This window comes from Zeimonas sediminis, from assembly GCF_023721795.1.
Taxonomy (GTDB): Bacteria; Pseudomonadota; Gammaproteobacteria; order Burkholderiales; family Burkholderiaceae_E; genus Zeimonas; species Zeimonas sediminis.
In genome coordinates, this window is record NZ_JAMQYE010000001.1 from 895,330 (window position 1) to 949,635 (window position 54,306).

Genomic DNA, 54,306 nt, shown 5'->3' on the forward strand with positions numbered 1-54,306 from the left:
GGCCGACGATCGCGCCGAAGCCCGCCAGCAGCCACGAGGGCTCGATCGCGAAGGTGAAGCGCGACAGGCTCTCGGCCGGCGCCCAGCGCGGCAAGGCGAGCACGAAGACGTCGAGTGCGCGCGTGGCCCCGGACAGCAGCGCCGCGGCGCCCAGCGCGGCGACCCGCCGGCTCGCCTCGGCGCCGCGCGCGAACACGTCCTCGAGCGTCTCGAGCGTGGCGACGCCCTCGGGAAAGCGCAGCGCGGAGGCGGGACCCAGCATCGCCGGCCGCAGATACCAGGCGATCCAGACCCCGAGCAGGCTGACCGTGGCGACCCAGGCCACCAGCGGCAGCGCGTCGAGCGTGCGGCCGGTGATCAGCGCATAGGCCGGGATCGGCGCCACGAGGCCGCCCGACACGATCGACGCTGCCGCCGAGGTGGTCGTCTGGCCGATGTTGCTCTCGAGCGCGTTCCAGTCGCGAAGCCCCAGCGCGCGGGCGAGCGGCCGCCAGACGGCCACGCCGATCAGCAGCGCGATGATCGACATGTTGAACGACCAGCCGATCTTCAGGCCCGAATAGACGTTGCAGGGCGCGAGCAGCGCGCCGAGGGCGACGCCGGTGAAGAGCGCGCGCCCGGTCAGTTCCGTGTTGCTGGACATGCCCGACCGAGTCTAACCCCTGCGCGTCCGGCGCCCGGCGCCGGGCTCGGGCGCTCCCGGGATCGCCAGGCGGACGCCCGGCGATCGACCCGCCCCGTCAGTCGTCGATCGCCGCGTAGGCCAGCGCGCGGAACAGCTGGCGCAGGTATTCGCGCCGCCCCGGCGCCTGCGTGAGCAGGATCGCGATCATCCGCTCCCGGGGATCGACCCAGAAGGTGGTGCCGGCGATGCCGCTCCAGTAGTACTGGCCCACCGAGCCCGGCGTGAACGCGATTCCCGGCTGCGTGCGCACCGCGAAGCCCAGCCCGAAGCCGTAGCCGGGCGGCAGCAGCGGCGAGTCGGCTGCGATCGGGCCGAGGTGGTCGGCGGTCATCAGCTCGACGGTCTTGCGGCTCACGAAGCGACGGTCGCCGGCCCGCCCGCCGTCGAGCAGCATCTGCAGGAAACGCAGGTAGTCGGCGGCGGTCGAAACCAGCCCGCCGCCGCCCATCTCGAGCGCCGGGCGCCGGCGCGCGTCGAGCAGGCGCACCGACTCTCCGGTGTCCGGATCGACCGGGAACGGCTCGGCGATCCGGTGGTGGCGATCCGGCTCGGCGTGAAAACCGGTGTCGACCATGCCGAGCGGCCCGAGGATGCGCTCGCGCAGGAACTCGCCCAGCGGCACGCCGGCCACGATCTCGACGACGCGGCCGAGCACGTCGGTCGAGCGGCCGTAGCCCCAGCGCTCGCCGGGCGCGTTCAGCAGCGGCAGCGTCGCCAGCAAGTCGCAGAGCTCGGCGTTCGTGCGCCGCGGATCGCCCAGGCGGGCCTGCTGGTACGCGAGGTGGACCGGCCCCTCGCCGAGGAACTCGTAGGTCAGTCCCGACGTGTGCCGAAGCAGGTCCTGGATCGTGACCGGCCTGGGCAGCGGCTCGAGACGCATGCCGCCGGCGGCGGCCGGGTCTTCGCGGCCGACCTTGAGCGAGGCGAAGGCGGGCAGATGGCGCTCGAGCGGATCGTCGAGCATCAGCCTGCCCTCCTCCATCAGCATCATCACCGCCAGCGACACGATCGGCTTGGTCATCGAGTAGACGCGGAAGATCGCGTCGCGCGTCATCGGCGCGTCGGCGTCGGGCCGCAAGCGGCCGAAGGCCTCGAACCAGGCGACGCGGCCGTGCCGCGCCACCAGCGCCACCGCGCCGGGCAGCCGCCCGCGCGCGATCTCGGCCCGCAGCGCGTCGCCGGCCCGCGCCAGCGCGGCCGACGACATCCCCAGCGCCTCCGGCGGTTCGGCAGGCAGCAACTCGGGCGCCAGCAGCGCCGGCGTCGGCGCGGTCTCGGGTCGGTCGGACATCGATGGATCCTCGTTCGAAGCGGCGCGGGCCTCAGGCCGCGCGCCGGCGGAAATTCAGCACCAGCAGCGCGAGCAGCCCGGCGACCAGGCCCCAGAACGCCGAGCCGATGCCCCACAGGGCGAGCCCCGAGGCAGTCACCAGGAAGGTGACCAGCGCCGGCTCGCGCTGGCGCTCGTCCGCGACCGCGGCGGCCAGGCCGTTGCCGATCGTGCCCAGCAGCGCGAGCCCGGCGATCGCCATGATCAGCTCCCTGGGGAACGCGGCGAACACCGCGGCCACCGTCGCGCCGAACAGGCCGATCAGCAGGTAGAAGCAGCCCGCGGCCACCGAGGCCACGTAGCGGCGCGACCGGTCCTCGTGCGCCTCGGGCCCCATGCAGATCGCCGCGGTGATCGCGGCAAGGTTCAGCGCGTAGGCGCCGAAGGGCGCGAGCAGCAGCGTGGCGATGCCGGTCCATCCGATCACCGGCGAGATCGGCACCGGGTAGCCGGAGGCCCGGATCACCGCCACGCCCGGCATGTTCTGCGAGGCCATCGTGACCACGTAGAGCGGCAGCGCGATGCCGACGACCGCCGCCAGCGACAGCGACGGCGTGGTCCAGACCGGCGTCGCCAGCTCCAGGCGCAGGCCTTCGGTGCGCAGGTCGCCGCCGAGCGCCGCCAGGCCCACGCCCACCGCCAGCGCGACCACGACCGCGTAGCGCGGCCACAGCCTGCGCGCGAGCAGCCAGCCGGCGAACATCGCGAAGACCAGGCCGAAGCGGGTCTGCATCGACGCGAAGGCCTCGATGCCGAAGCGCAGCAGCACGCCGGCCAGCATCGCCGACGCGATCCCGATCGGGATCCGGCTCATCGCCCGCTCGAACCAGCCCGAGAACCCGCTGGCCGCGATCAGCAGCGCGGACACGATGAACGCGCCGATCGCCTGCTCCAGCGGCACGCCGGCCGCGCCGGTGATCAGCATCGCGGCGCCCGGCGTGGACCAGGCGGTGACCACCGGCATGCGCCAGCGCAGCGAGGGCACGATGCAGGTGAGCCCCATGCCGATGCCGAGCGCCCACATCCACGAGGCGACCTGCGCGTCGCTCGCTCCCAGCGCGCGCGCCGCCTCGAACACGATGACCGCCGAGCTGGTGAAGCCCACCAGCACGGTCACGAAACCGGCGACGACCGCCGGCACCGACAGGTCGCGAAGGAAGCTCGGAAGGGGACTGGCGGGCGGCGAGGCGCTCAAGGACGGCAGCCTGGGAACGATCGGGCAAAGAAGCGGCCCGCGCCGGGCCGCCGGAGAGCCCCGATGGTAACCGAGCCGCCCGGGCTCAGCCCGCCGTTCGGCCCGGTCCGTGCCGCGAAGCGGCCATCCGGACGTTGATCGCCAGCGCCTGGCGCAGCCCCTCGACGTTCGCGATCCCCTTGCCGACGATGTCGAAGGCGGTGCCGCTGGCGCAGGTGGTGAACGGCACCGGCAGGCCGCCCAGCACGGTCACGCCGGAGTCGAAGCCCATCAGCTTCATCGCGATCTGCCCCTGGTCGTGGTACATCGACACGACCGCGTCGTAGTCGCCGCGGCGCGCCGCCACGAATATCGTGTCGGCCGGCATCGGCCCGCGCGCATCGATCCCTTCGGCGCGCAGCGACGCCACGGCCGGGGCGATCAAGTCGATCTCCTCGCGGCCCATCGTGCCGCCGTCGCCGGCGTGCGGGTTGAGCGCCGCGACGCCTATCCGCGGGCTCGCGAGCCCGGCCTCGCGCAGGCTGCGATCGATGATGCGCACCGCGTCGCGCACGCCGTCGATCGAGATCGATGCGGCCACATCCTTGAGCGGAATGTGCGAGGTGACCCGCGAGGTCCACAATGCGCCGGTCACGTTGAACTCGCAGACGAAGCCGCTCACGTCGAGCAGGGACTGCAGCAGTCGCAGCTCGTCTTCGTGCTCCAGGCCGGCGAGCCGCATCGCGCCCTTGTTGAACGGCGCGAACACGATGCCGTCGACCCGCCCCTGCCGGACTGCCTCGGCGGCGGCGGCAAGGGAGTCGAGCACGTAGGCGCCGCAGGCGCGGCTCATGCTGCCGGGCTCCCAGCCGGCCTCGGGCATCTTGACCTCGGCCAGCACGGGGATCCCGGGCAGCGCAACGCGCGCCACGGCGGCACCTTGCGCCAGCACGGCCGGATCGCCGATCAGCGCGAGGCGGGCCGACCCCGAAGCCTCCGAATCGGCAAGCAGCTTCGCAAGGAGTTCGGGGCCGATGCCGGCCGGATCGCCGGTCAGCAGCGCGATGCGCGGAAGCTCGGCGGCGATCATTTCTCCACCTTCACGCCGGCGTCGCGGATCAGCTTGCCGAAGCGCTCGAACTCGGCGCGGTTGAACGCCGCGAACTGCTCGATGCCCAGGTTGCCGGGCTCGCCGCCCAGCGAGCGCAGCTTGGCGACGACATCGGGCCTTTGCATCGCGCGCTCGAACTCGGCCCTGAGCTTCGCCACGACCGGTTGCGGCGTGCCACCGGTGGCGAACAGCCCGTACCAGGTCGTCATCTCGACGCCCGGCAGGCCGGCCTCGGCCAGCGTCGGCACGTCGGGCAGTTCGGGGGAGCGCTGCGCGGACATCACCGCGAGCGGCTTGAGCTTGCCCGAGCGGATGTGAGGCATCGACGAGGAAGTCGTGTCGAACATCATCTGGACCTGCCCGCCGATCAGGTCGATGTGGGCCTGGCTGCTGCCCTTGTAGGGCACGTGCACCCCGCGCGTGCCGGCGGCGAGGTCGAAAGCCTCGCCCGCCAGGTGCTGGGTGCTGCCCACGCCCGACGACGCGTAGCGGTAGCCGCCCGGGCTCTGCTTCATCAGCCCGACCAGGCCGCGAACGTCGCCGGCGGGCACCGACGGATTCACCAGCAGCACGTTCGGCACGACGACGATCAGGCCGATCGGCTGCAGGCTCGCCAGCGGATCGTAGGCCAGCTTGAGCAGGTGCGGTGCGATCGCCTGGCCGGTGTTGGTGGCCACCAGCAGGGTGTGACCGTCGGCGGGCGCCTTGGCAGTCAGGTCGGCGGCGATCGTGTTGGACGCGCCGGGCCGGTTCTCGACGACGAAGCTCTGTTTCGTGGCCTCCGAGAACTTCTCGGCGAACATCCGGGCGATCACGTCGGTGCCGCCGCCGGCCGATGCGCCGACCATGATCTTCACCGGCTTGGCCGGCCAGTCCTGCGCGAGCGCCCCGGGAACGGCGATCGGGAGAAGGCCGGCCGCCACGGCGGTGGTTGCGAGCGCGCGGCCGATTCGCCTGCGGGCGTGGTCCATGGGCATCGAGGTCTCCTGAATTTTCGGGGGCGTTTCCGCGAACGAGCTGTCGACGACCGACGCGGCTCCGAATCCTAGGACACCGTTCGTATAACCTCCAATGATATGTTTTGATACCGTGAATACCTGAGGGAATATGCCTTGGACGCCCCCGCATCGCTGCCGCCGGACTGGAAGCTGCGCCGCCAGATCAGGATGAATCACCTGCTGCTGCTGCAGGCGCTCGACGAGCACGGCAGCCTGCGCAGGGCGGCCGAGTCGCTGTCGGTCACGCAGCCGGCGGCCACCAAGCTGCTCGCGCAGCTCGAATCGCTGCTCGGGCTGGCGCTGTTCGAGCGGGGCTCGCGCGGCCTCACGCCCACCGAATACGGACGGATCATGATCCGCCATGCCCAGGCGGCGCTGGGCGAGATCTCGGCGGCGCGCGAGTCGCTGGCCCTGTCGGCGCTCGGGGCCCAAGGCAAGGTGGCGATCGGCGCGGTGGTCGGCTCGATCCCCAGCCTGACCGGTCCGGCGGTCGCCGACCTGCTCGGCCGCCATCCCCGGGTGGCGATCTCGGTGCTCGCCGAGACCAGCGCGACCCTGGTCCCGATGCTGCTGCGCGGCGAGCTCGACTTCGTCGTCGGCCAGATCCCGCCGGGGGTCGACGCGGACCGGCTCGAGTTCGAGGTGCTCGGACCCGAGCCGATCGACGTGGTGGCCCGCCCGGGTCACCCGCTCGCTTCGGTTCGCCGGCTCACCCTGCGCCGGCTGGCCGACCTGCCATGGATCCTGCCGCCGCCCGGAAGCCCGTTGCGGATCCGGATCGACTCGGCCTTCAGGGCCGCGGGGCTGGACGCGCCGAGGCGCGTCGTCGAATCCGCCTCCACGCTTCTGGCAGTCACCGTGGCGCGCGAGACCGACATGCTCGCCGCGCTCTCGCGCGACGTGGCGAGGCACTACGCGGCATCGGGCTTCGTCGAAGTGCTGCCATTCCGGATGCGCGACGACGCCGGCACGCTGGGCATCGTCAGCCGGCGCCGCGCGCGATCGACGGCCGCGGCGGCGCTGCTGGTCGACGCGCTGCGCGCTCGCGCGCGGCGGGCCCCCGCGGCTTTCGGGCGCTGAGACCAGCGGGGTTCCGCCGGAGCCCGCCGGAGCGGCTGGGCCCGCCCGGGGGCCCGCTGGGCCGATCAGGCCTGCTGGACCTCCTCGAGCCCTTTGGCCAGCCAGACCGCCAGCGCGGCCATCGCCGCGAACACCAGCAGCACCGCGATCTCGCCGACGGCCTGGGCGAGCAGGCCGAAGACACCGGCGCCCAGCGTCAGCACGCCAGTGATCGTGTTCGACAGCGCGGTGTAGGCGGCCCGCCGCGACTGGCCGGCCATGTCGACCACGTGGGTGGTGCGGCCGAGCCGGACGCCCTGCTCGGCGATCGCCAGCGCGAAGACCAGCGCGGGCAGCGCCAGCGGCGACGCGACGTCCAGGCCGATCGGCCGGCCCAGCCCGGCGCCCACTGCGGCCGAGGCCAGCAGCGCAACGGTGCCGATCAGCCCGGCGGAGACGATCACGCGCCGGCTGGACACGTCGGACAGCCTGCCCCACACGTAGCTGCTCGCGATGGCCGCGAGCGCCGACGCGATCACGAAGGCGCCGAGCCCGACCGCCTGCGCGCCGATGTTCCGCGCTTCCATCGCCACCAGGAACGGCGGCGCAAGCGTGGTGGCGAGCAACAGGCAGCGGATCGTGACGAAGCGCGCCAGTTGCGGATCGTCGCGAAGCAGCCCGAACTGCGCCACCGCGACCGCGAGCGGATTGCCGCCGCCCTCGGTGGCCCCGGGCGCCTCGGCCAGCGACGCGAACAGCAGCGCGCCGCCGATCCACAGCAGCCCCGCGACGAACAAGGCGCCGGCGATGACCCCGACCGAGCGCTCGAGTAGGCCGGTGCCGAGCAGCACGCCGAAGCCGAGCAGCAGGATCGCCGACGCGGTGCCGGCCGTGCCGGTGACCGTGCCCCGGGTGGACTTGGACACCGTCTTGCCGAGCACGTCCTTGTGCGCGATCGAGCAGGCACTGCGGGCGAGCGCCAGCGCGGCCAGCAGCGCGAGCATCGTCCAGCCGGCAGCCGCGCCTTCGAGCAGCAGCGCGGCGAGCCCCACGCCGATCGCGGCGATGCCCTGCACGACGCTGCCGATCGCCCACACCCGCTTGCGGATCGGCAGCGCGCGGATCGACGCCGCGATCACCAGCTGCGGCAGCAGTGCGCCGGCCTCGCGGATCGGCACCAGCAGGCCGGTCATGAAGGCCGGCGCGCCGACCGCGCCGAGAAGCCAGGCCAGCACCAGCTTCGGGTCGGCGAGGCCGTCGGCGGTCTTGGTGGCGGCCAGGCTCGCGACATGCGTCAGGAAGTTGCGCGGCTGCTCGCGGCAGGCCGCGTCGGGGATGTCCCGGCACACCCGGCCCTGGTCCTCGCCGGTCAGGATTTCGTAGACGCGCTGGTGAGTGTCGATCTGCGGCGTGGCGTCGGGCTCGGGTGGCAAGCGGCTTCTCCGTTGGATTCGGCTTTCCGGCTCGACGGGCGGATCGCTCAGCGCTGCGCCAGCGCCAGCCGCGCGGCGAGCGCCGCGAAGACCGTGCCCGCCGCGAGGTTGAGCAGCCTGCGCGTGGCGCGCGACCGCTTCAGCAGCCCGCCCAGCGAGCCTGCGAACCAGGCGACCGCCCCGAACACCAGCAGGGTCGCGACGATGAACACCGCGCCCAGCAGCGCGATCTGCCCCGCCAGCGCGCCGCGCGCGGGGTCGGCGAACTGCGGCAGGAAGGCCAGGAAGAAGATCGAGACCTTCGGGTTGGTCAGGTTCATCAGCACGCCGCGGCGGTACAGGGCCCAGCCTTCGAGCGCCGGCGCCGCCGCTTCGGCCGGGGCATCGACCGGCGCCCGGAAGGCCTGCCAGGCCAGCCAGAGCAGGTAGAGCGCACCGGCGATCTTCAGCGCCTGGAAGGCGAGCTCCGAGGCTGCGAACACCGCGGCCAGGCCCGCGGCGACCGCTGCCGTGTGGACCAGCAGGCCGGTGCAGAGCCCCAACACGACGCGCATGCCAGCCGGGCGTCCGTGCATCGCCGACTGCATCATCACGAACAGGTTGTCCGGACCGGGCGAAAGCCCGAGCAGCACGGACGCCAGGAAGAAGGCGGACAGGTTCTCGACGGACATGGGATGGAGGCTGGCGCGCGGATCCCGATTATCGCCGGAAGCGGACCCGCGCCAGCCGGCCGGCATTCCGGGTGGCGTTAAAGTGCGTGCTTCACGTGCCCCCTTGCCGGGCGGCGCGGCCAGTCGAGCGCAGACGAATCGGAGGAACCGGAAGATGAGCGCAGGTCAAAGGCGTATCGGGATGATCGGCATCGGGATGATGGGTCACGGCATCGCGACCAACGTCGTCAAGCACGGGCACCCGCTTGCCTTCCTGGAGCATCCGGGCAACCAGCCGGTCGACGCGCTGGTGTCCGCAGGCGCGAGGGGCGTGCCGACGATCGCCGCGCTGGCGGCCGAGGCAGACGTGGTGATCCTGTGCGTGACCGGCTCGCCCGAGGTCGAGAGCGTGCTGTTCCAGGCCGGCGGCCTGCTCGAGTCGATGCGCCCGGGCACCACGATCGTCGACTGCTCGACCGCGATCCCTTCGTCGACGCTGCGCATCGCCGAGGCCGTCGCGAAGGCCGGCGGGCGCTTCCTCGATGCGCCGATGACGCGCACGCCGAAGGAGGCCGCCGAGGGCCGGCTGAACCTGCTGGTGGGCGGCGAGGCGGCGCTGTTCGACGAGTGCCGCCCCCTGCTCGCCTGCTTCGCCGAGAACATCGTGCACGCCGGCCCGGTCGGCGCCGGCCACCGGATGAAGCTGCTGCACAACTACGTGTCGCTCGGCTTCTCGGCGGTGCTGGCGGAAGCGGCCGCCTGCGCGCAGCGGGCCGACGTGGACCCGCACGTGTTCATGGAGGTGCTCGCCAAGGGCGGCGGCGGCGGCGTGGTGCTCGAGCGGCTGCGGCCCTACATCGAGGCGAAGCAGATCGCCGCCTTCCGGTTCTCGATCTCCAATGCGCTGAAGGACATCGGCTACTACACGACGATGGCCGGCGAGATCGGCGCAAGCGTGACCGCGGCCGAGGGCATCCGGCGCACGCTCGAGGACGCGGTGGCCGCCGGCCGCGGCGGCGCGGCGGTGCCCGAGCTGATCGACCTGCTGGCGGCCGGAAACGCCCTCAGGGCGTCAGCGTGACGACCTTGCTGATCTGCACGCTGGGCCTGATCGTGGTGTAGTTCGCCACGTCGGCCATGATCTCGCGCGCGTGAGGGTTGAACGCCGCGGCGAAGGCCTCGATCGAGTCGAACATCATGTGCGCGACGGCGACGTACGGGGCCGGCTCGCCGGGCAGCCCGCCGGCGAGCCCCTCGTCGATCGCGGCGCCCTTGCAGGCGTCGCCCACCCGCTGCAGCACCATCGGCATGTGGCTGTTGCGGTAGTAGTCCATGTCGAAGCCGGCGCCTTCGGTGCGCGGATACAAGACCGATACCCTGATCATCGCGAGCTCCTTCTCGGGGTGGTGGCCGGTTTCTCCGGCTGATGGGCAATCGCCGGCTCGTCCGGCTCAGGCATTGAAGTTCAGGCGCAGCCCGGGAACCGGCCAGTCGTCGATCGCGACCAGCTTGCCCACGCCGGACAGCGTCACGTAGACGGTGCGCATGTCCTTGCCGCCGAAGCACAGGTTCGTGGTGTAGCGGTCGGGCATCGGCACGTGGGTGGCGAGGCTGCCGTCGGGCGAGATCACGGTGATGCCGCCGTGCAGCAGCGTGGCCACGCAGACGTTGCCGAAGGCGTCGACCGCCATCGAATCGAAGCGCTGGTAGTGGCCGCCCGGCGCGGCCGCGACCTGCCGGCCGCCGTGCGGCGAGGGCCAGGGATCGCGGCGCACCTGCCCGGGCCCGGTCACGTCGAAGGCCCACAGGCGGGCGCCCTCGGTCTCGGCGTAGTAGAGCGTGCGGCCGTCCGGGGACAGCGCGATGCCGTTGGGCGTCATCGCCGGCCTCGCCACCGCGACGGCACCGCTGCCGTCGGCCTTCGTGTAGTAGACGCCGCCACGGTCCATCTCGCGCTCGCGGACCTTGCCCAGGTCGGTGAACCACAGGCCGCCCTGCGCGTCGAAGACCAGGTCGTTCGGGCCGCGCAGCGGCGCGCCGTCGACCGTGTCGAGCACGCGCTCGCCGCGGCCGGTGGAGAGGCTCACCCGCTCGATGCGCCCGCCCGAGTAGTCTTCGGCCTGCGCCACCGGCCGCAGGTAGCCGTCGGGCCCGGTGTGGAAGCGGAACCCTCCGTTGTTGCAGACGTAGACCGCGCCGTCCGGGCCGATCGCGGCGCCGTTCGGGCCGCCGCCCAGGTCTGCGACCACCGAGACCTTGCCGTCGGCGGCCACCCGGGTAAGCGTGCCGCGCGCGATCTCGACCAGCAGCACCGAGCCGTCGTCCATGGCCACAGGCCCCTCGGGGAACTGCAACCCGGAGGCAATCTCGCGAATCCTCATTCCTTCCTCTCCTCGTCGCGCCGCGTCGGACGCGATGTTCTTCGAACGGCTAGAGCAGCTCGATCCCGAAGCGCCGCAGCGCCAGCCCGAACAGGCCGAAGCAGGCCAGCGTCAGCACGATGCACGCCCCCATCGTCGGCCAGAAACCGATCCGCGGCAACAGCGCCGGGAAGGCCAGGAACATCGGCAGCGTCGGGATCACGTACCAGAACGTATACCAGGCGTGATTGGCGATCTTCTCGACGGGCTGTTTCTCGAAATGCAGCCAGACGAGCGCGAGCACCGTGACGAGCGGCAGCGCCGCGATGAAGGCGCCGAGCCGGTCGCTGCGCCGCGCGATCTCGGACACCGCGACCACCACCGCGGCGCTGAGCAGGTACTTGGTGACGAGCCAGCCCATCTTGTCCCCTCGTATCCGGTCGTTCAGCCGAGCAAGGCCGACGCGGTGACCGCGACGATCGCCGCAGGCGCGATCCAGCGCAGCAGCGCGCGCAGCAGGCTCGCCCCGCCCTTCCCGAGCCGCAACTCCTCGACCAGCAGCTGCCGCGGCGCGGCCCAGCCGGCGAACAGCGCGATCAGCAGCCCGCCGATCGGCAGCAACAGGTCGGAGGTCAGCATGTCCAGCAGGTCGAAGAAGCTGGCGTCGGCGAGCCGGTCGATGCCGCCGAGCGGTCGCCAGTCGGCCCACAGGTTGAACGACAGCACCGTGGCGATGCCGGCGGCGAAGCAGGCCGAAGCCGCGATCGCGGTCGCCGCGAGCCTGCCAAGGCCGAGACGCCGCGTCAGCATCGCGACGATCAGCTCGAGCATCGAGATCGCCGAGGCGAGCGCCGCCACGAAGAGCAGCACGAAGAAGGCGCCGGCCGCCAGCGTGCCGTAGGGCATCTGCGCGAAGGCGAGCGGCAGCGTGACGAAGACCAGACCCGGGCCGCTGGCCGGATCGAGCCCGTGGGCGAACACGATCGGGAAGACCGCGAACCCGGCGAGGAAGGAGATCGCGGTGTCGGCGAGCACGGAGCCCACGGCCACTTCCTTCAGGCTGATCTCGGCGCCGCTGTAGGCCGCATAGGTGATCATCAGCCCCAGGCCCACGCCGATCGAGAAGAAGCCCAGGCCCAGCGCCTCGAGCGCGGTGCCTGCGTCGAGGTGGGATGTGTCGAGCCGGAACAGGAACGAGAGCGTGGCGGGCAGGTCGCCGACCGCGACCGAGTAGCCGGCCAGCAGGACCATCAGCACCAGCAGCAGCGGCATCAGCACCTTGACCGCGCTCTCGATGCCGCCGCTGACGCCGCGCGCCACGATCGCTGCGGTCGCGCCCATGAAGACCGCGTGCAGCAGGGCCAGACGCCACGGCGATGCGAGGAAGGCGTCGAAGCGCGCGGCCACCGCGCGCGGATCGACGCCGGGCAGGCCGTCGTGCACCATCTGGATCGCGTAGCCGAGCGTCCAGCCGCCGATCACCGAATAGAAGCTCAGCACGAGGAAGCCGGTCACCACGCCCAGCACGCCGACCAGCGTCCAGCGCCGGCTCGCGCCGCAAGCGGCCGCGACCGCGGCGATGCTGCCCGACGGGTCGCTGCGACCGCGCCGGCCGATCGCGAACTCGGCGAACATCAGCGGCACCACGATCAGCGCGAGCCCCAGCAGGTAGAAGAGCAGGAAGGCGCTGCCGCCGTTGGACCCGACCTCGTACGGGAACTTCCAGATGCTGCCGATGCCGACCGCCGACCCGATCGTCGCCAGCATGAAGCCGAGGCGGCCGGTCCAGCCGTCGGGACGCGCGCCGCCCGAACGCGCGCCGCGGCCGGTCGATTCCGCGCCCGGTTGCCGGCTCATCGCGCGCCCTCCGGCGAGTCCGCGCCCGACCGCCCGCCCGGCGCGCTCGCGCCCCCCGTTCCCGCCGAAGTGACCGACCGGATCCAGGGTTCGAAACGTCGCCCGAACGCGACCTCGATCTCGAGCCCCGGGACGATCGGCTGGCCCGCTTTCCGTCGCGCGCCCGAAGCGGCGAGCGCGCGCTCGAGCGCCGCTCGGGCGCCCGAGGGAACGTTGATCGCGGGCACGTTCAGGCCGGACACGTAGCCGCCGACCCGCGCGGTCTCGTCGGGCCCGACGAGCGCGGCGCGGACCCGGCCTTCGACGATCGCATGGCGGGACGCATCGGGCCAGACGGCCCGCAGCGCGGCCGCATCGAGTCCGGCGTCGACGACGAACAGTCGGCTGTCGATCGTCTCGGCGCGGCGCAGGCGATTCGCCGCCCACTCGGCGCGCCGCTTCAGGTCGGCCGCCCCGGGCTCGGCCCGGCTGCGCGCCTCGGCCAGCTCGGCCTGCTGGCGAGCGTGATCGACGGCTCGGCGGTACGCCGGGCCGTCGAACTCGAGCACGAGCAGCACATCGCGCGACAGCTGGCGCGCGAGCGCGAGCCGCCGCGCTGCGACATCGCCTTCCCGTGGAATCTCGAAGCCCAGGGCGGCGATCCGGTCCTCGTCGAGCCAGGCCGGCGACGCGCCGATGCCGTCGGCGGCGGATCCGCGTGCGTCGGCAGCCGGTGTGGTCGGCACGCGCCACTGGAGCCTGAGCAGCATGCCGCTGTTCTCGACCCGCGCCGCCTGGCTGTAGGGCACCCGCAGCTCGCGGGTGCCCAGCCGGAGCACCGCCTCCGGGGCGCCGCTGCGGTTCCAGGCCACGCCCGCGAGCACCACCGCATTGGCGACCAGGATCAGCAGCACCCCTGCGAGCAGGGTCCAGCGCGCGCCGCGGGCGTTCATCGCGCGTCTCCGCCGGGCGCGCCCGCCCGGTCGCCGGCGGGCTCTCGCCGCCCCGAACGCAGCCGGCGCAGTACTGCCAGGATCGCCACCGAGATCGCGCCGATCAGCAGGAAGAACAGGTACTTCGGCAGGAGCTCCCACCACCAGTCGAAGAACTTCGTGTACAGGAACAGCACGAAGAACGCGACGCCGGTGTTGACCACGTGGGCCCAGTCGCGGCGCGCGCCGAGCCAGATCGCCGCAGCGCTGGCGGCGAAGCCGAGCACCTGGTAGAGCCCCTCGACGACCGCCGGGGCGATCGCCAGGTAGCTCGCACTTCCCCAGTGCGAAAGCACCAGCACCGGCAGGAAGAAGGCCAGCATGCCGACGATGCGCCAGGTGGCCGCGAAACCCGCGCGACGCTCCTGCGACAGCCACTGCGGCAGCACGAACATCGCGATCGCCGCCGGCAGGAAGTTCTCGGGCCGCTCGCCGAAGTGCAGCCAGTACAGGCCGCCCCAGCTCCCGGCGCGTGCCGAGCTGAACGCCACCAGGCACAGCAGCCCGGCCGCCAGCAGGAGCCGCAGCTCGCACGCATAGGCCAGCAGCAGCGCCAGCGCCGCCCACGCGAGCAGCGCCCGGTCGGACGGCGTGACGTTGAAGATCTGGCCCAGCATGACCAGGTTCAGCACGAAGCAGGCGAAGGCGATCATCGCGGCCAGCTTCGTGAAGTAGCCCGACGCGTCCCTGCCCCGCAGCCACAGCGTGAACGCGAAGCTGCCGAGCGAAGCGATCGCGAGGATCGCGACCTGCGCCGTCTCGTCGAAGAATCCCCAGAACTGGTAGAAGAGGAAGAAGACGCCGGCGGCCAGCGCCAGCGCGCCGAGGAAGGAGGCGATCTTCATGCCGAGCGACAGCCGGCTCGCGCGGCTGTCGCGGTCGATGTCGAACTCCGCCGCGAGGCGCGAGAGCAGGCCTTCGTGGTGCGCGTCGACCGCGGCGCGCTGCCCTTCCGAAAGCGCCAGCACGCCCTCGCGCTCGAGCTCGACGAGCTCCGCCCGGAAGGCCCGGATCGCGTCGCCCCGCCGCTGGGCTTCGGCCCGGGACATCGGAGGCGTCGGGCGACCGGCCACGCCTCAGGCCTCCAGCCGCAGGTCGAAGCGCTGCTCGTCGACTTCCACGCCCCACTGCGCGCCGCGCGCCTGCCGGGTGAGCCTGAAGCCGTTGCGTTCGTACAGGTGCCGCGCGGCATCCAGCCCCGCGAAGGTCCACAGGTGGCAGTCGCGGTAGCCGCGGGCCCGGCAGAAGTCCAGCGCGGCGCCGATCAGCGCCTTGCCGGCACCCCGGCCCCGGAGCCGGTCGGACACGATGAACCAGCGAAGATGCGCGCCCTCGCCCCGGGCGTCGATGCCGTCGATGACGATCGAGCCCTCGACCCGGCCGTCGGACACCGCCAGCCACAGGCCGTCGCGCGCGTCGTCGTGCCGGCACGCGAACTCGGCCAGCTCGCGCGCGACCTTGGTTTCGAAGTACAGGCCGAAGCCGGCCTTGCGGTGGTAGTACTCGCCGTGCAGCGCGACGATGCCGCCGATGGCGCCGGGCAGCCAGCCGCGGACGATCTCGAAGCGCATCGCCGGCACCGCCTCAGCGGACCTCGATCTCCACGAACACCACCTCGTGCGGGCTGGCGTTGACCACGTTGTGCTCGACGCCCGCGGCCCGCGAATAGCTGCTGCCCGCCACCAGCGGCGCGTCGAAGTCGCCGTCCTTCGTCTCGAGGCGCAGCGTGCCGTTGGTCATCGGCACGACGACGTAGTCCATCTGGTGCGTGTGCCAGCCGGTTTCCGCGCCGGGCGCGAAGCGCCACTCGGTCACCACGACCCGCTCGTTGGACACCTGCACCGTGGGAACCGCCTGCGCTCTGCGTTCGCTCATCGAGATCTCCGACTTCAGTCAATTTCCGTGTCGAAAGCAGCATAAGCCATCCGGGACGCCGTGACAGAATCCGGCGGTCCGGTTCGAATGCCGCGGCCGCCGCGCCGCCGGCCGCGATCGGCGCCGCCGAAGACTCCGCCATGGCCGAGATGCCCCAGCCCCACGCTCCTCGCCCGCCAGGCCTCGACCAGCCGCCGCCGGGATCCTTGCGCCACACGCCGCTCGAGGACGCGATCGCCTTCCTGTCGGCAGCGGTGCTGGTGGGCCTGGGCGTCGCGCTCTTCGAGAAGGCCGGGCTGGTGACCGGCGGCACCGCCGGCCTCGCGCTGCTGCTGTCCTACCGCTTCGGGATCGGCTTCGGACCGGCCTTCGTGCTGGTCAACCTGCCCTTCTTCGCGCTGGCGGTCTTCCGGATGGGCTGGCGCTTCACGATGAAGACGATCGCCGCGGTCGGGCTGCTGGCCGCGATCAGCGAGCTGCAGCGCCCGCTGCTCGGCCTGGGCGCGATCCACGCCGGCTACGCGGCGCCGGTCGGCGGCCTGCTGGTCGGCGTGGGGCTGCTGATCCTGTTCCGCCATCGCGGCAGCCTGGGCGGCTTCAACGTGCTGGCGCTCTACCTGCAGGAGCGGACCGGTTGGCGGGCGGGCTGGCTCCAGTTGGGCCTCGACGCCGCCGTCGTGCTGCTGTCGCTGGCGGTGGTCGCGCCGGAGGTCGTCGCGGTCTCGCTGGTCGGCGCGCTGACGCTGAACCTGACGCTGGCGATCAACCACCGCCCGGGCCGCTACGTGGGCATGTAGGGCCGTGAGCCGGGGCGGCGCAGCGCCGCCCGGACCGTCGCTAAGCCTCGCGCCGGCGCGCGGTGACCTCGATCTCGATCCGCATCCGCGCATCGGCCAGGCCCGCGGAGATCATCGTCGCGGCGGGCCGGATCTCGCCGAACCATCGCCGCAGCACCGGCCAGCAGCGCGGGAACTCGGCCGCGTCGGGAAGGATGTAGGTCACGCGCACGACGTCGCGCATTTCCGCCCCGGCCTGCCCCAGCGCCGCCTGGATGTTCTTCAGGCACTGCTCGGCCTGTTCGACGACGTCGTCGGCGATCGTCATCGTCGCGTAGTCGAAGCCGGTGGTGCCCGACACGAACACCCAGTCGCCGTCGACGACGGCGCGCGAGTAGCCGATCTCGCGCTCGAAGGTGGAGCCCGAGCCGATCAGTGTTCGCGACATCTTCCCTCTCCTTCGAGCTGCCGGTCAGCCGGCGATCTCGGCGCCGCGCTCCGCGAGCAGCTCGCGCAGCACCGAGCGGTGGCAGCGGGCCTCGCTCTCGCAGTAGCAGCCCACCGAGAAGCTCGCATGGTGCGACAGCGCGGCAAGCAGGTCGAGCTCGCGGCTGGCCTCCGGCGCGGACATCTCGGCGCGGAACTTCCTGCGAAAGCCCGCCCAGTCGCGGTCGCTCTGCGCAGCCTGCGCCTCGGCGACCAGGGCGGCGCTGGGCGAGAGGTTCGGGAACCAGACGTCGTAGTAGTCCCGGGCCGCGAATTCCGCCTTCGGCACGCCGCGCGGCGGCCTGCGCACCGTGCCGATCCGCAGGCCCTCGCCGTCGGCCCGCGGCGAGCCCAGTCGAACGATCCTGACCGCCATGCTTCCTCCCGTGCGCCGCCCGTCCGCCGGCACTCGAATGCGTCGCCGCCTCAGAAGTCCCCGTCGCGATAGCTGCGGGCGAGGTCCTCGGTGTACTCGGCGATCGGCCCCAGATGCACTGCGATGCTTTCCAGTCGGTCCGCGCAGCCGAAGTAGACGAAGGCCGTCGCGGTTTCGCCGCCTGCGGCGCCGCGCGGCCCGACCTCGATCTCGCGGCGGCTGTACCACCCCGGCTCGTCGATCTGCTCGAGTTCGTCCATCAGCGCGAGCGCCTGCGCGTCGACCCGGTACAACTCGCCGGCCACCGGGTGGCCGCTGCCGGGCCGGTCGACCAGCCAGGGCACGCGGATGTCGCCGACCACGTAGAGCGGATAGGGCCGCAGGGTCACGAACTCGCCGGCAACTCGGGTGCCGCGATTGACGCGGAAATTCGGAAAGCCCTGCTTAAGGGTGCCGTAGACGAACACCAGGTCGGTCATTTTCGCTCGGGAGGAGGACGGCGCAGCGCATCGCGCCAGTAGCCGAAGGCGGTGGCGCCGATGCCGCAATCGGGTTCGGCGACCCGCAGCGTCTCGAGGCAGCCGAGCAGCCGCTCGGCGTACTCGCGCAGGCCGAGGATCGCCAGGCTCTTCAGGATCCGGGTGATCCGCAGGTCGTTGTGCGTGTCGGCCAGGAACCAATCGAGCTTGCGTTCCGGCCAGTCGGGAGACTTCACGATGCCGTCGGCGCTGCGCGCGAGCCCGTAGAACGCGAGCATCCGGTCCAGGCTCGCGAGCAGCCGCGCGCGAAGTTCCGGGTCGGCATCGAAGGCGTCGCGGACCTCGTCGTCGACCAGCGGCGCGAACGGATTGACGCCGCTCGGCTCGCGCAGCGGAAAGAGCCACTGGATGAAGTCGTGCGTGTGCTCGAGCCAGTCGTCGTCGCGGGCGAGGATCTCGTCGACCCGGCGCCCGCGATGGTCGGCGCCGGTGCCGCGGTAGAAGGCGAGCAGCGGGTTCATCGCGCCGAGTTTAGTGAGCTCGCCGGCAAGGCGCCAGAGGCGATAATCGCTCGATGGACCGCTTCAAGCAGATCGAGACCTTCGTCGCCGTGGCCACCCGCGGCAGCCTTTCCGCCGCCGCCCAGGCCGAGGGCGTGGCGCCCGCCGTGATCGGCCGCCGGATCGACGCGCTCGAGGAGCGCCTCGGCGTCAAGCTGCTGGTGCGAACCACCCGCCGCATCACGCTGACCTTCGAGGGCAGCGCCTTCCTCGAGGACTGCCAGCGGATCCTGCACGACTTCCACAACGCCGAGGCCTCGGTCTCGCTCGGCGGCATCAAGGCGAGCGGCCACCTCAGGGTGACGGCGCCGGCCGGCTTCGGCCGCGCCCACGTCTCGCCGCTGCTGCCCGGCTTCCTGGACGCCCACCCCGACGTGACGATCTCGCTGGACCTCACCGACCGGCTCGCGGACATCGTCAACGAAGGCATCGACGTGGCGATCCGGATCGGCGTGCTCGACGACTCCAGCCTGGTCGGCGTGAAGCTGGCCGACAATCGCAGGGTCGTCGTGGCCAGCCCCGCTTACCTGGGGCGGCGCGGCACGCCGCTGGCGCCGTCCGACCTGGCGCGGCACGACTGCCTGACCTTCGGCACCTACGGCAACCAGGCGCGCGGCTGGCAGTTCACGATCGACGGCGAGCTCGTGTCGATGCGGGTGTCGGGCTCGATGGAGTGCAACGACGGCGCGGTGCTGCGCGACTGGGCGCTGGCCGGACGCGGGCTCGCCTGGCGCTCGATGTGGGAGGTCGGAGAGGACCTGAAGGCGGGCAGGCTGGTCGCCGTGCTCGAGCCCTTCGCTGCGCCCGACAACGCGATCTACGCGGTATTCCCGCAGCGCCGCCACCTGCCGCTGCGGGTGCGGATGTTCATCGACCACCTGAAGAACACCTACGGCAACGCCGCCTACTGGCTCGGCGCCGCCTGAACCGGGCTTCCGGGGCCGCCGACCCGGGCTTCCGGGGCCGGGCCCCGGTGAACGGCGCCGGAACGAAAAAAGGGGCGACCCTCGGCCGCCCCTCGCGCGATCGGGCGGCCTTCGCCGCCCGGCATCGCGATCACGACAGGTGCTTGCCCACCAGGCCGGTCATCTCGAACATGCTGACCTGCGCCTTGCCGAAGATCTTCTTCAGCTTGTCGTCGGCGTTGATCATCCGCTTGTTCTTGGCGTCCTGCAGGTTGCCCTTCTTGATGTAGTCCCACATCTTCTTGACGACTTCGGTGCGCGGCAGCGGCTTGCTGCCGACGATCGCGGCGAGGTCGGCGCTCGGGGTCATCGCCTTCATGAAGGCGGCGTTCGGCTTGCGGGCGGCCTTCTTCGCCGGCGCCTTCGCGGCGGCCTTCTTGGCCGGCGCCTTGGCCGCGGCCTTCTTCGCCGGGGCCTTCGCAGCCGCTTTCTTGGCCGGGGCCTTGGCCGCGGGCTTCTTGGCCGGCGCCTTGGCAGCCGCTTTCGCGGCCGGTTTCTTCGCCGGCGCCTTCGCGGCGGGTTTCTTCGCAGCCTTGCTGGCAGTCGCCATGCTCGAATCTCCTTTGATTGGGAATGCCTGGTTCGCTTCGAAAACGCCCGCCTCGACTGGCTTTGCGAGGCGTTTCTCCACAGTCGCAGAGCATGACGCTTCTTCGCAGCGCCGCCAATATCCGGAACGATGCGGCAAGCGCTACAGGCGCCGACTGTTGTATTTCCGAATCACGACGGCTCGAGAAACGTGCTCCGCACGTCGATCGACGAGCGCTTCCCGACGTGCCTGAGGCTCGCCTCGATCCAGGCGGAGGCGGTCTCCCGCCCTCTCTCGCGCAGGTCGAGCAGGAAGGGCGTTGCCGTCGTGAACTTCGATTCGCTGCCCAGGCCGGACAGCACGCCGTCGGCCCGCACCGCGTGGACCAGCATGTTCTTGAGCCTGGGCTCGAACTCGGGCTTCAGCCAGCCCTCGCCGAGCAGCTTCTGGACGAAGGCGATCGCCCGCATCTCGGAGATCAGCGAGGCGTTGAAGGTGATCTCGTTGAGCCGGTCGAGGATCTCGCCCGGGTTGCGGGGAACGCGATCGCGGGCGAGCGGGTTGACCATCACCACCAGCAGGTCGCGCGACTCGCATTCGTAGAAGAACGGGAACAGCGGCGGATCGGCCAGGTAGCCGCCGTCCCAGAAGGCCTCGCCGTCGATCGTGACCGTGTGGAAGACAGTCGGCAGGCAGGACGACGCCAGCAGCACGTCGACCGTCAGCTCGTTCGTGTCGAAGACCCGAACGTGACTGGTCCGCACGTTGGTCGCCGAAACGAACAGCCTGAACGGGCTGTCCGCGCGCAGCCGCTCGAAGTCGACCTGCGTGTCCAGGATGCCGCGCAGCGGATTGAGGTTGGCCGGGTTCAGGTGGTAGGGCGAGAACGTGCGCACCAGCAGGTCGGCCCAGGCCCCCAGCATCTCGGTGCCGAAGATGCCCGAACCGCCGCCGACCGTGCGCCAGAACCGGTCGAGCGCCTCGCGGGCGCCGTCGCGCCCGCCTTCCATCCAGCCCTGGGCCAGCACGACGGCATTCATCGCGCCGGCGCTCGCGCCCGACACGCCCTCGAAGTCGAGGCGACCGTCCTCGAGCAGCCGGTCGAGCACGCCCCAGGTGAACGCGCCGTGCGAACCGCCGCCCTGCAGGGCGAGGTTGACTGTGGGCCGGGTGCGCCGCCGGGAACCTGAAGACTCGTTCATCGGAACGGGACACTAACACGCCTGCGGGCGGCCGGTCTTCGCCCTCCGTTACCATCGGCAGCCCGGCCCGCGCGAACGGCGCGCCCGCCGGCCTCGAGCCCGACAAGACCGACGATGACCCAGCCCGCCCTGCCCGACTCCGACGCGCCCGGCCAAGCCGGGCCCCATCCCTTCGACGCCGCGATCCGCCTGTCGCCGCTCGGCGGTGGCCGCTTCGCCGGCCGCACCTCGGACGCCTACCGGAACATGGTCGGCCCCTACGGGGGCATCACGGCCGCAGTGATGCTGCAGGCGCTGCTGCGGCGGCCGGAGCGGCTGGGCGACCCGGTCGCGCTCACCGTGAACTACGCGGGCCCGGTGCGCGACGGCGAGTTCGAGATCGCAACCCGGGAGATCCGCACCAGCCGCTCGACGCAACACTGGTTCGCCGAGCTGGTCCAGGGCCCGGAACGGGAGGTTTCCACGACCGCGACCGCGGTCTTCGGCACCCGCCGGGAGACCTGGGCGCACGTCGAGGCCATGCCGCCCGCCCTGCCGCCGCGCGAGTCGCTCGTTCCCTCGCGCGGCACCTCCGTGGCCCCCTGGTCGGCGCGCTACGAGCGGCGCACGCTCGACGACCTCGACGCCGGCGAGGCGCGCAGCTGGCTGGCCGACGTCCCGCCCAGGCCGATCGACTTCCCCGGGCTCGCCTCGCTGTGCGACGCGTTCCGGCCGTGGCTGTTCGCGCGCCGGCCGCAGCGCACCCCGATCGGCACGGTCACGATGAACGTCTATTTCCACGCCGCGGCCGACGAGCTCGCCGCGATCGGCGCCACGCCGCTGCAGGGCGTGGCCCGCACCAACGCGATCCATCGCGGCTTCTTCGACCAGGAGGCCCAGCTGTGGACGCCGGACGGCAGGCTGCTCGCGACCACGCAGCAGGTCGTCTGGTTCAAGGAGTGAGCCCGGCACCGCGCCGGCGGGTCGCTCAGCGCGGCGCGGGGCGCCGCCTGAACGGGTGCCACTGCTGGCGCAGGAAACCCCGCGGCAGCGTCTCGCCGAGCACGCCGTAGCGCTCGGGCAAGGCGCCGGGTGCCCGGTGCAGGGTGCCGAACACGCGATCGAGGAAGGCGAAGTGCGCCGCGAAGTTGCGGTCGAGCGCCGCGCGGTCCGAAGCGTGATGCCAGTGATGGAACTCGGGCGTGACCAGCAGGTGCCGCAGCGGCCCCCACGGCAGCCGCGCGTTCGAGTGGTTGAGCACCGCGTGGAAGGCCACGATCACGATGTAGGCGTCGATCGCCCAGCGCGAGAAGCCGAGCACGAAGACGATGCCGAGCACGAGCACCCGCGTGGCCAGCATGTCGAGCAGGTGCATCCGCGAGCCGGCCAGCCAGTCCAGCGTGTCGATGCTGTGATGGATGGCGTGGACGCGCCAGAGCGCCGGGACACGGTGCCAGGCGCGGTGCAGCCAGTACTGCGCGAAGTCGGCCACGAGGGCCAGCAGCAGCAGCTCGGCCCATCCGGGAAGCGAGCGGACCGCCTGCTGCAGCGGCGGGTGCACGGCCCATCCGAAGAAGGCGTGAACCAGTGCGTTGGTGGCCAGCAGCAACAGACCCACGGCCAGGTGGTTGGCGGCGAAGTAGCCGAGGTCGGTCTGCCAGTCGGGCCGGAAGACCGGCTGGCCGGGCCGCAGCGGGAACAGCTTCTCGAGCAGCACGAACACGAACGCCGAGCCCAGCAGGTCCAGCACGAACCAGTCGACACCCAGGTAGGGCGTGCCGTCGGCGAAGTCGCCGACCGGCACCCGATGCCCGCCCAGCGCGACCGACAGCAGCACCAGCGCGAATGCCGACAGGCTGAGCCAGCGCGTGCGCCCGAGCGCCGCGTTGACCAGCGACACCGACCCGGCGAGCACCAGCGCGCCGAGCAGCAGCTGTCGCAGCAGCTCGACCGGATATCGCCGCCGCAGCTCGGGGGTGGTCAGGTACTCGGGAAAGTGGAAGGCCAGCACCGCGAGCAGCGAGAGCGCCGCCAGCGCGAAGGCGAGCACGCCGCTGGCCAGCCCGCGGCCGGGCGCGAGCGGGCCGCTGCCCGCCAGCAGCCGGGCGAATCGGTCGACGAGCCCGCGCAGCGCATCCATCGAACGATCATCGCACGGCCCGGGCCGCGCTCGGCAGGCCTGCCGCCCGCCCCGGCGCCCGGCGGCCGCGCCAGCCGCCGAACGGGCCTCAGGCCGTCTCGGCCTCGCGCGCCGCGCGCTTGCGCTCGTGCTCCTTCAGGAAGCGCTTGCGCAGCCGGATGCTCTTCGGCGTCAGCTCGACCAGCTCGTCGTCGCCGATGAACTCGACCGCCTTCTCGAGCGTCAGCTGGATAGGCGGGGTCAGCACGATCGCCTCGTCCTTGCCCGAGGCGCGGACGTTGGTGAGCTTCTTCTCCTTGACCGGGTTCACGACCAGGTCGTTGTCGCGGGTGTGGATGCCGATGATCATGCCCTCGTACAGCGGATCGCCCGGCTTCACGAACATCCGGCCCCGCTCCTGCAGCTTCCACAGCGCGTAGGCCACCGCGTCGCCGTCGTCCTGAGAGATCAGCACGCCGTTGCGGCGATCCTCGATCTCGCCGGCCCAGGGGCCGTAGTCGTCGAACACATGGCTGATGATGCCGGTGCCGCGGGTCAGGTTCAGGAACTCGTTGTGGAAGCCGATCAGCCCGCGCGCCGGCACCCGGTACTCGAGGCGCACCCGGCCCTTGCCGTCCGGCTCCATGTTCTGCAGCTCGCCGCGCCGGCGGCCGAGCAGCTCCATCACCGGGCCCTGGTGGTTCTCCTCGAGGTCCATCGTCAGCAGCTCGTAGGGCTCCTCGCGCACGCCGTCCACGGTGCGGATCTTCGGCTTGGGCCGCGACACCGCCAGCTCGTAGCCCTCGCGCCGCATGTTCTCGAGCAGGATGGTCAGGTGCAGCTCGCCGCGGCCGGACACGATGAAGGTGTCGGAGTCGGCGGAGAAGTCCACGCGCAGCGCCACGTTGGCCTTCAGCTCGCGCTCGAGGCGCTCGCGGATCTGGCGGCTGGTCACGAACTTGCCTTCGCGGCCCGCCATCGGCGAGGTGTTCACCAGGAACTCCATCGTCATCGTCGGCTCGTCGACCTTCAGCACCGGCAGCGCCTCGAGGGCGGCCGGATCGCAGACCGTGGAGCCGATGTCGAGCTGCTCGATGCCGGTGATCGCCACGATGTCGCCGGCCTCGGCCTCGTCGACAGCGACCCGCTCGAGCCCGCGGAAGCGCAGCACCTGGTTGACCTTCGCGTTGACCGGCGCCACGCCGGTCTCGGCCTGGTCGCCGTACAGCACCACGACCTGCTGGCCGGTGCGCACCCGGCCGCGGTTGACCCGGCCGATGCCGATCTTGCCCACGTAGCTCGAGTAGTCGAGCGCCGAGATCTGGAACTGCAGCGGGCCCTCGACGTCGTCCTCGCGCTTGGGCACGTGGCGAAGGATCGCCTCGAACAGCGGCTTCATCGACAGTCCGCCCGCGCCGGCTTCCAGCACGCCCTCGGGCAGGTCCTTCAGGTTCTCGACCGCGATGCCGTTGATCGCCGATGCGTACACGACCGGGAAGTCGAGCTGCTCCTCGGTGGCGCCCAGCTTGTCGAACAGGTCGAAGGTCTGGCTGACCACCCAGTCGGGCCGCGCGCCCGGCCGGTCGATCTTGTTGACGACCACGATCGGCTTCAGGCCGAGGCCCAGCGCCTTGCGGGTCACGAAGCGGGTCTGCGGCATCGGTCCCTCGACCGCGTCGACCAGCAGCAGCACGCCGTCGACCATCGACAGCGCGCGCTCGACCTCGCCGCCGAAGTCTGCGTGCCCCGGGGTGTCCACGACGTTGATGCGGGTGCCCTCGTACTCGACCGCGCAGTTCTTGGCGAGGATCGTGATGCCGCGCTCGCGCTCGAGGTCGTTGCTGTCCATCACGCGCTCGGCCACCTGCTGGTTGGCGCGGAAGGTGCCGGACTGGCGCAGCAGCTGGTCGACCAGCGAGGTCTTGCCGTGGTCGACGTGCGCGATGATCGCGATGTTGCGAATGGCCTGGGTCATGTTCGTGTCCTGGTTCGGAGGATGTGGTGTTCGGGTCCCGGATCGGGCCGGGGCGCGTCGTTCGTATCGGGGGGCCGGGGCAGGATCGCGGCCCCGGCGGGTTGCGGCATCGAGGGCCGGCGGCGAGCCGAGATCCGCGGGCCCGCCGGCGAGGCCCGGCTTGCGCCGGACCGGATCAGCCCTGGCGGGAGCCGGCGGCGCAGGCGCCGTCCGGAACCGGCTCGCGGGCCGCCTCGGCGACCGCGTCCGGAACGGGCTCGGCACCCGACTCGACGGCGACGAGCCTCAGCGGCGCGAGCACCCGGTTGCGCCAGAGCGCGAGTCCGAGCAGGCGCGTGTCGGCGTAGACGCGCACCCTGCCCTCGCGGGCACTGCCGGCGCCCCCGGCGTCCTGGGCACCGCAGGCGTCCAGCGCCTCCCGCTGGGCGGGCCCGAGCGCGTGGGCCGGCAAGCGCTGGCCGTTGCGGAAGCGGGCGGCCGCCTGCGGGTCGAGATCGACCCGCGGCAGCCCCGCGAGCAGCGCGTCGACCGGCGCGAGCCGGGCGCGCCGCTGCGGCAGGTCGAGCGCCTCGAGGGCCTCGAGCCCGAGCGCATCGACCAGCGAAAGCATCCCGACCCGCTCGCGGCGAAGCATGCTCAGGTGCGCGCCGCAACCGAGCCGCTCGCCGATGTCCTCGGCCAGCGTGCGGATGTAGGTGCCCTTGCTGCAGGCCACGCGGATCGTGGCGCGAGGCGCGTCGCCGTCGAGCGCGCAGTCGATCACGTCGATCGAATGGATCGTCACGCGGCGCGCCGCGCGCTCGAGCTCGATGCCGGCGCGCGCGTATTCGTACAGCGGCTTGCCCTCGCGCTTGAGCGCCGAGTGCATCGGCGGCACCTGGTCGATCGGGCCCACGAAGGCGGCGCAGGCGGCGCGCAAGGCCTCTTCGCTCACGGCGACCTGCCGGCGCTCGCGCACCTGTCCTTCGGCGTCGCCGGTGTCGGTGGTCACGCCCAGCGTCAGGTCGGCGAGGTAGGTCTTGTCGGCGTCGAGCGCGTCGGCCGCGAACTTGGTCGCCTCGCCGAACATCAGCGGCAGCAGCCCGCTCGCCATCGGGTCGAGGGTGCCGCCGTGGCCGGCCTTCAGCGCGTTCAGCAGCCGGCGCGCGCGCACCAGCGCGTCGTTGGAGCTGAGCCCCTTCGGCTTGTCGAGCAGCAGGATGCCGTCGACCCGCTCGCGGGGCGCTCTACGAGTTTGCGTCACGACCGGCCTGCGTCAGTCGTCCGCGTGCCGGCGGACTGCCTCGTCGATCAGCTTCGACATCTCGATGCCCTGCGAGGTGGACCGGTCGTGGACGAAACGCAGCTCGGGCGTCGTGTGGATCCGCACCCGGCGGCCGAGCTGGCCGCGCAGGAAGCCGGCCGCCCGCTCGAGCCCGGCCCTGGTCTTCGCGACCGTGTCCGGGTCGTCGGGCAGCACCGTGAAGTACACGGTGGCATAGGCGTAGTCGGGCGTGAGCTCCACGCCGGTCAGCGTGACCATGCCGACCCGCGGGTCCTTCACTTCGGCGCGGATCAGCTCGGCCAGTTCGTGGTGGACCTGTTCCGCCACCCTGACCGAGCGTCCGCCGCCGCCTGGCTGATGCCTGCTCATCGCGATGCGCGCCGCCCTTACAGCGTGCGCGCGACCTCCTTGATCTCGAACACCTCGAGCTGGTCGCCTTCGCGGATGTCGTCGTAGTTCTTCAGCGACAGGCCGCACTCGAAGCCCTCGCGAACCTCGCGGACGTCGTCCTTGAAGCGCTTGAGCGTGTCGAGCTCGCCGGTCCAGATGACCGTGTTGTCGCGAAGCAGCCGCACCCGGGCGCCGCGGCGCACGATGCCGTCGGTGACCATGCAGCCCGCCACGTTGCCGACCTTCGGCACGCGGAAGATCTGCCGGATCTCGACCTGGCCGATGACTTCCTCGCGCTGCTCGGGCGCGAGCATGCCGGACATCGCCGCCTTCACCTCGTCGACCGCGTCGTAGATGATGTTGTAGTAGCGGATGTCGATGCCGTTTGCCTCGGCCAGCCGCTTGGCCTGCTGGTCGGCGCGCACGTTGAAGCCGATCACGACCGCCTTCGACGCGGTGGCCAGGTTCACGTCGCTCTCGCTGATGCCGCCCACCGCCTGGTGGACGATCTGCACCTTGACCTCGCTGGTCGACAGCTTGAGCAGCGCCTGGGCCAGCGCCTCGGCCGAGCCCTGCACGTCGGCCTTCACGATCAGCGGCAGGGTCTGCACCTCGCCCTCGGCCATCTGCTCGAACATGTTCTCGAGCTTGGCGGCCTGCTGCTTGGCCAGCTTGACGTCGCGGAACTTGCCCTGGCGGAACAGCGCGATCTCGCGCGCCTTGCGCTCGTCGCCGAGCACCAGCACCTCTTCGCCGGCGGCAGGGACTTCCTGCAGGCCCTGGATCTCGACCGGGATCGACGGGCCGGCCTCTGCGACCTGCTTGCCGTTCTCGTCGAGCATCGCCCGCACCCGGCCAAAGGCCGAGCCGGCGAGCACGACGTCGCCGCGCTTGAGCGTGCCCGACTGCACCAGCACCGAAGCGACCGGGCCTCGGCCCTTGTCGAGTCGCGCCTCGATGACCAGGCCCTTGGCCGCGCCCTCGCGCGGCGCCGTCAGCTCGAGCACCTCGGCCTGCAGCAGCACGTTCTCGAGCAGGTCGTCGATGCCCTCGCCGGTCTTGGCCGAAACCGGCACCACCGGCACGTCGCCGCCGTACTCCTCGGACACCACCTCGTGCGCGATCAGCTCCTGCTTGACGCGCTCGGGATTGGCCTCGGGCTTGTCGATCTTGTTCATCGCGACGACCAGCGGCACGCCGGCGGCCTTCGCGTGGTTGATCGCCTCGATCGTCTGCGGCATGACGCCGTCGTCGGCCGCGACGACCAGGATCACGATGTCGGTCGCCTTGGCGCCGCGCGCGCGCATCGCGGTGAAGGCCTCGTGGCCCGGCGTGTCGAGGAAGGTGATGACGCCGCGCGGCGTCTCGACGTGATAGGCGCCGATGTGCTGCGTGATGCCCCCTGCCTCGCCGGCGGCGACCTTCGCGCGACGGATGTAGTCGAGCAGCGAGGTCTTGCCGTGGTCGACGTGGCCCATGACCGTGACGACCGGCGGACGCGGCAGCTTCTCGAGGTCGCCGTGCGCCTCGGTTTCCTCGAGGAAGGCCTCGGGGTCGTCGAGCTTCGCGGCGAAGGCCTTGTGGCCCATCTCCTCGACCACGATCATCGCGGTGTCCTGGTCGAGCACCTGGTTGATCGTGACCATCTGGCCGAGCTTCATCAGCTGCTTGATGACCTCGGCCGCCTTGACCGCCATCTTGTGGGCGAGGTCGGCGACCGTGATCGTCTCGGGCACGTGCACTTCGCGCACGATCGCCTCGGCCGGCATCGCCTGGCTCTGGGCCTGCTCCTGCTGGCGGCGATCGCGGCCGCCGCGGCCGCCGCGGGCGCCGCGCCAGCCGCTGTCGGGGCCGCCGCCGCGGGTCTTGAGGCCGCGCCGCTTGGACGCGTCGTCGGACCAGGTCGACGAAAGCTTCTCGGACTTGACGTGCTTCTTCGGCGCCTCGCCGGCCGACGGCTGGGCGCCGCCCGCGGGCTTGGCCGGCGCGCCGGCCGGGCGATGCAGCGTGCCGCTGACACCGGCCTTGGCCGCGGCCGCCGGCGCGGGCGCCGCGGCCTGCGGGACCGGAGCGGGAGCGGGTTCCGGCGCCTTGGGCTGCGGGCGTCGCTGCGCGGCCATCAGGCGGTTGATCTCGGCGACCTCGGCCTCGACCGCGCGGCGGGCGGCCTCGGCTTCCTCGGCGGCCTTGCGGGCGGCCTCTTCGGCTGCGCGCGCCTCGGCATCGGCGCGCTCGCGCCGCGCGCGGGCCGCTTCCTCGGCCTCCGCGGCGGCGGTCTCGCCCTCGGCGCCGGCAGCCTGCTCGGCGGCGGTGCGCTCGGCCTCGCGGCGGGCCTCTTCCTCGCGACGGCGCGCCTCGGCGGCAGCCTGGGCCTCGCGCTCGAGACGCTCCTGCTTCTCGCGCAGCTCGGCGGCCTGGCGCTCGAGCAGCTCGCGCTGGCGCTGCTCCTCGGCCTCGCGCTGCAGGCGCTCCTGATCGTCGACCACGGCGGCGGCGGGCGCCTGCTCCTCGACCTGCGGCGCCTCGGCAGCGCCCGCCTCGGCGGCGTCGCGCTTGACGAACACGCGCTTCTTGCGCACCTCGACCTGGATCGTGCGCGCCTTGCCGGTGGCATCGGCCTGCTTGATCTCCGAGGTCTGCTTGCGCGTGAGCGTGATCTTGCGCTTGGGCGCGTCGTCGGCGCCGTGCGCGCGGCGCAGCGCGACCAGCAGCTGCTCCTTGTCGGCCTCGGTCAGCGTGTCCTCGGGCGAACGCTTGTCGACGCCAGCCGCCTTCAGTTGCTCGAGCAACGCATCGGCCGGCATCTTCAGCTCCGCCGCAAACTTCGCCACGTTAGTACTCGCCATGCTCTTCCTTTCCAGATCGCTCCGGATTTTCTGTACGTCCGGCGCGCCCTTCGGCGCGCCCCGCCAACGACCGATCAGGCCTGCTCTTCGTCCTCGAACCAGTGCGCCCGGGCCTTCATGATCAGGTCCTTCGCGCGCTCCTCGTCGATCCCGGTCGCCTCGGTCAGTTCGTCGACCGCCAGCTCGGCCAGCTCGTCGCGCGTGTGCACGCCGGCGTCGGCCAGCCTGGCCGCCAGGTCCCGGTCCATGCCTTCGAGGCTCAACAGGTCCTCGGAGGTCGTGCCGATCTTCTCCTCGGTCGCGATCGCCTCGGTCAGCAGCACGTTGCGCGCGCGATCGCGCAGCTCGTTGACCGTGTCCTCGTCGAAGGCCTCGATCTCGAGCATCTCGTTGATCGGCACGTAGGCCACTTCCTCGAGGGTGGTGAAGCCCTCGTCGATCAGGATGTCGGCGACGTCCTGGTCGACGTCGAGCTTGTGCATGAACAGCTCGCGGATCATCTGCCGCTCGCTCTCAGCCTTCGCCTGCGACTCCTCGGCCGACATGATGTTGATCTGCCAGCCGGTCAGCTCGGAGGCCAGGCGCACGTTGCGCCCGCCGGTGCCGATGGCCAGCGCGAGGTTGTCCTCGTCGACGACCACGTCCATGCTGTGCTTGTCCTCGTCGACGACGATCGACGACACGTTGGCCGGCGCCAGCGCGCCGATCACGAACTGCGCCGGGTCCTCGGACCACAGCACGATGTCGACGCGCTCGCCGCCAAGCTCGCCGGTGACCGCCTGCACGCGCGAGCCGCGCACGCCCACGCAGGTGCCGATCGGGTCGACGCGACGGTCGTTCGAGTGCACCGCGATCTTCGCGCGCACGCCCGGGTCGCGGGCCGCGGCCTTGATCTCGAGCAGGCCCTGCTCGATCTCGGGAACCTCGTTGGCGAACAGGTGCTTGATGAACTCGGGGGAGGTGCGCGACAGGAACAGCTGCGGGCCGCGGCCCTCGCGGTTGACCCGGTCCACGTAGGCGCGCACGCGATCGCCGACCCGCAGGTTCTCCTTGGGGATCATCTGGTCGCGCGGCAGCCTGGCCTCGACCTTGCCCGACTCGATGATCGCGCCCTCGCGATCGACCCGCTTCACGGTGCCCGACAGGATCGGCTCGCCGCGGGCGAGGAAGTCGTCGATGATCTGCTCGCGCTCGGCGTCGCGGATCCGCTGCAGGATGACCTGCTTGGCCGCCTGGGCGCCGATCCGGCCGAGCTCGACCGGTTCGAGCTCTTCCTCGATGTAGTCGCCGACCTGGGCGTCGGCCACCTGCTTGCGCGCCTCGGTCAGGATGATCTGGATGTCGTGATCCTCGAGCTCGCCGTCGGGCACGACCAGCCAGCGGCGGAACGCCTCGTAGTCGCCGGTCATCCGGTCGATCGAGACGCGCACGTCGCTGTCTTCCTTGAAACGCTTCTTCGTGGCCGAGGCCAGCGCGCTCTCGAGCGCACCGAACACGACCTCGCGGCCGACGTTCTTCTCGCGCGCCAGCGCATCGACCAGCAACAACACTTCGCGGCTCATTCAGCCTCTCCTAGAACCTGTAATCCGGCACCAGCCGAGCCCGCTCGATCTCGTCGAGCGTAAAAACCAGTTTCCTGACCGGCGCCTGCGCGCCGGCACTGCGCGGCGCCACGGCCTCGCCCGCCTCGCCGCCCGTGGCCGCCTCGGCCGCCCCGGCGACCGCGGCCCTCGCTGCCGGCTCAGCGCCTTCCGTCATGCCCTCGGCCGCCATCACCGGCTGGCCCGACGACTTCGCGTTCGACTTCTTTCCGCCCTTCGAACCGCCCTTCGCGCCGCCCTTGCGCCCCTTGCCCGGCGCGGGCTCGGGCTCGATCAGCTCGAGCCCGAAGCGCCCCTCGGGCTCGACGGTGATCAGCCCCTCGAAGTTGCGCCGCCCCTGGAAGGGCAGGCGCAGCCTCAGGCTCGCGCGAGCCCCGGCGAAGCGTTCGAAGTCGGCGGGCTTCTTCAGCGGCCGGTCCATCCCCGGCGACGACACCTCGAGCCTGGAGTAGTCGATGTCCTCGACCGTGAGCAGGTGCGACAGCTGCCGGCTGACCTTCTCGCAATCGTCGATCGTGATCCCGGCCGGCGAATCGATGTACACGCGCAGCAGACCCTGCTGCGCATGCTCGACATCGACCGGCTCGTAGCCCATGCCGGCCACGGCCCTCTCGATGATCGCCTGCACTGTCGAAACACGACTGGACACTTTCGCGCCAACTCCAGCGCCAACCGGCGCGTCGAACCTTACGGGCCCTTGGCGGTAAAACCTGGCGGTAAAAAAAAATGGGCTACTCGAGCCCATTTTCTTTGAGCACACCGACCGTCCGGACACGGCGCCCCCCGGATATCGGGCAAGCCGAAAACCAAGCCTGCCGACCCGACGATTGCGGTCGCCGTTGAGCCGCCGGTCAGGCGGTTTCCATCAAGACCGCAATTATAGCCTGATCCGGGGCGTATCGACAACGCTTGCCGGGCGTGCCGGCAACGATCGTGCTCAGCCGCCGTTCGCGCCGCCGGCGCCGCCCGGCCCGCCCCGCTTGCCGCCGCGCCTGCCGCCGCGCCGCTGGCCGCCCGGTTGCCCGCCCGGCTGGCCGCCGCGTGGCTGGCCCGATGAAGCGCGATTGCCCGGCTGGCCGCCGCCCGCGCCGCCACGCGCGCCGCCCCGGCCCGGCTTGCCGCCGCCCGGCGCTGCCGCCTTGCCGCCCCGCCCTGCCTGCCCGCCGCGGGGCTTGCCCTTGGGGCCCTTGCCACCACCGGGCCTGCCCGCCCCGGGCTGGTCGAAGCCCCCGCCGAAGCCCGGACGGCCGTGATCCATCGGGCCGGTGAAGCCGCCCACCGGGCCGCGCCCGCGGACACCGCGAACGCGCTTGCCGCGGGCCGGTCCCGGAAGCCCGTCGCCGCTGCGCACCTGCCGGGTGATCCCCTCCTGGTGCGCGTTGCTGGAGCTGGGCTGCCAGTCGTCGTCGATCTCGTGCGGCGCGAGCTCGCGCTCTTCCTCGGGTTCGGCGCGGTTGCCGATCGCGTCCGCGGGATCCTCGTAGCCCTCGTCCCAGTCCATCTCTTCGCCGGGAGCCGGCATTTCGTCCTCGTCGCGCTCGGCCTCGGCGTCGGTTTCACCCCCGGCGGCCCGGATCAGCCTGAGCAACTCGGCCACGTCGACCGGCGCGAGCTCGACCCACCGTCCGCGCGCCAGCCCGCGCGGCAGCGCGACCGGACCGAAGCGGATCCGGGCCAGGCGGCTGACCGTCAGGCCCACCGCGTCGAACATCCTCCGCACCTCGCGGTTGCGGCCCTCGGCGATCACCACGCGGTACCAGGCGTTGGCGCCGTCGCCGCCGAGGTCCTCGATCGCGGAGAAGGCGGCCGGGCCGTCCTCGAGCTCGACGCCCTCGAGCAGCCGGGCGCGGGCCTCCTCGTCGATGCGGCCGAGCACCCGGACCGCATATTCGCGCTGCCAGCCGTAGCGCGGGTGCATCAACCGGTTGGCGATGTCGCCCGACGTGGTGAAGATCAGCAGGCCCTCGGTGTTGAAGTCGAGCCGGCCGACCGCGACCCAGCGCGAGCCCTTCAGCTTGGGGAGGCGCTCGAAGACCGTGGCGCGATGCTCGGGGTCGTCGCGGGTGCAGATCTCGCCGGCCGGCTTGTGATACAGGAGGACCCTGGGCGGCTTCGACACGTTGCGGCGCTGGATCGGCCGGCCGTTGACCCGGACCAGGTCGTTCGGGCCGATCCGCTGGCCGATGTGCGCAGGCTGCCCGTTGACCGACACGCGGCCGGCGACGATCAGCTCTTCCATGTCGCGACGCGAGCCGAGGCCGGCGTCGGCCAGCACCTTGTGCAGTTTGGGATGATCCTCGTCGGCCAGCACGACCGTGCGGTCCTGCTTCGGGCGGCGACGGCCCTCGACCGCGTCGAGACCGACGGTTTCGCCCGAAGCCGAAACCGGCAGCGGCTCGGCGTCGGCCGGCGCGCGCGGCGCACGCTCCTCGTCGGGACGGCGGCCACGGCCGCGGCGCTGGCGGCGCTGGCCCGGTTCGCGCGGGCCGCCCGACTGCTCGCCGCCGGCTCGGGCCGGCTGTCCGGCCTCCGCCTGCCGGTCGCCCTCTGCCGGTGCCCGCGCCTCGCCGGCCTGCGGCGGCGCGGCCGACGCGTCGCCGCCCTCGGCCGCGCCGGCTTGCTCGCCCTCGCGGGGCTTGCCGGCCCGCCCGCGCCGACGCGGGCCGCGGCGGCGGTTGAACGGCGAACGGGGCGGCCTGCCGCCGCGATCGCCGCCTTCGGCGCCTGCCGCGGAATCCGCGCCGCCGGCCTCGCCGGAGCGGGCGTCGACGTCTGCGGCCTGACCGGCCTGGAAATCGTCGCGGGGTCGTTCTGTATTCAAGTTTCCCTCTTGGGTTCGTTCGGCCCGGCGTCGTCGTCGGGTCGAAGTTCGGCGCCGCCGGCCTGGCCGGCAGCCCCTGACTGATCGGCGTGATCCGCTCGCGCCCGGGCGGGGTCGGTCGCCTCGGCCGCAACCGCGGCCAGCGCCTCGGCGAGCACTTCGTCGCCGTCGGCGGCCGGCTGCTGCTGGCCGGTGGCCGCCTGCTCCGCGCCCTCGGCCTGCCCTTCGGCAGCGGGCTCAGGCTCGCCGAGGTCGATCAGCCGCTGTTCGAGCGCGCCGGCCGCCTCGGTCGCCGCCGCCGAGGCGTCGGCCGACTCGAGCGGCGGCAGCTCGGACAGCGCGCGAAGGCCGAGGTCGTCGAGAAAGCGGCGGGTCGTGCCGAACAGCGCCGGCCTGCCGATCACGTCCTTGTGGCCGATCACCTCGATCCAGCCGCGCTCCTCGAGCGTCTTGACGATCTGCGCGGACACGGTCACGCCGCGGATCTCCTCGATGTCGCCGCGCGTGACCGGCTGCCGGTAGGCGATGATCGCCAGCGTTTCGAGCACGGCCCGCGAGTACTTCGGCGGCTTTTCCGGATGGAGCCGGTCGAGAAAGGGCGCCATCGCGGGCACGGTCTGGAAGCGCCAACCGGTCGCCAAGGGCACCAGCGCGACGCCGCGGCCCTGCCAGTCGTTGCGCAGGTCGTCGAGCAGCGCCCGGATCGTGTCGGTGCCGAGCTCGTCGGCGAACAGCCGGCGCATCTCGGCCACGGTCAGCGGCTGCTGCGCGCAAAGCAGCGCAGTTTCGATCACGATCTTGGCTTCGTGAGTGTTCATCGACGGGATCGCCCGTGCGCGAGAATCGGAAATGCCTGACCCGGCTGCGGGGCGCGACCGTGCGCGACTCCGGATTCGGCACCACGGCGCCGGAACCGCTCGGCAAGGCTTGGCTGGTCGCCGCCCGGAGACTCGGGACCGAACGCCAGCGGCGATCGGCGAAAGGCGTGGTCGGTGGCCCGACCGAGGAACGGCTGCCGACGCCCGAAAAGCGCGGGGCGGCGCGCCGCCTGTGGCGGAGCCTGATGCGCAAGGATACACGAACGGGCCGGGCGGCGCATCCGCCCGGCCCGTCGCGTCGACCCGTCGGGCCGCCCGTCGCGTCGGGTGGGGTCGCCCCCCCTCGCCGGCCGGCCCAGCCCGGCCGCGTCCGCTCCGCTAACGCGCCTTGTCGACCGGCCGCCAGCGGGACAACAGCAGCGCGTTGGTCATCACGCTGACCGAGCTCATCGCCATGGCCGCCCCCGCGATCACCGGGCTCAGCAGGCCGATCGCCGCGAGCGGGATCCCGACTGCGTTGTAGAAGAAGGCCCAGAAGAGGTTCTGCCTGATCTTGGCGTAGGTGCGGTCCGAGATCTCCAGGGCCGCCGGCACCAGCCGCGGGTCGCCGCGCATCAGCGTCAGGCCGGCCGTGTGCATCGCGACGTCGGTGCCGTTGCCCATCGCGATGCCCACGTCGGCCGCCGCCAGAGCCGGCGCGTCGTTGACGCCGTCGCCGACCATCGCGACCGTGTGCCCGCCCTGCTGAAGGCGGCGCACGTGGCCGGCCTTGTCGGCGGGCAGGACCTCGGAGATCACCTCGTCGATGCCGAGCGAGCGGGCGACCGCCTCGGCGGCGCCACGGTTGTCGCCGGAGATCATCACGGTGCGCACGCCGCGCGCGCGCAGCAGCTCGATCGCCTCGGCCGCGCCCTCCTTCGGGGCGTCGCCGAACGCGAGCAACGCGAGCACGCGCGCGCCCCCCTGGTTGCCCGCGTGCTCCAGCAGCCAGGAGACGGTCGCCCCCTCGCTCTGCAATGCCTCCGCGCGTGCCCCGAGCGCGCCGGGCTCCGCCCCCTGCTCGTCGAGCCAGCGGCGACTGCCGATCGACACGCTCCGGCCGTCGACCCGGCCGCCGACCCCCTTGCCGGGAATCGCCTTGACGTCCTGCGCCTCGGCGAGCGCGAGCCCCCGCTCGCGGGCGGCGTCGACCACGGCGCGCGCCAGCGGATGCTCGCTGCCAGCTTGCAGGCTGGCCGCCAGCGCGAGCGCTTCGGCGGTCGGCGCATCCGGCCCGCCGCTCGCCTTGCCCGCCGCCTGGCCCGCGGCTTCAACCGCCGCCTCGAAGGCCAGCAGCTTCGGCTTGCCCACGGTCAGCGTCCCGGTCTTGTCGAAGGCGACCGTGTCGACCCGATGGGCAATCTCGAGAGCCTGCGCGTCCTTGATCAGCACGCCGTGGCCGGCGGCCACGCCGGTGCCGGCCATGATCGCCGCCGGCGTGGCCAGGCCCAGCGCACAGGGGCAGGCGATCACGAGGACCGACACGGCCGCGATCAGCGCCGGCTCGATGCCCTGGCCGGCCAGCAGCCAGCCGGCCAGCGTGAGCGCGGCGATGCCGATCACCACCGGCACGAACACCGCCGAGACCTTGTCGACGATCCGCTGGATCGGCGCCTTCGCGGCCTGCGCGTCGCCGACCATCCTGATGATCCGCGCGAGCACCGTCTCGGTGCCCACGGCGGTGACCTGCATCACGATCCGGCCCTCGCCGTTGATCGAGCCGCCGGTCAGCCGGTCGCCGGCCGAGCGGCTGACCGGCAGGGGCTCGCCGGTCAGCATCGATTCGTCGACCTGGGTGTGGCCGTCGACCAGTTCGCCGTCGACCGGTATCCGCTCGCCGGGGCGCACGACCACCCGGTCTCCGACGATCACCTGCGCGAGCGGCACCTCGACCTCGGCGCCGTCGCGAAGCAGCCTGGCCACGTCGGGGCGCAGCGCCTGCAGCGCCCGGATCGCCGCCGTGGTCTGCCGCCGGGCACGGGCCTCGAGCCACTTGCCGAGCAGGACCAGCGTGATCACGACCGCCGAGGCCTCGTAGTACAGATGCGGCATCGTGCCGGGCGCGGCCGTCAGCCAGAGCCAGGTCGAAAGGCCCCAGCCGGCGCTGGTGCCGATCGCGACCAGCAGGTCCATGTTGCCGGTGCCCGCGCGCAGCGCGTGCCAGCCGGCCCGGTAGAAGCGGGCGCCGAGGACGAACTGGACAGGCGTGGCCAGCAGGAACTGCGCCCAGGCCGGCAGCATCCAGTGGCGCCCGAACAGGTCGCCGACCATCGGCACCACCAGCGGCAGAGACAGCAGGATGCCGATCAGCACCGGTGCGGCCCGGCGCAGCTCCTCGGCGCGTCCGCCCTGCTCGTCCGGCACGCCGGCCGCCTCGAGCGGGCGCGCGCCGTAGCCGGCCCGCACCACGGCCTTGACCAGCGCCGCCTCGAGCTCGGCGGCCGGGCCGCCGATCACCCTGACCCGGGCCGACTCGCCCGCCAGGTTCACGCTCGCGTCGACGACGAAGGGCAGCCGGCGCAGCGCCTTCTCGACTCGCGAGACGCAGGACGCGCAGGTCATGCCGTCGATCTTCAGGTCGACGTCGCGGGTCGGAGACCGGTAACCGGCCTTCTCGACCGCGGCGACCAGGGCGGCCGGGTCGATCCCGGCCCCGCCGACGCGGGCCGACTCGGCCGCGAGGTTGACCGCCACCGACTCGACCCCCGGCACCCGGGCGATCGCCTTCTCGACCCTCGCCACGCAGGAGGCGCAGGTCATCCCGTCGATCGGCAGCGACAGCGAGACGGCAGCCCGCGCAGGGTCCCCTGCAGCGGCTCCCGCCTCCAGCGAAGCAGTTTGCGTGTTCATCTTCTTCGTTCCCGTTTTCGGTCCTGCCCTCCGGCGGAGACCGTCCCCGCCGCGAGTCCCGGACCCGATGGCGGAAAGATCAAGCTTCACATCATGGGAAGGTCAACAGGAAAATCGACCCGGAAAAATCGACCTGGATCATGGAAGCGCGCGCCGACATGCACCATCCCTACGCATTCGGCACCCCTATGGGGCGTTGCGCACCACTCGCGTGCTAGATTTCGCTTCCCGATCCACCCACCGCACTCCACCCGAAATGACCGACATCTCCGCCTTCAGGCCGGCTTCCGCCGCCACCGCCTCGCTCCCGGAATTCCTGGAGCGGCTGAAGGCGCGGGATCCGGCCCAGCCCGAGTTCCACCAGGCGGTCAAGGAAGTCTTCGAGAGCATCTGGCCGTTCATCGTAGCGAACCCGAAGTACCAGCGCGACGCGCTGCTCGAGCGCCTGGCCGAGCCCGAGCGTGTGATCATGTTCCGCGTGCCGTGGGTCGACGACAAGGGGCAGGTTCACGTCAACCGCGGCTTTCGCGTGCAGATGAACAGCGCGATCGGCCCGTACAAGGGCGGCATCCGCTTCCATCCGTCGGTGAACCTCAGCATCCTGAAGTTCCTGGCCTTCGAGCAGACCTTCAAGAACTCGCTGACCACGCTGCCGATGGGCGGCGGCAAGGGCGGCGCCGACTTCGATCCCAAGGGCCGCAGCGACATGGAGGTCATGCGCTTCTGCCAGTCCTTCATGGCCGAACTGCACAAGCACATCGGCGCCGACGTCGACGTGCCGGCGGGCGACATCGGCGTGGGCGGGCGCGAGGTCGGCTACATGTTCGGCATGTACAAGAAGCTGGAAGGGGAGTTCAGCTCGGTGCTGACCGGCAAGGGCGTGCCCTTCGGCGGCAGCCTGATCCGGCCCGAGGCCACCGGCTACGGCACCGTCTACTTCGCCGAGGGCATGCTGATGCGACGCGGCCAGTCGCTCGAGGGCTTGCGCGTGGCGATCTCCGGCTCGGGCAACGTCGCCCAGTACGCCGCCCAGAAGGCCATGCACCTGGGCGGCAAGGTCATCGCGATGTCCGACTCGGGCGGCACCGTGCACATGCCCGACGGCATGACCGACGAGGACTGGCTCGCGCTGGTCGACCTCAAGGAGGTGCGTCGCGGCAGGGTGTCCGAGTTCGCCGCCGAGCGGGGCTACGCCTACCTCGAAGGCAAGCGCCCGTGGAGCATCCCCTGCGAGATCGCGCTGCCCTGCGCCACCCAGAACGAGCTCGACGAGAGCGACGCACGCACGCTGGTGGCCAACGGCTGCTTCTGCGTGGCCGAGGGCGCGAACATGCCGTCCACGCTCGACGCGGTGCACGTGTTCAGGGATGCCGGCGTGCTGTTCGCGCCGGGCAAGGCCGCCAACGCCGGGGGCGTGACCGTGTCGGGCCTGGAGATGAGCCAGAACGCGATCCGCCTGTCCTGGACCCGCGACGAGGTCGATCGCCGCCTGCGCGAGATCATGGCCTCGATCCACGCGTCCTGCCTGGAGCACGGCCTTGGCAAGGGCAAGGACGGCGGCGTCGACTACGTGGCCGGCGCCAATATCGCCGGCTTCGTCAAGGTCGCCGACGCGATGATCGGCCAGGGCGTGGTCTGAACCGCTCGCCGGTTGCCGAGGGCGCAAGCCTCGCGGCGACCGCACGACGAAGGGGCGCCGCGCAGGCGCTCCTTTCCACGAAGGGGCGCCCGCGCGGCGCCCCTTTCCTTTCCATTAGGGGCTCGCGCGGATGGCGGCCCCGGGGGCCCCGCGCTACCATCCCCCCTCCCAACGCAAGGAGACAAGCATGAACAAGTTCGCCCCGGTCGCGATGGCCGCCGCGCTGGCGGTCTCGGCCGCCGCCGCGATCCTGCCCCAGGACGCCCGCGCGCAGACCTACCCCGACAAGTCGATCCGGATGATCGTGCCCTACGCCCCCGGCGGCGCAACGGACATCATCGGCCGGGCCACCGCCGAGGAGCTCAGCAAGACGCTGGGCCAGTCGGTGGTCGTGGACAACCGCCCCGGCGCAGGCGCCAACCTCGGCTCCGAGATGGCCGCGCGCTCGGCCCCCGACGGCTACACGCTGCTGGTCTCGGCGAGCAGCCTGCACGGCATCACGCCCTTCCTGTACACGAAGCTCAACTACGACCCGAACAAGGACCTGGTGCCGGTCATCGCGCTCGCGTCCTTCGCCAACGTGCTGGTCGTGAACCCGAAGGTGAAGGCCAACTCGGTCAAGGAACTGATCGAGCTCGCCAAGGCCAACCCGGGCAAGCTCACCTGCGCGTCGAGCGGCAGCGGCTCTTCGATCCACATGTCCTGCGAGATGTTCAAGCACATGCTGGGCCTGGACATCACGCACGTGCCCTACAAGGGCAGCGCGCCGGCGGTCACCGACCTGATCGGCGGCCAGGTCGACCTGATGTTCGACAACATCCCCTCGGCGATCACCCACATCCGCGCCGGCAAGCTGCGCGCGCTCGCGACCACCGGCGCCAAGCGCGCCGCGGCGCTGCCCGACCTGCCCACGATGCAGGAGTCCGGCGTGACCGGTTACGAGTCGGGTGCCTGGTTCGGCATCGTGGTGCCGGCGGGCACGCCCGCGAGCATCATCGCCAGGCTCAACGCCGAGGGCCAGAAGGCGGTCGCGTCGCCGGCCTTCGTCAAGCGGATGACCGACCTCGGCTACGAGGTCGTCGGCGGCACGCCCGAGCAGATGGCCGCGATGATCAAGGCCGAGTACGAGCGCTGGGGCCCGATCGTCAAGGCCTCGGGCGCCAAGGTCAACTGAGCGCCGACACGGAGCCCGCCCCATGTCCCGCCTGAAGATGCTCCCGGCCCAGCCGGAAGACCCCGCGGTCGCCGCGATGTTCGACGAGGTCCGCGCCCGCGGCGTGCGGCCTCCGAACCTGTACCGGGTGATCGGGCACGCGCCGGAGATGCTGCGCGCCTGGCTCGACTTCGCGTGGCCACTGCGGCTGAACGCGAAGACCTCGCGCCGGATCCGGGAGTTGCTGATCCTGCGCGGCGCGCAGGTCTCCGGCGCCAACTACGAGTGGGTGCACCACACGAAGATGGCGCTGGCGGCCGGCGTGAGCCAGGCCCAGATCGACGCGCTGGCCGACTGGGAGGGCTCGGACCTGTTCGACGCCGAGGAGAAGGCGGTCCTGCGGCTCGCGCAGGAGGTGACCGCAGGCCCCGCCGCCTCGGCCGAAGCGATCGACGGCCTGAAGAAGGTGGGTTTCGACGAGGCCGCGATCGTCGAACTGACCCTCACCGCGAGCTTCTACGTCTGCGTCGCCCGCTTCCTGCTGTCGATGGACGTCGAGCTGGAAGACGACGACCGCGCCTGAGCGTACCTGCGGCCCGCACCCCGCGAGCCAACCGTCCCGGGCCGTCCGGCCCGGGACGGTCCCTTCCCCCTTCTCCCTTCCCCCTTCTCCCTCCTTCGCCCCTTCGCCCCTTCGCCCGAATATATTTGCCCAAACAAGCATGCTATAATTTCGCCTCTTTCCACTGGCAATTTGTGGGTCCCCGCTCCCGGGGCAGGTCGACGCGGCGCACATGCAACGCCACGCCGGCCGGGTCAGGATCCTGCGCCGACCGCGCATTCCGGGCCGCCGACAAACGCAACGCATGACCGACACGGACCGAAGTAAAGCAAGCCCGACCCAAACCATCGTTTTCCGCTCCGCCCGCCCCGAAGACGGCGCGGCGATCTGGCGCCTGGTGAAGGCCACCGGCAAGCTGGAGTTGAACTCAGCCTATTTCTACCTGGTGTTCGCCACCGACTTCGGCGACACCTGCCTGGTCGCCGAACGCGGCGACACCGTGGTCGGCGCAGTCGTCGGCTACCACCCTCCCCGTCAACCCGACACCGCCTTCGTCTGGCAGGTCGGCGTGCTGCCCGAACTCAGGGGCCAGGGCCTCGGCTCGCGACTGCTCGACGCGTGGCTGGACCTGCCGGCCAACCGGGACTGCCGCTGGGTCACCGCCACGGTCGACGAGGACAACGGGCCGTCGCGCGCGCTGTTCGCGGGCTTCGCCCGCGCGCAGGGTGTGGGCTGCAGCGTCACGCCGCACTTCACGCCCGAGCTGTTTCCTCACGAACACCCCGCCGAGCCGCTGCTGCGGATCGGCCCGTTCCAGCGCGACGGATCCGCCGTCGCGCGCGGCGAGCCTGCCGCCTGCGGCGCGCACTAGCGCGCCTCGCCCCCGCGCCGCTCACCGGACGCGCCCCGCAAGGGGCGGCAAGCGGCGCTTCCGACAACTTCCTGACAGGGACGACCATGAACACCTTCGAGAAACACGAATCGGAAGTCCGAGGCTACTGCCGCAGCTTTCCCACGGTCTTCGCGTCCGCCAAGGGCGCCTGGATGACCGACGACAAGGGCAGCCGCTACCTCGACTTCTTCGCCGGCGCCGGCGTGCTGAACTACGGCCACAACCCGGACCACATGAAGCAGGCGCTGCTCGAGTACATCGAGCGCGACGGCATCACCCACACGCTGGACATGTACAGCGAGGCCAAGGAGGCCTTCATCCGCCGCTTCGACGAAGTGATCCTGAAGCCCCGCGGCCTGTCCTACAAGTTCCAGTTCCCCGGCCCGACCGGCACCAATGCGGTCGAGGCGGCGCTCAAGCTCGCGCGCAAGGTGACCGGCCGCCAGGAGATCGTCGGCTTCACCAACGCCTTCCACGGCATGACGCTCGGCTCGCTGTCGGTCACCGGCAACGGCTTCAAGCGAGCCGGCGCCGGCGTGCCGCTGACCCACACGTCCGCGGTGCCCTTCGACGGCTACCTGGGCCAGGACACCGACACGCTCGACTACTTCGAGGCGATGCTGGTCGACAACGGCAGCGGCCTGGAGGTGCCGGCCGCGGTCATCGTCGAAACGGTGCAGGCCGAGGGCGGCGTCAACGTGGCCAGCGTGGAATGGCTGCGCCGGCTGCGCGAGATCACGCAGAAGCACGGCATCGTGATGATCGTCGACGACATCCAGGTCGGCTGCGGCCGCACCGGCAGGTTCTTCAGCTTCGAGGAGGCCGGCATCGTGCCCGACATCGTCACGCTGTCGAAGTCGCTGTCCGGCTACGGCCTGCCGCTCGCGCTGGTGCTGATCAAGCCCGAGCTCGACCAGTGGGCGCCCGGCGAGCACAACGGCACCTTCCGCGGCCACTGCCCGGCCTTCGTGACCGCCACCGCGGCGCTCGACTACTGGAAGGACGACGCGCTGACGCGCTCGGTCGAGGCCAAGAGCGCGCTGGTTCGCGAGCGCCTGCAGAAGATGGTCAAGCGCCTCGGCGTGGAAGCGACGGTCCGCGGCCGCGGCCTGATCTTCGGCGTGGACTTCGCCGACGCGTCGATCGCCGGCAAGGTCTCGGCCGCCTGCTTCGAGCGCGGCCTGGTGCTCGAGACCGCCGGCATCGACGACCAGGTGCTCAAGCTGCTGCCCAGCCTGACCATCGAGGAAGCCGACCTGAAGAAGGGCCTGGACATCATCGAGACGAGCCTCGAGGCGGTGCTCGGCCGGGACGTCCGCAAGGCGGCCTGAGCGCGCCGGGCATTCCCTCGCGCCGAACATTCCCGAGCGCGCAGCGCCCCCGGCGCTGCGCGCATCCCCAAACGAACTCCGGAGAAAGAGAACATGATCGTGAAGCACCTCGACGACGTCATCGGCACCGCGGCCGACGTCGACACCGAAGGCTGGACCGCCCGGCGCCTGATCTACAAGGACGCCGGCATGGGCTACTCGGTGAACGACACCATCATCAAGCCCGGCGCCGAACTCGAGATGCACTACAAGAACCACCTCGAGACGGTCTACTGCATCGAGGGCGAGGGCCAGATCACCGACATCGCCACCGGCGAGACCCACGACATCCGCCCCGGCACGCTGTACGCGCTCAACGAGCACGACCGGCACATCCTGCGCGCCAACAAGGGCTCGCACATGCGGATGGTCTGCGTGTTCAACCCGCCGCTGACCGGCCGCGAGGTGCACGACGAAACCGGGGCCTATCCCCTGACCGAATGAAGGAGGTCATGCACGCATGACGACGACTACGACCACGACCCGGCCGCGCACGCCCGCGCCCGGCGAGGACCGCTACCCGTCGCGCGTCGCCGCGCAGGCGACGATCACCGACCGCAAGGACCCGGTGGTCTACGGTCGCGCCGGCGACGGGCCGCTTTCCGAAAGCGAGCTGCGCTTCTACGAGGACAACGGCTACCTGAGCTTCGACAGCCTGCTGTCGGCCGACGAGCTGGCCGCCTGCCTGGACGAGCTGCAGCGCTTGCGCGGCGACGACGCAGTGAAGGACTCGCCCGAGGCGGTCATCGAGCCCGACAGCCGCGAACTCCGCTCGGTGTTCGCGATCCACAAGAGCAGCGAGCTGCTGCGCCGACTGTGCGGCCACCCGAAGCTGGTGGCGATCGCCCGCCAGCTGCTGGGCGGCGACGTCTACATCCACCAGTCGCGGATCAACTACAAGGGCGGCTTCCGGGGCAAGGAGTTCTACTGGCACTCGGACTTCGAGACCTGGCACGTGGAAGACGGCGTGCCGGCGATGCGGATGGTCAGCTGCTCGATCAGCCTCACGCCCAACACGCCGCACAACGGCCCGCTGATGATCGTGCCCGGCTCGCACCAGCGCTACGTGTCCTGCGTGGGCGCCACGCCCGACGACAACTACAAGTCGTCGCTCAAGCGCCAGGAAGTCGGCGTGCCCGACGACGCGAGCCTCACGAAGCTGGTCGACGAATTCGGCATCGCCGCACCGATCGGCCCGGTGGGCTCGGTGACCTTCTTCGAGTGCAACGTGATGCACGGCTCGAACTCGAACATCACGCCGATGCCTCGCAGCAACCTGTTCGTCGTCTACAACAGCCTGGACAACAAGCCGGTGGCGCCCTACTGCGGCCTGAAGCCGCGGCCGAACTTCATCGCCGAGCGCGAGGACTTCACGCCGGCGGCGGAGCTCGCCAAGGCGCGCTGAGCCGCCGACCCGGCTCGCCGGCAGGCACGTCGCCGGCGAGCGGGTCCCGGGCCCGCTGCCCCATGCGCCCGCGAACCGATCCCACGACCCGATGACCAACGAGAGGCACCTGTCATGAAACCCGGATTCGTTCTTCGTCGAGTCATGAACGGCCTGCTCGCGCTGGCGGGCTCGGCCGCGCTGCTGTCGGCCGGCTTCGCCCAGGCGGAGTCCACGCTGGAACGCATCCGCAAGGAAGGCAGCATCCGCGTCGGCTTCGCCAACGAGGCGCCCTACGCCTACGCCGACTCTTCGGGCGAGCTCACCGGCGAGTCGCCGACCGTGTTCCGGCACGTGATGAAGCAGCTCGGGGTCGACAAGGTGGAAGGCGTGCTGACCGAATGGGGCGCGCTGATCCCGGGCCTGAAGGCCGGCCGCTTCGACGCGATCGTGGCCTCGATGTACATCACGCCCAAGCGCTGCAAGCAGATCGTGTTCGCCGACCCGACCTACGGGATCGGCGAAGCGCTGATCGTGAAGGCCGGCAACCCCGATGGCCTGCGCAACTACGCCGACGCGGTCCGCAAGAAGCGCAAGATCGCCTTCGTGGCCGGCACCGCCGAGATCCAGCATGGCCGCATGGCCGGCATGACCCGCAAGCAGCAGCTGATCGTGCCGGACTTCGCCGCGGCCATCGCGGCGGTGAAGGCCGGGCGCGCGTCGGCCGCGGCGCTGACCTCGCTGACCGCAGCCGAGCTGGCCGCAAAGGACGAGGGCATCGAGCGCGCCGAGCCCTTCACCTTCACCCACAAGGGCAAGAGCTATCGCGGCGAGGGTTCCTTCGGCTTCAGGCCGGAAGACACCGAGCTGCGCGACGCGGTGAACGCCGAGCTGAAGAAGTTCGTCGGCTCCGACGAGCACCTGGCGATGATCGCGCCCTTCGGCTTCGACGCATCCAACCTGCCCGAGAAGACTGCCGCCCAGCACTGCGCCGGCCAATGAAGGTCGCGCTGGTCGTCGCGGCGCTGGCGGCAGGTTTCGCGCTGGCGCTGCTCGCCGGCGCCGGCGAGTTCCTGCCCGAGCTGCTGCGCGGCACGCTGGTCACGCTGCAGGTGGCGGCCGGCGGCGCGCTGCTGGCCGTGGCGGCGGCACTGGCCGCTGCGCTTGCCCGGCTCTACGGTCCGGCTCCGCTGCGCTGGCTGGCAGTGGCCTACGTGGAGACCTTCCGCGGCACCTCGGCGCTGGTGCAGCTCTTCTGGCTCTTCTTCGTGCTGCCCCACTTCGGCGTCACGCTCGCCCCGATCACCGTGGGCATCGTGGCGCTGGGGCTCAACATCGGCGCCTACGGGGCCGAGGTGGTGCGCGGCGCGATCGGCGCGGTGCCGCCCGGCCAGTGGGAAGCCGCCACCGCGCTGAACATGGATCGCGTGCAGGCCCTGCGGCGCATCGTGCTGCCGCAGGCCTTCGTGCGGATGATCCCGCCCTGGGGCAACCTGTTCATCGAGCTGCTGAAGGCGACCTCGCTGGTCTCGCTGATCACGCTGTCGGACCTGGCCTTCAAGGCCCAGCAGCTGAACCAGAACACGCTGCGCACCGCCGAGATCTTCGGGCTGGTGCTTCTGATCTACCTGGCGATCTCGCTGGCGATCACCGCCGGCATGCGGGCGCTGGAGCGGCGCGCCGCGCGCGGCCTGGCGCGAGGACGGACGGCATGATGGCCGCGATCTGGGACTGGGACTACGCGCTCGAGATCCTGCCGATCCTGGCCGAGGCCTCGATCGTGACTGTGCAGGTCACCTTCGCCGGCTTTCTGCTCGCGCTGGCGGTCGGCCTGGCCTTCGCGGTCGGCCGGATGGCGGGGCCCGCCTGGCTTCGCGCGGGCACCAGCGCGGTGGTCGAGTTCGTGCGCTCCACCCCGCTGCTGATCCAGATCTTCGTCCTGTACTACATGATGCCCGGCCTGGGCCTGAGCCTGAGCGCGATGACCACCGGCGTGCTGGCGCTGGGCCTGCACTACGGCGCCTACTGCGCCGAGGTCTACCGCTCCGGGCTCGAGAACGTGCCAAGGGGCCAGTGGGAGGCCTCGATCGCGCTGAACCTGTCGCCGTGGACCACCTTCAAGGACATCGTGCTGCCGCAGGCGATCCCCCCGGTGGTGCCGGCGCTGGGCAACTACCTGATCGCGCTGTTCAAGGAAACGCCGCTGCTGTCGGCGATCGCGGTGCTGGAGCTGATGCAGACCGCCAAGATCCTCGGCTCGGAGAGCTTCCAGTACACCGAGCCCATCACGCTGGTGGGCGCCTTCTTCCTGCTGTTCAGCCTGCTCTCGGCCGCCCTGATCCGGCGCGTCGAGCGGCGGCTGGGCGCGCGCGCCGGAGCCCGCCGATGAACGAATCCCCGATGGTCCGCTTCGACAGGGTCTCCAAGCGCTACGGCCCGCTGACCGTGCTCGACGCGCTGGAGCTCGACATCGCCGCCAACGAGAAGGTCGCGATCATCGGCCCCTCGGGCTCGGGCAAGACCACCGTGCTGCGGATGCTGATGACGCTCGAGCCGGTGGACGAAGGCGTGATCTGGATAGCCGGCGAGCCGCTCACCCACATGCCGCGCAACGGACAGCTCGTGCCCGCCGACCGCGCCCACCTGAAGCGGATGCGCGCCAACGTGGGCATGGTGTTCCAGCACTTCAACCTGTTCCCGCACATGAGCGCGGTGAAGAACTGCATGGAAGCGCCGATGACCGTGCTGGGGCTCTCGCGCGACGAGGCCCACGCGCGCGCCGCCGAGCTGCTCGCGATGGTGGGCCTGTCGGACAAGCTCGATCACTACCCCGCGCAGCTCTCAGGCGGCCAGCAACAGCGCGTGGCGATCGCCCGCGCGCTGGCGATGCGCCCGCGCGTCATGCTGTTCGACGAAGTGACCTCGGCGCTGGACCCCGAGCTGTGCGGCGAGGTCCTCAACGTGATCCGGGAACTGGGCGCCGCGCACGACCTGACCATGCTGATGGTCACGCACCAGATGGGCTTCGCGCGGGAGTTTGCCGACCGGGTGTGCTTCTTCGACCGGGGGAAGATCGCCGAGCAGGGGCCGCCCGAGGAGCTCTTTGCGGAGCCGAAGAGCGAGCGGACGCGGCAGTTCCTGAGTGCGGTGATGGCGGCGGGGTGAACCGGGGCTACCGGTTTCGCCCACGCGTGTCGACGACCAGGGGTTCTCCGTCGCGCCGACGCCAGGATCTCGGGGGCGGATCGCCGCTCAAGACGTCGCCATGGCCAGCGAAGCTGCTATCGCACCAATGGACCTGAACAGCACGAACGGATCGTCGCGAGACGGCAGGAAACCCCGACGCTGCCAGAACTGTGCCGCCTCCACGTCCAGCGCCTTGACCACGAGCGTGCGGCCGCCGATCAGCTCCGCCGCCCGAACACTACGCTCCAGCGCGTGCTTCAACAGACCCGTGCCGATTCCCCTGCCCGCCCACGACACATCCGTGGCCAGCTGGCCCAGCAGCAGACAAGGCACCGGATCCGGCGGCTGTCCGGTGCGGATGGACCGCGGCATCGCCGCTGGCACCACCGCCGTCGGAGCGAGTCCGTAGTAGCCGACCACCCGCCCCGAATCGTGAACGACCATGACGGCCGTAAAGCCCTTTCGGTGGTTGGACAATGCATGCGTACGGAGCCAGTGATCGAGCGCCGGCTTGCCGCAGGAGAAGCCGGAGAGGTCATGCGCAGGAGCGAGCGGCTCGGGCGCGGAGATCGCCACGTTTCACCGCTCGGCGACAGCGCCCGATTCCCAGGGCGCTGGCCGGCGGGCAAGTTCGACCATCTCGGGAACCGGCTCGGCCGGCCCCGAAAGGGCGTCCACGAACGCGGCAAAGCCCTCGGGGCTCATGCGGACCAGTGCGGCCTCCATCACGACGTCCTCGGCCGCGCGCACCGCGGCTTCCCGCACGAAATCGGTCCGCGAGCGGCCGCGCAAGCTTGCGGCGCGATCGATCAGCGCGACATCCGCCTCGGGAAGGCGCATCGAGATCGGATATTCCTTGCGGTCTGCGGATGCGGGCATCGTTGCCTCTCTGTCGTGCAAAATCCGGGTTGATTGTAGCGCTAAACGCAATACATCTACACCATCCTGCCCACATCCGGCAGGCGGGGAGCCGAGTGATGAGACTCTACGAGCTCGGCGAATATCCCGCACTTGCACGTTCGGCCTATGTCCTGGTGTGATCGCCGAAGGAACCCCGCCCCGGAATCCTCTTCTTCGACTGCGTCGAGACGAAAGGAGTTCGCTTGTCTTCGTTCACCTCGTTCCAGCAGGACCCCGGCGACATCGCCGGAATCCAGGCCGCATTCGATGCAGGCGAATCCGACCCCGTGGCGCTGCTCGAGTCCCTTCTGCGCCGGATCGACGAAGCCGAACCCCACGTGCACGCATGGACGTCGGTGGATTGCGAGGGCGCGCTGCAACAGGCCGTGCAGGCCCGCGATTCGCTGAACCGGGGTGGGCGGCGCAGCCCCATGCACGGAATTCCGGTGGCCATCAAGGACGTCATCGACGTCGCGGGCTTCCCGACCCGGGCAGGCAGCCGCGCCCGGACCGGGCAAGGGCCAGCGGCACGGGATGCCGACGTCGTCCGCGCGCTGCGCGCCGCAGGCGCGGTGATCCTGGGCAAGACCCACACGACCGAGTTCGCCTACTTCGATGGCGTGCCGCCCACGCGCAACCCGTGGAACACGGCGCACACGCCGGGCGGCTCCAGCGCGGGCTCGGCGGCGGCGGTCGCGGCCGGCATGGTGCCCGCCAGCCTGGGCACCCAGACCGCAGGCTCGGTGGTGCGCCCCGCCGCCTACTGCGGCATCGCGGCGTTCAAGCCCACCGGCCAGAACATGAGCACCCACGGCGTGGTGCCGCTCGCGCCGGCCTTCGACACGCTCGGCTGGTTCGGTCACCGCTTCAGCGATGTGGCGGCCATCGGCGCGGCGCTGCATGCGCAGCGCTTCCTGGCGCCCGCCCGGCCGGATTCCCTGCGCGTGGCCTTGCCCGACGACGCCTTGTTTGCCGATGCGAGCCCGGCAGTGATGGACAATCTGGACCGTACCGTGCAGGCCCTCGCTCGAGCGGGACATCGCATCGACCGGACTGCGGCGCCCGTGGCGCTCGCCGACGCGATCGCCGCGCACAAGACCGTGCTCGAGTACGAGCTGTCGCGGCTGCATGGCGAACTCGCCACCGAGCACGCGCAGGTCCTGTCGCCCGGCTGGCTGGCCGCGATCGAACGCGGCTCGAGCATCCGCAACGAGGATCACCTGGCCGCGCGCGCTTTCATCCAGCAGGCCCAGAAGACTTGCTGGGCCGCATGGGCCGACTGGGACCTCCTGCTGGTGCCGGCAGCGCCCGATACCGCGCCGGCGGGGATGCCCACCGGGGACCCGCGCTACATCATCCCCTTCACCGCCCTGGGCGGTCCGATCGCCACCCTTCCGGTGTCGCTCTCGACGAATGGCCTGCCGCTGGGCGTCATGCTCTGCGGCCGCCCGGGAAGCGATGCGGGGCTGATGGCGGATGCGCTGACCCTGGCTTCGGCCATCGAGGCGCCCCGGAATTGGTGAGGCGCAAGCACGCGAGGCGCAGAAAAAGCAAAACGCCGGCTCGATCTCTCGAAGCCGGCGTTTCTTGAAACTGGTTGCGGGGGCAGGATTCGAACCTGCGACCTTCGGGTTATGAGCCCGACGAGCTGCCAGACTGCTCCACCCCGCGTCTGGAGAACGAAACTATAGCACTGTTTCGCTGCGCTGCGCAAACCGGGGCCTGCCCGATCCACGCCAGGGGGCTCGCTGCTACACTGCGGCGAACCCCGATCCGACCCCCATGAAATTCTGTTCGCTCTGTGGCAACGAGGTTTCGCTGGGCGTGCCGCCCGGCGACAACCGCCCCCGCTTCTCGTGCGCGGGTTGCGGCACGATCCACTACCAGAACCCGAACATGGTCCTCGGCACCATCCCCATCTGGGAGAACCGGGTGCTGCTGTGCCGCCGGGCGATCGAGCCGCGCTACGGCTACTGGACGCTGCCTGCCGGCTTCATGGAGAACGGCGAGACCACCGCCGAAGGCGCCGAGCGCGAGACGATGGAAGAGGCCGGCGCGCGCATCCGCATCGGCGAACTGTTCTCGATGATCGACGTGCCGCAGGTCCAGCAGGTTCATGTGTTCTTCCGGGCCGACATGCTCGGCCCCGAGCTCGACCCCGGGCCCGAGAGCCTCGAGGCCCGGCTGTTCGCCGAGGAGGAGATCCCGTGGCCGGAGATCGCCTTCCGCACGGTGGAGCAGACGCTGCGCTGGTATTTCGAGGACCGGCGCAACGGTAGTTTCGGCACGCACACCGGCGCGGTGCGCTACCGCGAGCGGTCGAAGGCCTGAGCGCGCGATCACGCCGCGGCGACCGGCCCGCCAGGTACACGAGGAGGAGACCCCGATGCATCGACGAGGATTCCTGATCGGATGCGCGGCCGCCGGCGCGGTTGACGGCGCCGCGCTGGCCCAGGCGATCGGCCAGGCCGCGGTCCAGGCGCCCGGCGACACGGCCCGGCGATGGCAGCGCGCACTGCTGGTCGGCGAGGACGGCAAGCCGCTGCTGGCCTCGCGCATCCCCGAGCGCACCAACCTGCTGTTCCACTACCCGTTCGTGGGCACGCCGGCCTTCCTGCTGAACCTGGGCAAGCCCACGAAGCGCGAGGTGGCGCTCGCCACCGAGGAAAAGGCCCGCTACACCTGGGCCGGCGGCGTGGGCCCCAAGCGCTCGATCGTGGCCTACTCGGCGATCTGCGCGCACAAGATGGCCTATCCGGCGAAGGAGATCAGCTTCATCAGCTATCGCGCCGAGACCTCGCCGATCTCGAAGCGCGGCGAGGTCATCCACTGCTGCGCCGAGCACAGCCAGTACGACCCGGCCGACGGCGCACGGGTGCTGGCCGGCCCGGCCACCCAGCCGCTGGCCGCGATCCTGCTCGAGCACGACCCAGCCACCGACCAGATCTACGCGACCGGCACGCAGGGCGGCGAGCTCTTCGACGGCTTCTTCGAGCGCTTCGCGATGAAGCTCTCGCTCGAGCACGGCGGGCGCGAGCGCCAGCCGGCCCCCGAGCGCTGCCTGGTTCAGCCGATCGAGAACTACTGCCGGCAGCTGATGCGCTGCGCCTGATGAGCGGACGGCCACGCACGCCGCTGCCCTGGGTCGGCCGGCACGACATGCTGCCCGACCCGCGGCTCGCCTGGCGCGAGCCGAACGGGCTGCTGGCCGCCGGCGCCGATCTCTCTCCCGAGCGGCTGCTCGAGGCCTATTCTCGAGGCATCTTCCCCTGGTACTCGGACGGCCAGCCGGTGCTGTGGTGGTCGCCCGATCCGCGCATGGTGCTGTACCTGGACGAGTTCCGCCTGCATCGGTCGCTGGCGAGGACGATCCGCCGGAACTGCTTCGCGGACACGAGAACGGACGGGCCCGCCGCCGACGCGACGCCCCGCTGGCAGGTCACGCTGAACGGCGCCTTCGACGAGGTGATGCGCGCCTGCGCCGCGCCGCGCGACGCCGACGGCGGCACCTGGATCACCACCGACATCCTTTCCGCCTACCAGGGGCTGCACCGGCTCGGCCACGCGCACTCGGTCGAGGTGCGCGAAGGCGGGCGCCTGGTCGGCGGGCTGTACGGCGTCTCGATCGGCCGGATGTTCTACGGCGAGTCGATGTTCGCGCGAGTCACCGACGCCTCGAAAGTGGCGCTCGCGGCGCTGGTCGCCACGCTGCGGGAGCACGGTTTTCGCGTGATAGACTGCCAGCAGAACACCGGCCATCTGGCTTCGCTCGGCGCTCGCGAAATCCCGCGCGAGGCTTTCCTGCAGGAGATCGCCGGACTCATCCGGCAGCCCGGCCCCGACTGGCAGGCGATGCGCATCGAGCTTCCTCACGCATGACGCACCCGAAGGAACTGCCGTTCGCGGCCCTGCAGTTCTACGCAACGGCCCCCTATCCCTGCAGTTACCTGCCCGGGCGCCAGGCCCGCTCCCAGGTCGCCACCCCGAACCACCTGATCAACGCCGACGTCTACGGCGAGCTGGTGCGCGCCGGGTTTCGCCGCAGCGGCATCTTCACCTACCGGCCCTACTGCGACGGCTGCAAGGCCTGCGTGCCGGTGCGCGTGCCGGTGGCGGCGTTCCGCCCCACCCGCAGCCAGCGTCGCGCCAAGGCCCGGCACGCCGACCTGAAGCCGCTGGTCACCCGGCTGGGTTTCTCGGCCGAGCACTACGCGCTGTACCTGCGCTACCAGTCGAGCCGGCACGCCGGCGGCGGCATGGACCACGACAGCCGCGAGCAGTACGCGCAGTTCCTGCTGCAGAGCAAGGTCAACACCCGGCTGGTCGAATTCCGCGATCCGGACGGCGTGCTGCGGATGGTGTCGATCATCGACGTGCTCGACGACGGCCTGTCTTCCGTCTACACCTTCTTCGACCCCGACACGCCGCGGTCGAGCTACGGCACCTGGAACATCCTGTGGCAGATCGAGCAGTGCCGAGAGCTCGGCCTGCCGTACCTGTACCTCGGCTACTGGATCGGCGAGAGCCCGAAGATGTCGTACAAGGCGAATTTCCGGCCGATCGAGCGCCTGGTCGCGGGCGCCTGGGAGCCCTTCCCCGATGACGAGGCCGTGCCCGTGGAGCCGGCCTCCGCGGAGCCGGCTCCCGCAGCGCCAGCTCCCGGAATCCCCGTCCCGCACGCCCCGCGCGAATGAACCCCTATCCCTTTGCCCGCCCTCTCCTGTTCTCGCTCGATCCCGAACGCGCCCACGACCTGACGCTGGGCGCGCTCGACGGTGCCGCCTGCAGCGGGCTGCTGCGGCTGGTGGCCGGCCCGACGGTCGACGATCCGGTCGAGGTGATGGGCCTGCGCTTCGCCAATCGCGTGGGCCTGGCCGCGGGGCTGGACAAGAACGGCGCGCACGTCGACGCCTTCGGCGCGATGGGTTTCGGCTTCGTCGAGGTCGGCACCGTTACGCCGAAGCCGCAGCCCGGCAACCCGAAGCCGCGCATGTTCCGGCTGCCCGAGCGGCGCGCGCTGATCAACCGGATGGGCTTCAACAACGACGGCGTCGACGCCTTCGTGCGCAACGTGGAGCGCGCGAAGTGGCGCGGCGTGCTGGGCCTGAACATCGGCAAGAACGCGGCCACGCCGATCGAGGACGCGGCCAGCGACTACCTGTTGTGCCTGGAGCGGGTCTACCCGCACGCCGGCTACGTGACGGTGAACATCTCGTCGCCGAACACGAAGAACCTGCGCGACCTGCAGGGGGGCGACGCGCTCGACGCGCTGCTCGGCGCGCTGGTCGACAGGCGCGAGGCGCTGGCCGGCCGGCACGGCCGCCGCGTGCCGCTCGCGCTGAAGATCGCGCCGGATCTCGACGAATCGCAGGTCGACGCGATCGCGGCGCTGCTCGCGCGCCACGGCATCGACGCGGTGATCGCCACGAACACCACGGTGTCGCGCGAGGCGGTGGCCGGCCTGCCGCACGCCGACGAGGCCGGCGGGCTCTCAGGCGCGCCGGTCTTCGAGCTCTCGAACCGGGTGATCCGGATGCTGCGCGCGCGGCTGCCGGCCGGCTACCCGATCGTCGGCGTGGGCGGCATCATGAGCGCGGCCGACGCGCTGGCCAAGATCGAGGCCGGCGCGACGCTGGTGCAGG

Annotated in this window: 53 protein-coding genes, 1 tRNA gene and 2 pseudogenes (2 of these 56 cut by a window edge); 22 read left to right on the top strand and 34 right to left on the bottom strand. The window is 71.4% G+C overall.

Translation table 11 applies throughout. The features are described from left to right. The 5 genes from M6I34_RS04150 to M6I34_RS04170 all read right to left on the bottom strand — a co-directional run. A protein-coding gene (locus M6I34_RS04150; RefSeq protein ID WP_272484446.1) for an OPT/YSL family transporter crosses the window boundary here: on the bottom strand, positions 1-643 show its beginning. 1,073 nt of this gene lie to the left of the window's left edge; the window shows 643 of its 1,716 coding nt (coding positions 1-643); it begins with the start codon at positions 641-643; its stop codon lies beyond the left edge, outside the window. 97 nt (positions 644-740) lie between these two features. Then, positions 741-1,976 (bottom strand): serine hydrolase domain-containing protein, encoded by a 1,236-nt coding sequence (locus M6I34_RS04155; protein ID WP_272484447.1) that lies wholly within the window; start codon positions 1,974-1,976, stop codon positions 741-743. 31 nt (positions 1,977-2,007) lie between these two features. Then, the gene (locus tag M6I34_RS04160; protein WP_272484448.1) at positions 2,008-3,210 is read right to left on the bottom strand and encodes a benzoate/H(+) symporter BenE family transporter; all 1,203 of its coding nucleotides are present in this window, start codon (positions 3,208-3,210) and stop codon (positions 2,008-2,010) included. A gap of 85 nt (positions 3,211-3,295) precedes the next feature. Beyond that, positions 3,296-4,279, bottom strand: coding sequence for a 4-hydroxythreonine-4-phosphate dehydrogenase PdxA (locus tag M6I34_RS04165; RefSeq protein WP_272484449.1), 984 nt, complete (start codon positions 4,277-4,279; stop codon positions 3,296-3,298). Next, positions 4,276-5,277, bottom strand: coding sequence for a Bug family tripartite tricarboxylate transporter substrate binding protein (locus tag M6I34_RS04170; protein ID WP_272484450.1), 1,002 nt, complete (start codon positions 5,275-5,277; stop codon positions 4,276-4,278). The genes M6I34_RS04165 and M6I34_RS04170 overlap by 4 nt, the downstream gene beginning before the upstream one ends. Before the next feature lie 135 nt (positions 5,278-5,412). On the opposite strand from M6I34_RS04170, the gene M6I34_RS04175 reads away from it, so the two are divergent. Beyond that, a complete protein-coding gene (locus M6I34_RS04175; protein WP_272484451.1) occupies positions 5,413-6,378 on the top strand; it encodes a LysR family transcriptional regulator in 966 nt (321 codons plus the stop codon). Between the two features lie 65 nt (positions 6,379-6,443). On the opposite strand, the gene M6I34_RS04180 is transcribed toward M6I34_RS04175, so the two are convergent. Both M6I34_RS04180 and M6I34_RS04185 read right to left on the bottom strand, forming a co-directional pair. Beyond that, a complete protein-coding gene (locus tag M6I34_RS04180) occupies positions 6,444-7,790 on the bottom strand; it encodes an MFS transporter (protein WP_272484452.1) in 1,347 nt (448 codons plus the stop codon). A gap of 47 nt (positions 7,791-7,837) precedes the next feature. Then, positions 7,838-8,461 carry a LysE family translocator gene (locus M6I34_RS04185; RefSeq protein ID WP_272484453.1) on the bottom strand — a complete coding sequence of 208 codons (624 nt, stop codon included), beginning with the start codon at positions 8,459-8,461 and terminating at the stop codon, positions 7,838-7,840. Positions 8,462-8,615: 154 nt separating this feature from the next. On the opposite strand from M6I34_RS04185, the gene M6I34_RS04190 reads away from it, so the two are divergent. Next, positions 8,616-9,521: an NAD(P)-dependent oxidoreductase gene (locus M6I34_RS04190; protein ID WP_272484454.1), complete on the top strand. Its 906-nt coding sequence runs from the start codon at positions 8,616-8,618 to the stop codon at positions 9,519-9,521. Here the strand turns inward: M6I34_RS04190 and M6I34_RS04195 are convergent. From M6I34_RS04195 to M6I34_RS04230, 8 genes are all read right to left on the bottom strand, one after another. Further along, positions 9,505-9,825 (bottom strand): EthD family reductase, encoded by a 321-nt coding sequence (locus M6I34_RS04195; protein WP_272484455.1) that lies wholly within the window; start codon positions 9,823-9,825, stop codon positions 9,505-9,507. The genes M6I34_RS04190 and M6I34_RS04195 overlap by 17 nt on opposite strands. Before the next feature lie 66 nt (positions 9,826-9,891). After that, a complete protein-coding gene (locus M6I34_RS04200; RefSeq protein ID WP_272484456.1) occupies positions 9,892-10,821 on the bottom strand; it encodes an SMP-30/gluconolactonase/LRE family protein in 930 nt (309 codons plus the stop codon). Between the two features lie 49 nt (positions 10,822-10,870). Then, entirely contained in the window at positions 10,871-11,221 is a 351-nt protein-coding gene (locus tag M6I34_RS04205; RefSeq protein ID WP_272484457.1) for a DUF3147 family protein, read from the bottom strand. A gap of 23 nt (positions 11,222-11,244) precedes the next feature. Then, positions 11,245-12,657 carry a sodium-dependent transporter gene (locus tag M6I34_RS04210; protein WP_272484458.1) on the bottom strand — a complete coding sequence of 471 codons (1,413 nt, stop codon included), beginning with the start codon at positions 12,655-12,657 and terminating at the stop codon, positions 11,245-11,247. Continuing rightward, positions 12,654-13,589 carry a DUF4824 family protein gene (locus M6I34_RS04215; RefSeq protein ID WP_272484459.1) on the bottom strand — a complete coding sequence of 312 codons (936 nt, stop codon included), beginning with the start codon at positions 13,587-13,589 and terminating at the stop codon, positions 12,654-12,656. Before M6I34_RS04215 ends, M6I34_RS04210 begins: the two co-directional genes overlap by 4 nt. Further along, positions 13,586-14,677: a DUF2157 domain-containing protein gene (locus M6I34_RS04220; RefSeq protein ID WP_272484460.1), complete on the bottom strand. Its 1,092-nt coding sequence runs from the start codon at positions 14,675-14,677 to the stop codon at positions 13,586-13,588. The genes M6I34_RS04215 and M6I34_RS04220 overlap by 4 nt, the downstream gene beginning before the upstream one ends. Before the next feature lie 27 nt (positions 14,678-14,704). Beyond that, a complete protein-coding gene (locus tag M6I34_RS04225; protein WP_272484461.1) occupies positions 14,705-15,199 on the bottom strand; it encodes a GNAT family N-acetyltransferase in 495 nt (164 codons plus the stop codon). Positions 15,200-15,212: 13 nt separating this feature from the next. Then, a complete protein-coding gene (locus M6I34_RS04230) occupies positions 15,213-15,503 on the bottom strand; it encodes a cupin domain-containing protein (RefSeq protein ID WP_272484462.1) in 291 nt (96 codons plus the stop codon). Between the two features lie 140 nt (positions 15,504-15,643). Here M6I34_RS04230 and M6I34_RS04235 point away from each other — a divergent pair, with 140 nt between their 5' ends. Beyond that, the gene (locus M6I34_RS04235) at positions 15,644-16,300 is read left to right on the top strand and encodes a YitT family protein (protein ID WP_336254400.1); all 657 of its coding nucleotides are present in this window, start codon (positions 15,644-15,646) and stop codon (positions 16,298-16,300) included. 40 nt (positions 16,301-16,340) lie between these two features. On the opposite strand, the gene M6I34_RS04240 is transcribed toward M6I34_RS04235, so the two are convergent. Genes M6I34_RS04240 through M6I34_RS04255 form a run of 4 tightly spaced genes read right to left on the bottom strand, consistent with a single transcriptional unit; the run spans position 16,341 to position 18,141 of the window. After that, positions 16,341-16,727 (bottom strand): RidA family protein, encoded by a 387-nt coding sequence (locus tag M6I34_RS04240; RefSeq protein ID WP_272484463.1) that lies wholly within the window; start codon positions 16,725-16,727, stop codon positions 16,341-16,343. Between the two features lie 24 nt (positions 16,728-16,751). Then, the gene (locus tag M6I34_RS04245) at positions 16,752-17,141 is read right to left on the bottom strand and encodes a DUF488 domain-containing protein (RefSeq protein WP_272484464.1); all 390 of its coding nucleotides are present in this window, start codon (positions 17,139-17,141) and stop codon (positions 16,752-16,754) included. A gap of 50 nt (positions 17,142-17,191) precedes the next feature. After that, positions 17,192-17,620 (bottom strand): gamma-glutamylcyclotransferase family protein, encoded by a 429-nt coding sequence (locus M6I34_RS04250; RefSeq protein ID WP_272484465.1) that lies wholly within the window; start codon positions 17,618-17,620, stop codon positions 17,192-17,194. Beyond that, positions 17,617-18,141, bottom strand: a complete 525-nt coding sequence (locus M6I34_RS04255) for an opioid growth factor receptor-related protein (RefSeq protein WP_272484466.1) — start codon at positions 18,139-18,141, stop codon at positions 17,617-17,619. Before M6I34_RS04255 ends, M6I34_RS04250 begins: the two co-directional genes overlap by 4 nt. A 53-nt stretch (positions 18,142-18,194) precedes the next feature. On the opposite strand from M6I34_RS04255, the gene M6I34_RS04260 reads away from it, so the two are divergent. Further along, complete coding sequence (locus M6I34_RS04260) at positions 18,195-19,106, top strand: LysR family transcriptional regulator (RefSeq protein ID WP_272484467.1); 912 nt, start codon at positions 18,195-18,197, stop codon at positions 19,104-19,106. Positions 19,107-19,236: 130 nt separating this feature from the next. Here M6I34_RS04260 and M6I34_RS04265 read toward each other — a convergent pair whose 3' ends face one another. Then, positions 19,237-19,695, bottom strand: a complete 459-nt coding sequence (locus M6I34_RS04265; protein ID WP_272484468.1) for an SWIB/MDM2 domain-containing protein — start codon at positions 19,693-19,695, stop codon at positions 19,237-19,239. Between the two features lie 170 nt (positions 19,696-19,865). After that, positions 19,866-20,876, bottom strand: a complete 1,011-nt coding sequence (locus tag M6I34_RS04270; protein WP_272484469.1) for a patatin-like phospholipase family protein — start codon at positions 20,874-20,876, stop codon at positions 19,866-19,868. Between the two features lie 114 nt (positions 20,877-20,990). Between M6I34_RS04270 and M6I34_RS04275 the strand changes: the two genes are divergently transcribed. Then, positions 20,991-21,818 carry an acyl-CoA thioesterase gene (locus M6I34_RS04275; RefSeq protein WP_272484470.1) on the top strand — a complete coding sequence of 276 codons (828 nt, stop codon included), beginning with the start codon at positions 20,991-20,993 and terminating at the stop codon, positions 21,816-21,818. A 25-nt stretch (positions 21,819-21,843) separates the two neighbouring features. Here the strand turns inward: M6I34_RS04275 and M6I34_RS04280 are convergent, their stop codons facing one another. The 10 genes and pseudogenes from M6I34_RS04280 to M6I34_RS04325 all read right to left on the bottom strand — a co-directional run bounded on the left by M6I34_RS04280 (position 21,844) and on the right by M6I34_RS04325 (position 37,578). Beyond that, positions 21,844-22,995 (bottom strand): sterol desaturase family protein, encoded by a 1,152-nt coding sequence (locus M6I34_RS04280; protein WP_272484471.1) that lies wholly within the window; start codon positions 22,993-22,995, stop codon positions 21,844-21,846. An 88-nt stretch (positions 22,996-23,083) separates the two neighbouring features. After that, complete coding sequence (typA, locus tag M6I34_RS04285) at positions 23,084-24,949, bottom strand: translational GTPase TypA (protein ID WP_272484472.1); 1,866 nt, start codon at positions 24,947-24,949, stop codon at positions 23,084-23,086. 277 nt (positions 24,950-25,226) lie between these two features. Next, positions 25,227-26,192, bottom strand: a pseudogene (gene truB / locus M6I34_RS04290) (tRNA pseudouridine(55) synthase TruB); the annotation flags it as partial. A 12-nt stretch (positions 26,193-26,204) separates the two neighbouring features. Next, positions 26,205-26,582, bottom strand: a complete 378-nt coding sequence (gene rbfA, locus M6I34_RS04295) for a 30S ribosome-binding factor RbfA (protein WP_272484474.1) — start codon at positions 26,580-26,582, stop codon at positions 26,205-26,207. 17 nt (positions 26,583-26,599) lie between these two features. Next, a complete protein-coding gene (gene infB / locus M6I34_RS04300) occupies positions 26,600-29,449 on the bottom strand; it encodes a translation initiation factor IF-2 (protein WP_272484475.1) in 2,850 nt (949 codons plus the stop codon). A gap of 74 nt (positions 29,450-29,523) precedes the next feature. After that, complete coding sequence (nusA, locus tag M6I34_RS04305) at positions 29,524-31,011, bottom strand: transcription termination factor NusA (protein WP_272484476.1); 1,488 nt, start codon at positions 31,009-31,011, stop codon at positions 29,524-29,526. A gap of 310 nt (positions 31,012-31,321) precedes the next feature. Next, positions 31,322-31,669: pseudogene (rimP, locus tag M6I34_RS04310) on the bottom strand (ribosome maturation factor RimP); the annotation flags it as partial. A 318-nt stretch (positions 31,670-31,987) separates the two neighbouring features. Further along, positions 31,988-33,871: a 23S rRNA pseudouridine(2605) synthase RluB gene (gene rluB, locus M6I34_RS04315; RefSeq protein ID WP_272484477.1), complete on the bottom strand. Its 1,884-nt coding sequence runs from the start codon at positions 33,869-33,871 to the stop codon at positions 31,988-31,990. Next, positions 33,868-34,689 (bottom strand): SMC-Scp complex subunit ScpB, encoded by an 822-nt coding sequence (scpB, locus tag M6I34_RS04320; protein WP_272484478.1) that lies wholly within the window; start codon positions 34,687-34,689, stop codon positions 33,868-33,870. Before scpB ends, rluB begins: the two co-directional genes overlap by 4 nt. A 378-nt stretch (positions 34,690-35,067) precedes the next feature. Then, the gene (locus M6I34_RS04325) at positions 35,068-37,578 is read right to left on the bottom strand and encodes a heavy metal translocating P-type ATPase (RefSeq protein WP_272484479.1); all 2,511 of its coding nucleotides are present in this window, start codon (positions 37,576-37,578) and stop codon (positions 35,068-35,070) included. A gap of 256 nt (positions 37,579-37,834) precedes the next feature. On the opposite strand from M6I34_RS04325, the gene gdhA reads away from it, so the two are divergent. The 11 genes from gdhA (at position 37,835) to ehuA (ending at position 47,743) form a co-directional block, all read left to right on the top strand. Further along, positions 37,835-39,217: an NADP-specific glutamate dehydrogenase gene (gene gdhA / locus M6I34_RS04330; RefSeq protein WP_272484480.1), complete on the top strand. Its 1,383-nt coding sequence runs from the start codon at positions 37,835-37,837 to the stop codon at positions 39,215-39,217. 187 nt (positions 39,218-39,404) lie between these two features. Beyond that, positions 39,405-40,391 carry a Bug family tripartite tricarboxylate transporter substrate binding protein gene (locus M6I34_RS04335; protein ID WP_272484481.1) on the top strand — a complete coding sequence of 329 codons (987 nt, stop codon included), beginning with the start codon at positions 39,405-39,407 and terminating at the stop codon, positions 40,389-40,391. Between the two features lie 22 nt (positions 40,392-40,413). Beyond that, a complete protein-coding gene (locus M6I34_RS04340) occupies positions 40,414-40,953 on the top strand; it encodes a carboxymuconolactone decarboxylase family protein (protein WP_272484482.1) in 540 nt (179 codons plus the stop codon). Positions 40,954-41,236: 283 nt separating this feature from the next. Next, complete coding sequence (ectA, locus tag M6I34_RS04345) at positions 41,237-41,803, top strand: diaminobutyrate acetyltransferase (RefSeq protein WP_272484483.1); 567 nt, start codon at positions 41,237-41,239, stop codon at positions 41,801-41,803. An 86-nt stretch (positions 41,804-41,889) separates the two neighbouring features. Continuing rightward, entirely contained in the window at positions 41,890-43,155 is a 1,266-nt protein-coding gene (gene ectB, locus M6I34_RS04350) for a diaminobutyrate--2-oxoglutarate transaminase (protein WP_272484484.1), read from the top strand. A 93-nt stretch (positions 43,156-43,248) separates the two neighbouring features. Further along, positions 43,249-43,638, top strand: coding sequence for an ectoine synthase (locus M6I34_RS04355; RefSeq protein WP_272484485.1), 390 nt, complete (start codon positions 43,249-43,251; stop codon positions 43,636-43,638). 16 nt (positions 43,639-43,654) lie between these two features. Then, positions 43,655-44,599, top strand: a complete 945-nt coding sequence (gene thpD, locus M6I34_RS04360; RefSeq protein WP_272484486.1) for an ectoine hydroxylase — start codon at positions 43,655-43,657, stop codon at positions 44,597-44,599. A gap of 114 nt (positions 44,600-44,713) precedes the next feature. Then, on the top strand, positions 44,714-45,580 hold the full coding sequence (gene ehuB / locus M6I34_RS04365; protein ID WP_272484487.1) for an ectoine/hydroxyectoine ABC transporter substrate-binding protein EhuB: 867 nt from the start codon (positions 44,714-44,716) through the stop codon (positions 45,578-45,580). Continuing rightward, positions 45,577-46,293 (top strand): ectoine/hydroxyectoine ABC transporter permease subunit EhuC, encoded by a 717-nt coding sequence (gene ehuC, locus M6I34_RS04370; protein WP_272484488.1) that lies wholly within the window; start codon positions 45,577-45,579, stop codon positions 46,291-46,293. The genes ehuB and ehuC overlap by 4 nt, the downstream gene beginning before the upstream one ends. Continuing rightward, positions 46,293-46,967, top strand: coding sequence for an ectoine/hydroxyectoine ABC transporter permease subunit EhuD (gene ehuD / locus M6I34_RS04375; protein ID WP_272486601.1), 675 nt, complete (start codon positions 46,293-46,295; stop codon positions 46,965-46,967). Before ehuC ends, ehuD begins: the two co-directional genes overlap by 1 nt. Continuing rightward, positions 46,964-47,743 carry an ectoine/hydroxyectoine ABC transporter ATP-binding protein EhuA gene (gene ehuA / locus M6I34_RS04380; RefSeq protein WP_272484489.1) on the top strand — a complete coding sequence of 260 codons (780 nt, stop codon included), beginning with the start codon at positions 46,964-46,966 and terminating at the stop codon, positions 47,741-47,743. Before ehuD ends, ehuA begins: the two co-directional genes overlap by 4 nt. An 87-nt stretch (positions 47,744-47,830) precedes the next feature. On the opposite strand, the gene M6I34_RS04385 is transcribed toward ehuA, so the two are convergent. Further along, positions 47,831-48,340, bottom strand: coding sequence for a GNAT family N-acetyltransferase (locus tag M6I34_RS04385; RefSeq protein WP_272484490.1), 510 nt, complete (start codon positions 48,338-48,340; stop codon positions 47,831-47,833). A 3-nt stretch (positions 48,341-48,343) separates the two neighbouring features. Then, entirely contained in the window at positions 48,344-48,643 is a 300-nt protein-coding gene (locus M6I34_RS04390) for a type II toxin-antitoxin system TacA family antitoxin (protein ID WP_272484491.1), read from the bottom strand. 224 nt (positions 48,644-48,867) lie between these two features. On the opposite strand from M6I34_RS04390, the gene M6I34_RS04395 reads away from it, so the two are divergent. Then, positions 48,868-50,187, top strand: a complete 1,320-nt coding sequence (locus tag M6I34_RS04395; RefSeq protein ID WP_272484492.1) for an amidase — start codon at positions 48,868-48,870, stop codon at positions 50,185-50,187. A gap of 71 nt (positions 50,188-50,258) precedes the next feature. Here the strand turns inward: M6I34_RS04395 and M6I34_RS04400 are convergent. After that, a tRNA-Met gene (locus tag M6I34_RS04400) sits at positions 50,259-50,335 on the bottom strand. Between the two features lie 111 nt (positions 50,336-50,446). Here M6I34_RS04400 and M6I34_RS04405 point away from each other — a divergent pair. The 5 genes in view from M6I34_RS04405 to M6I34_RS04425 are tightly spaced (at most 55 nt apart) and all read left to right on the top strand, a layout consistent with a single transcriptional unit that may run on beyond the window. Next, entirely contained in the window at positions 50,447-50,995 is a 549-nt protein-coding gene (locus tag M6I34_RS04405) for an NUDIX hydrolase (RefSeq protein WP_272484493.1), read from the top strand. A gap of 55 nt (positions 50,996-51,050) precedes the next feature. After that, a complete protein-coding gene (locus tag M6I34_RS04410) occupies positions 51,051-51,776 on the top strand; it encodes a Rieske (2Fe-2S) protein (protein ID WP_272484494.1) in 726 nt (241 codons plus the stop codon). Then, positions 51,776-52,543 (top strand): leucyl/phenylalanyl-tRNA--protein transferase, encoded by a 768-nt coding sequence (gene aat, locus M6I34_RS04415; RefSeq protein WP_418953442.1) that lies wholly within the window; start codon positions 51,776-51,778, stop codon positions 52,541-52,543. The genes M6I34_RS04410 and aat overlap by 1 nt, the downstream gene beginning before the upstream one ends. Further along, positions 52,540-53,358: an arginyltransferase gene (locus M6I34_RS04420; RefSeq protein ID WP_272484495.1), complete on the top strand. Its 819-nt coding sequence runs from the start codon at positions 52,540-52,542 to the stop codon at positions 53,356-53,358. The genes aat and M6I34_RS04420 overlap by 4 nt, the downstream gene beginning before the upstream one ends. Continuing rightward, positions 53,355-54,306, top strand: partial view of a quinone-dependent dihydroorotate dehydrogenase gene (locus M6I34_RS04425; RefSeq protein WP_272484496.1) — the 5' portion only. It continues 89 nt past the right edge of the window; 952 of the gene's 1,041 nt are visible here — the first part of the coding sequence; the start codon lies at positions 53,355-53,357; its stop codon lies off the right edge, out of view. The genes M6I34_RS04420 and M6I34_RS04425 overlap by 4 nt, the downstream gene beginning before the upstream one ends.

What these genes read in the sequence shown, in the direction of transcription:
- M6I34_RS04155 (WP_272484447.1), bottom strand. Translation starts at nt 1,976, where the DNA reads ATGTCCGACCGACCCGAGACCGCGCCGACGCCGGCGCTGCTGGCGCCC.
- M6I34_RS04165 (WP_272484449.1), bottom strand. Translation starts at nt 4,279, where the DNA reads ATGATCGCCGCCGAGCTTCCGCGCATCGCGCTGCTGACCGGCGATCCG.
- M6I34_RS04170 (WP_272484450.1), bottom strand. Translation starts at nt 5,277, where the DNA reads ATGCCCATGGACCACGCCCGCAGGCGAATCGGCCGCGCGCTCGCAACC.
- M6I34_RS04185 (WP_272484453.1), bottom strand. Translation starts at nt 8,461, where the DNA reads ATGTCCGTCGAGAACCTGTCCGCCTTCTTCCTGGCGTCCGTGCTGCTC.
- M6I34_RS04190 (WP_272484454.1), top strand. Translation starts at nt 8,616, where the DNA reads ATGAGCGCAGGTCAAAGGCGTATCGGGATGATCGGCATCGGGATGATG.
- M6I34_RS04195 (WP_272484455.1), bottom strand. Translation starts at nt 9,825, where the DNA reads ATGATCAGGGTATCGGTCTTGTATCCGCGCACCGAAGGCGCCGGCTTC.
- M6I34_RS04200 (WP_272484456.1), bottom strand. Translation starts at nt 10,821, where the DNA reads ATGAGGATTCGCGAGATTGCCTCCGGGTTGCAGTTCCCCGAGGGGCCT.
- M6I34_RS04205 (WP_272484457.1), bottom strand. Translation starts at nt 11,221, where the DNA reads ATGGGCTGGCTCGTCACCAAGTACCTGCTCAGCGCCGCGGTGGTGGTC.
- M6I34_RS04210 (WP_272484458.1), bottom strand. Translation starts at nt 12,657, where the DNA reads ATGAGCCGGCAACCGGGCGCGGAATCGACCGGCCGCGGCGCGCGTTCG.
- M6I34_RS04215 (WP_272484459.1), bottom strand. Translation starts at nt 13,589, where the DNA reads ATGAACGCCCGCGGCGCGCGCTGGACCCTGCTCGCAGGGGTGCTGCTG.
- M6I34_RS04220 (WP_272484460.1), bottom strand. Translation starts at nt 14,677, where the DNA reads ATGTCCCGGGCCGAAGCCCAGCGGCGGGGCGACGCGATCCGGGCCTTC.
- M6I34_RS04225 (WP_272484461.1), bottom strand. Translation starts at nt 15,199, where the DNA reads ATGCGCTTCGAGATCGTCCGCGGCTGGCTGCCCGGCGCCATCGGCGGC.
- M6I34_RS04230 (WP_272484462.1), bottom strand. Translation starts at nt 15,503, where the DNA reads ATGAGCGAACGCAGAGCGCAGGCGGTTCCCACGGTGCAGGTGTCCAAC.
- M6I34_RS04235 (WP_336254400.1), top strand. Translation starts at nt 15,644, where the DNA reads ATGGCCGAGATGCCCCAGCCCCACGCTCCTCGCCCGCCAGGCCTCGAC.
- M6I34_RS04240 (WP_272484463.1), bottom strand. Translation starts at nt 16,727, where the DNA reads ATGTCGCGAACACTGATCGGCTCGGGCTCCACCTTCGAGCGCGAGATC.
- M6I34_RS04245 (WP_272484464.1), bottom strand. Translation starts at nt 17,141, where the DNA reads ATGGCGGTCAGGATCGTTCGACTGGGCTCGCCGCGGGCCGACGGCGAG.
- M6I34_RS04250 (WP_272484465.1), bottom strand. Translation starts at nt 17,620, where the DNA reads ATGACCGACCTGGTGTTCGTCTACGGCACCCTTAAGCAGGGCTTTCCG.
- M6I34_RS04255 (WP_272484466.1), bottom strand. Translation starts at nt 18,141, where the DNA reads ATGAACCCGCTGCTCGCCTTCTACCGCGGCACCGGCGCCGACCATCGC.
- M6I34_RS04260 (WP_272484467.1), top strand. Translation starts at nt 18,195, where the DNA reads ATGGACCGCTTCAAGCAGATCGAGACCTTCGTCGCCGTGGCCACCCGC.
- M6I34_RS04265 (WP_272484468.1), bottom strand. Translation starts at nt 19,695, where the DNA reads ATGGCGACTGCCAGCAAGGCTGCGAAGAAACCCGCCGCGAAGGCGCCG.
- M6I34_RS04270 (WP_272484469.1), bottom strand. Translation starts at nt 20,876, where the DNA reads ATGAACGAGTCTTCAGGTTCCCGGCGGCGCACCCGGCCCACAGTCAAC.
- M6I34_RS04275 (WP_272484470.1), top strand. Translation starts at nt 20,991, where the DNA reads ATGACCCAGCCCGCCCTGCCCGACTCCGACGCGCCCGGCCAAGCCGGG.
- M6I34_RS04280 (WP_272484471.1), bottom strand. Translation starts at nt 22,995, where the DNA reads ATGGATGCGCTGCGCGGGCTCGTCGACCGATTCGCCCGGCTGCTGGCG.
- typA (WP_272484472.1), bottom strand. Translation starts at nt 24,949, where the DNA reads ATGACCCAGGCCATTCGCAACATCGCGATCATCGCGCACGTCGACCAC.
- rbfA (WP_272484474.1), bottom strand. Translation starts at nt 26,582, where the DNA reads ATGAGCAGGCATCAGCCAGGCGGCGGCGGACGCTCGGTCAGGGTGGCG.
- infB (WP_272484475.1), bottom strand. Translation starts at nt 29,449, where the DNA reads ATGGCGAGTACTAACGTGGCGAAGTTTGCGGCGGAGCTGAAGATGCCG.
- nusA (WP_272484476.1), bottom strand. Translation starts at nt 31,011, where the DNA reads ATGAGCCGCGAAGTGTTGTTGCTGGTCGATGCGCTGGCGCGCGAGAAG.
- scpB (WP_272484478.1), bottom strand. Translation starts at nt 34,689, where the DNA reads ATGAACACTCACGAAGCCAAGATCGTGATCGAAACTGCGCTGCTTTGC.
- M6I34_RS04325 (WP_272484479.1), bottom strand. Translation starts at nt 37,578, where the DNA reads ATGAACACGCAAACTGCTTCGCTGGAGGCGGGAGCCGCTGCAGGGGAC.
- gdhA (WP_272484480.1), top strand. Translation starts at nt 37,835, where the DNA reads ATGACCGACATCTCCGCCTTCAGGCCGGCTTCCGCCGCCACCGCCTCG.
- M6I34_RS04335 (WP_272484481.1), top strand. Translation starts at nt 39,405, where the DNA reads ATGAACAAGTTCGCCCCGGTCGCGATGGCCGCCGCGCTGGCGGTCTCG.
- M6I34_RS04340 (WP_272484482.1), top strand. Translation starts at nt 40,414, where the DNA reads ATGTCCCGCCTGAAGATGCTCCCGGCCCAGCCGGAAGACCCCGCGGTC.
- ectA (WP_272484483.1), top strand. Translation starts at nt 41,237, where the DNA reads ATGACCGACACGGACCGAAGTAAAGCAAGCCCGACCCAAACCATCGTT.
- ectB (WP_272484484.1), top strand. Translation starts at nt 41,890, where the DNA reads ATGAACACCTTCGAGAAACACGAATCGGAAGTCCGAGGCTACTGCCGC.
- M6I34_RS04355 (WP_272484485.1), top strand. Translation starts at nt 43,249, where the DNA reads ATGATCGTGAAGCACCTCGACGACGTCATCGGCACCGCGGCCGACGTC.
- thpD (WP_272484486.1), top strand. Translation starts at nt 43,655, where the DNA reads ATGACGACGACTACGACCACGACCCGGCCGCGCACGCCCGCGCCCGGC.
- ehuB (WP_272484487.1), top strand. Translation starts at nt 44,714, where the DNA reads ATGAAACCCGGATTCGTTCTTCGTCGAGTCATGAACGGCCTGCTCGCG.
- ehuC (WP_272484488.1), top strand. Translation starts at nt 45,577, where the DNA reads ATGAAGGTCGCGCTGGTCGTCGCGGCGCTGGCGGCAGGTTTCGCGCTG.
- ehuD (WP_272486601.1), top strand. Translation starts at nt 46,293, where the DNA reads ATGGCCGCGATCTGGGACTGGGACTACGCGCTCGAGATCCTGCCGATC.
- ehuA (WP_272484489.1), top strand. Translation starts at nt 46,964, where the DNA reads ATGAACGAATCCCCGATGGTCCGCTTCGACAGGGTCTCCAAGCGCTAC.
- M6I34_RS04390 (WP_272484491.1), bottom strand. Translation starts at nt 48,643, where the DNA reads ATGCCCGCATCCGCAGACCGCAAGGAATATCCGATCTCGATGCGCCTT.
- M6I34_RS04405 (WP_272484493.1), top strand. Translation starts at nt 50,447, where the DNA reads ATGAAATTCTGTTCGCTCTGTGGCAACGAGGTTTCGCTGGGCGTGCCG.
- M6I34_RS04410 (WP_272484494.1), top strand. Translation starts at nt 51,051, where the DNA reads ATGCATCGACGAGGATTCCTGATCGGATGCGCGGCCGCCGGCGCGGTT.
- aat (WP_418953442.1), top strand. Translation starts at nt 51,776, where the DNA reads ATGAGCGGACGGCCACGCACGCCGCTGCCCTGGGTCGGCCGGCACGAC.
- M6I34_RS04420 (WP_272484495.1), top strand. Translation starts at nt 52,540, where the DNA reads ATGACGCACCCGAAGGAACTGCCGTTCGCGGCCCTGCAGTTCTACGCA.